The sequence below is a fragment of the Arthrobacter sp. R4 genome, assembly GCF_051365025.1.
GTDB lineage: Bacteria > Actinomycetota > Actinomycetes > Actinomycetales > Micrococcaceae > Arthrobacter.
On record NZ_JBLWIJ010000022.1, the window covers coordinates 56554 to 114224 of the forward strand.

The 57671-nt window shown below is 65.1% G+C and carries 50 protein-coding genes (2 of these 50 only partly in view); 34 read left to right on the plus strand and 16 right to left on the minus strand.

Features of this window, described 5'->3' with window-relative positions:
* The 20 genes from rsmH to dnaE all read left to right on the plus strand — a co-directional run.
* Positions 1 to 353, plus strand: partial view of a 16S rRNA (cytosine(1402)-N(4))-methyltransferase RsmH gene (gene rsmH, locus ACLKOZ_RS14320; protein ID WP_436475911.1) — the 3' portion only. 640 nt of this gene lie to the left of the window's left edge; 353 of the gene's 993 nt are visible here — the last part of the coding sequence; the start codon falls outside the window, past its left edge; the stop codon is at positions 351 to 353.
* On the plus strand, positions 350 to 1030 hold the full coding sequence (locus tag ACLKOZ_RS14325) for a hypothetical protein (protein ID WP_436475913.1): 681 nt from the start codon (positions 350 to 352) through the stop codon (positions 1028 to 1030). Before rsmH ends, ACLKOZ_RS14325 begins: the two co-directional genes overlap by 4 nt.
* 46 nt (positions 1031 to 1076) lie before the next feature.
* Positions 1077 to 2873: a peptidoglycan D,D-transpeptidase FtsI family protein gene (locus ACLKOZ_RS14330; RefSeq protein ID WP_436475915.1), complete on the plus strand. Its 1797-nt coding sequence runs from the start codon at positions 1077 to 1079 to the stop codon at positions 2871 to 2873.
* Between the two features lie 79 nt (positions 2874 to 2952).
* A complete protein-coding gene (locus ACLKOZ_RS14335) occupies positions 2953 to 4593 on the plus strand; it encodes a UDP-N-acetylmuramoyl-L-alanyl-D-glutamate--2,6-diaminopimelate ligase (protein WP_436475917.1) in 1641 nt (546 codons plus the stop codon).
* Positions 4594 to 4599: 6 nt separating this feature from the next.
* Positions 4600 to 6066, plus strand: a complete 1467-nt coding sequence (locus ACLKOZ_RS14340; protein ID WP_436475919.1) for a UDP-N-acetylmuramoyl-tripeptide--D-alanyl-D-alanine ligase — start codon at positions 4600 to 4602, stop codon at positions 6064 to 6066.
* Positions 6063 to 7172 (plus strand): phospho-N-acetylmuramoyl-pentapeptide-transferase, encoded by a 1110-nt coding sequence (gene mraY / locus ACLKOZ_RS14345; protein ID WP_337347746.1) that lies wholly within the window; start codon positions 6063 to 6065, stop codon positions 7170 to 7172. Before ACLKOZ_RS14340 ends, mraY begins: the two co-directional genes overlap by 4 nt.
* Positions 7154 to 8731 carry a UDP-N-acetylmuramoyl-L-alanine--D-glutamate ligase gene (murD, locus tag ACLKOZ_RS14350; RefSeq protein WP_436475922.1) on the plus strand — a complete coding sequence of 526 codons (1578 nt, stop codon included), beginning with the start codon at positions 7154 to 7156 and terminating at the stop codon, positions 8729 to 8731. The genes mraY and murD overlap by 19 nt, the downstream gene beginning before the upstream one ends.
* Positions 8732 to 8733: 2 nt before the next feature.
* The gene (gene ftsW / locus ACLKOZ_RS14355) at positions 8734 to 10062 is read left to right on the plus strand and encodes a putative lipid II flippase FtsW (protein WP_337347748.1); all 1329 of its coding nucleotides are present in this window, start codon (positions 8734 to 8736) and stop codon (positions 10060 to 10062) included.
* A 6-nt stretch (positions 10063 to 10068) separates the two neighbouring features.
* Entirely contained in the window at positions 10069 to 11169 is a 1101-nt protein-coding gene (gene murG, locus ACLKOZ_RS14360) for an undecaprenyldiphospho-muramoylpentapeptide beta-N-acetylglucosaminyltransferase (RefSeq protein WP_436475924.1), read from the plus strand.
* Positions 11166 to 12542, plus strand: a complete 1377-nt coding sequence (gene murC / locus ACLKOZ_RS14365) for a UDP-N-acetylmuramate--L-alanine ligase (RefSeq protein ID WP_436475926.1) — start codon at positions 11166 to 11168, stop codon at positions 12540 to 12542. Before murG ends, murC begins: the two co-directional genes overlap by 4 nt.
* Positions 12535 to 13509, plus strand: coding sequence for a cell division protein FtsQ/DivIB (locus tag ACLKOZ_RS14370; protein WP_436475928.1), 975 nt, complete (start codon positions 12535 to 12537; stop codon positions 13507 to 13509). The genes murC and ACLKOZ_RS14370 overlap by 8 nt, the downstream gene beginning before the upstream one ends.
* A 189-nt stretch (positions 13510 to 13698) precedes the next feature.
* Positions 13699 to 14931 carry a cell division protein FtsZ gene (gene ftsZ, locus ACLKOZ_RS14375; RefSeq protein WP_066285766.1) on the plus strand — a complete coding sequence of 411 codons (1233 nt, stop codon included), beginning with the start codon at positions 13699 to 13701 and terminating at the stop codon, positions 14929 to 14931.
* Between the two features lie 8 nt (positions 14932 to 14939).
* Positions 14940 to 15629 (plus strand): polyphenol oxidase family protein, encoded by a 690-nt coding sequence (locus ACLKOZ_RS14380; protein WP_436475931.1) that lies wholly within the window; start codon positions 14940 to 14942, stop codon positions 15627 to 15629.
* Entirely contained in the window at positions 15622 to 16353 is a 732-nt protein-coding gene (locus tag ACLKOZ_RS14385; protein WP_436475933.1) for a YggS family pyridoxal phosphate-dependent enzyme, read from the plus strand. Before ACLKOZ_RS14380 ends, ACLKOZ_RS14385 begins: the two co-directional genes overlap by 8 nt.
* Before the next feature lie 88 nt (positions 16354 to 16441).
* The gene (locus tag ACLKOZ_RS14390) at positions 16442 to 16972 is read left to right on the plus strand and encodes a cell division protein SepF (RefSeq protein ID WP_337347754.1); all 531 of its coding nucleotides are present in this window, start codon (positions 16442 to 16444) and stop codon (positions 16970 to 16972) included.
* 121 nt (positions 16973 to 17093) lie between these two features.
* Positions 17094 to 17381, plus strand: a complete 288-nt coding sequence (locus ACLKOZ_RS14395; RefSeq protein ID WP_337347755.1) for a YggT family protein — start codon at positions 17094 to 17096, stop codon at positions 17379 to 17381.
* A 174-nt stretch (positions 17382 to 17555) separates the two neighbouring features.
* On the plus strand, positions 17556 to 18251 hold the full coding sequence (locus ACLKOZ_RS14400; protein WP_337347756.1) for a DivIVA domain-containing protein: 696 nt from the start codon (positions 17556 to 17558) through the stop codon (positions 18249 to 18251).
* A 109-nt stretch (positions 18252 to 18360) separates the two neighbouring features.
* A complete protein-coding gene (gene lspA, locus ACLKOZ_RS14405; RefSeq protein WP_436475936.1) occupies positions 18361 to 18954 on the plus strand; it encodes a signal peptidase II in 594 nt (197 codons plus the stop codon).
* Entirely contained in the window at positions 18947 to 19873 is a 927-nt protein-coding gene (locus tag ACLKOZ_RS14410) for an RluA family pseudouridine synthase (RefSeq protein ID WP_436475938.1), read from the plus strand. Before lspA ends, ACLKOZ_RS14410 begins: the two co-directional genes overlap by 8 nt.
* A gap of 35 nt (positions 19874 to 19908) precedes the next feature.
* Positions 19909 to 23466: a DNA polymerase III subunit alpha gene (dnaE, locus tag ACLKOZ_RS14415; protein ID WP_436475940.1), complete on the plus strand. Its 3558-nt coding sequence runs from the start codon at positions 19909 to 19911 to the stop codon at positions 23464 to 23466.
* A gap of 3 nt (positions 23467 to 23469) precedes the next feature.
* Here dnaE and ACLKOZ_RS14420 read toward each other — a convergent pair whose 3' ends face one another.
* Complete coding sequence (locus ACLKOZ_RS14420; RefSeq protein WP_436476108.1) at positions 23470 to 23928, minus strand: flavin reductase family protein; 459 nt, start codon at positions 23926 to 23928, stop codon at positions 23470 to 23472.
* A 177-nt stretch (positions 23929 to 24105) separates the two neighbouring features.
* On the opposite strand from ACLKOZ_RS14420, the gene ACLKOZ_RS14425 reads away from it, so the two are divergent.
* The 3 genes from ACLKOZ_RS14425 (at position 24106) to nrdR (ending at position 26682) form a co-directional block, all read left to right on the plus strand.
* Positions 24106 to 24639, plus strand: a complete 534-nt coding sequence (locus tag ACLKOZ_RS14425) for a hypothetical protein (RefSeq protein WP_436475942.1) — start codon at positions 24106 to 24108, stop codon at positions 24637 to 24639.
* 9 nt (positions 24640 to 24648) lie between these two features.
* A complete protein-coding gene (gene hisD, locus ACLKOZ_RS14430) occupies positions 24649 to 26025 on the plus strand; it encodes a histidinol dehydrogenase (protein WP_436475943.1) in 1377 nt (458 codons plus the stop codon).
* A gap of 141 nt (positions 26026 to 26166) precedes the next feature.
* Positions 26167 to 26682 carry a transcriptional regulator NrdR gene (gene nrdR, locus ACLKOZ_RS14435; RefSeq protein WP_337347763.1) on the plus strand — a complete coding sequence of 172 codons (516 nt, stop codon included), beginning with the start codon at positions 26167 to 26169 and terminating at the stop codon, positions 26680 to 26682.
* Positions 26683 to 26760: 78 nt separating this feature from the next.
* On the opposite strand, the gene ACLKOZ_RS14440 is transcribed toward nrdR, so the two are convergent.
* The 3 genes from ACLKOZ_RS14440 to map form a co-directional block, all read right to left on the minus strand.
* The gene (locus ACLKOZ_RS14440) at positions 26761 to 27495 is read right to left on the minus strand and encodes an SDR family oxidoreductase (RefSeq protein ID WP_337351473.1); all 735 of its coding nucleotides are present in this window, start codon (positions 27493 to 27495) and stop codon (positions 26761 to 26763) included.
* 35 nt (positions 27496 to 27530) lie between these two features.
* A complete protein-coding gene (gene ppgK / locus ACLKOZ_RS14445) occupies positions 27531 to 28334 on the minus strand; it encodes a polyphosphate--glucose phosphotransferase (protein ID WP_337347764.1) in 804 nt (267 codons plus the stop codon).
* 69 nt (positions 28335 to 28403) lie between these two features.
* On the minus strand, positions 28404 to 29282 hold the full coding sequence (gene map, locus ACLKOZ_RS14450; RefSeq protein WP_376048201.1) for a type I methionyl aminopeptidase: 879 nt from the start codon (positions 29280 to 29282) through the stop codon (positions 28404 to 28406).
* A 131-nt stretch (positions 29283 to 29413) separates the two neighbouring features.
* Here map and ACLKOZ_RS14455 point away from each other — a divergent pair, with 131 nt between their 5' ends.
* Complete coding sequence (locus ACLKOZ_RS14455; RefSeq protein WP_337351470.1) at positions 29414 to 29581, plus strand: SPOR domain-containing protein; 168 nt, start codon at positions 29414 to 29416, stop codon at positions 29579 to 29581.
* Between the two features lie 58 nt (positions 29582 to 29639).
* Here ACLKOZ_RS14455 and panB read toward each other — a convergent pair whose 3' ends face one another.
* Positions 29640 to 30545, minus strand: coding sequence for a 3-methyl-2-oxobutanoate hydroxymethyltransferase (panB, locus tag ACLKOZ_RS14460; protein WP_436475947.1), 906 nt, complete (start codon positions 30543 to 30545; stop codon positions 29640 to 29642).
* A gap of 265 nt (positions 30546 to 30810) precedes the next feature.
* Here panB and glnA (ACLKOZ_RS14465) point away from each other — a divergent pair, with 265 nt between their 5' ends.
* From glnA (ACLKOZ_RS14465) to ACLKOZ_RS14480, 4 genes are read left to right on the plus strand one after another with little or no spacing between them, the layout of a single operon-like run.
* Positions 30811 to 32151, plus strand: a complete 1341-nt coding sequence (gene glnA, locus ACLKOZ_RS14465; RefSeq protein ID WP_337351469.1) for a type I glutamate--ammonia ligase — start codon at positions 30811 to 30813, stop codon at positions 32149 to 32151.
* Positions 32152 to 32160: 9 nt separating this feature from the next.
* Positions 32161 to 35172, plus strand: a complete 3012-nt coding sequence (locus ACLKOZ_RS14470; RefSeq protein WP_436475949.1) for a bifunctional [glutamine synthetase] adenylyltransferase/[glutamine synthetase]-adenylyl-L-tyrosine phosphorylase — start codon at positions 32161 to 32163, stop codon at positions 35170 to 35172.
* A gap of 22 nt (positions 35173 to 35194) precedes the next feature.
* Positions 35195 to 35638: a VOC family protein gene (locus ACLKOZ_RS14475; RefSeq protein WP_436475950.1), complete on the plus strand. Its 444-nt coding sequence runs from the start codon at positions 35195 to 35197 to the stop codon at positions 35636 to 35638.
* On the plus strand, positions 35635 to 36204 hold the full coding sequence (locus ACLKOZ_RS14480) for a GNAT family N-acetyltransferase (protein ID WP_436476110.1): 570 nt from the start codon (positions 35635 to 35637) through the stop codon (positions 36202 to 36204). Before ACLKOZ_RS14475 ends, ACLKOZ_RS14480 begins: the two co-directional genes overlap by 4 nt.
* 219 nt (positions 36205 to 36423) lie before the next feature.
* Here the strand turns inward: ACLKOZ_RS14480 and glnA (ACLKOZ_RS14485) are convergent, their stop codons facing one another.
* Positions 36424 to 37848 carry a type I glutamate--ammonia ligase gene (gene glnA / locus ACLKOZ_RS14485; protein WP_337351466.1) on the minus strand — a complete coding sequence of 475 codons (1425 nt, stop codon included), beginning with the start codon at positions 37846 to 37848 and terminating at the stop codon, positions 36424 to 36426.
* Between the two features lie 261 nt (positions 37849 to 38109).
* Here glnA (ACLKOZ_RS14485) and ACLKOZ_RS14490 point away from each other — a divergent pair, with 261 nt between their 5' ends.
* Entirely contained in the window at positions 38110 to 38547 is a 438-nt protein-coding gene (locus ACLKOZ_RS14490; protein WP_337351465.1) for an RDD family protein, read from the plus strand.
* A 9-nt stretch (positions 38548 to 38556) separates the two neighbouring features.
* Here ACLKOZ_RS14490 and ACLKOZ_RS14495 read toward each other — a convergent pair whose 3' ends face one another.
* The 4 genes from ACLKOZ_RS14495 to lipB form a co-directional block, all read right to left on the minus strand.
* Positions 38557 to 38913, minus strand: coding sequence for a DUF3817 domain-containing protein (locus ACLKOZ_RS14495; RefSeq protein ID WP_436475953.1), 357 nt, complete (start codon positions 38911 to 38913; stop codon positions 38557 to 38559).
* Positions 38914 to 39008: 95 nt separating this feature from the next.
* Positions 39009 to 39761 (minus strand): DUF4191 domain-containing protein, encoded by a 753-nt coding sequence (locus tag ACLKOZ_RS14500; protein WP_436475955.1) that lies wholly within the window; start codon positions 39759 to 39761, stop codon positions 39009 to 39011.
* A gap of 86 nt (positions 39762 to 39847) precedes the next feature.
* Positions 39848 to 40855, minus strand: a complete 1008-nt coding sequence (gene lipA, locus ACLKOZ_RS14505) for a lipoyl synthase (protein ID WP_131134238.1) — start codon at positions 40853 to 40855, stop codon at positions 39848 to 39850.
* Positions 40852 to 41520 (minus strand): lipoyl(octanoyl) transferase LipB, encoded by a 669-nt coding sequence (lipB, locus tag ACLKOZ_RS14510; RefSeq protein WP_436475957.1) that lies wholly within the window; start codon positions 41518 to 41520, stop codon positions 40852 to 40854. Before lipB ends, lipA begins: the two co-directional genes overlap by 4 nt.
* Positions 41521 to 41657: 137 nt before the next feature.
* On the opposite strand from lipB, the gene ACLKOZ_RS14515 reads away from it, so the two are divergent.
* The gene (locus ACLKOZ_RS14515) at positions 41658 to 43424 is read left to right on the plus strand and encodes a protein kinase domain-containing protein (RefSeq protein ID WP_436475959.1); all 1767 of its coding nucleotides are present in this window, start codon (positions 41658 to 41660) and stop codon (positions 43422 to 43424) included.
* A gap of 18 nt (positions 43425 to 43442) precedes the next feature.
* On the opposite strand, the gene ACLKOZ_RS14520 is transcribed toward ACLKOZ_RS14515, so the two are convergent.
* Complete coding sequence (locus tag ACLKOZ_RS14520) at positions 43443 to 44330, minus strand: TIGR01777 family oxidoreductase (RefSeq protein ID WP_436475961.1); 888 nt, start codon at positions 44328 to 44330, stop codon at positions 43443 to 43445.
* A 74-nt stretch (positions 44331 to 44404) separates the two neighbouring features.
* Here ACLKOZ_RS14520 and ACLKOZ_RS14525 point away from each other — a divergent pair, with 74 nt between their 5' ends.
* Complete coding sequence (locus ACLKOZ_RS14525) at positions 44405 to 47896, plus strand: S41 family peptidase (protein WP_436475963.1); 3492 nt, start codon at positions 44405 to 44407, stop codon at positions 47894 to 47896.
* Positions 47897 to 48011: 115 nt separating this feature from the next.
* On the opposite strand, the gene ACLKOZ_RS14530 is transcribed toward ACLKOZ_RS14525, so the two are convergent.
* The 5 genes from ACLKOZ_RS14530 to ACLKOZ_RS14550 form a co-directional block, all read right to left on the minus strand.
* Complete coding sequence (locus ACLKOZ_RS14530; RefSeq protein WP_436475965.1) at positions 48012 to 48440, minus strand: OsmC family protein; 429 nt, start codon at positions 48438 to 48440, stop codon at positions 48012 to 48014.
* Between the two features lie 209 nt (positions 48441 to 48649).
* Entirely contained in the window at positions 48650 to 49000 is a 351-nt protein-coding gene (locus ACLKOZ_RS14535) for a hypothetical protein (RefSeq protein WP_436475966.1), read from the minus strand.
* 167 nt (positions 49001 to 49167) lie between these two features.
* Positions 49168 to 50913: a 2-oxoglutarate dehydrogenase, E2 component, dihydrolipoamide succinyltransferase gene (gene sucB, locus ACLKOZ_RS14540; RefSeq protein ID WP_436475968.1), complete on the minus strand. Its 1746-nt coding sequence runs from the start codon at positions 50911 to 50913 to the stop codon at positions 49168 to 49170.
* 115 nt (positions 50914 to 51028) lie between these two features.
* Positions 51029 to 52411, minus strand: a complete 1383-nt coding sequence (gene lpdA, locus ACLKOZ_RS14545; RefSeq protein WP_337347781.1) for a dihydrolipoyl dehydrogenase — start codon at positions 52409 to 52411, stop codon at positions 51029 to 51031.
* Between the two features lie 251 nt (positions 52412 to 52662).
* Positions 52663 to 54186 carry a leucyl aminopeptidase gene (locus ACLKOZ_RS14550; RefSeq protein WP_436475970.1) on the minus strand — a complete coding sequence of 508 codons (1524 nt, stop codon included), beginning with the start codon at positions 54184 to 54186 and terminating at the stop codon, positions 52663 to 52665.
* 258 nt (positions 54187 to 54444) lie between these two features.
* Here ACLKOZ_RS14550 and ACLKOZ_RS14555 point away from each other — a divergent pair, with 258 nt between their 5' ends.
* The 3 genes from ACLKOZ_RS14555 to ACLKOZ_RS14565 all read left to right on the plus strand — a co-directional run.
* The gene (locus ACLKOZ_RS14555) at positions 54445 to 55383 is read left to right on the plus strand and encodes a proteasome assembly chaperone family protein (RefSeq protein ID WP_337347783.1); all 939 of its coding nucleotides are present in this window, start codon (positions 54445 to 54447) and stop codon (positions 55381 to 55383) included.
* Positions 55384 to 55452: 69 nt separating this feature from the next.
* Positions 55453 to 56802, plus strand: coding sequence for an MFS transporter (locus ACLKOZ_RS14560; RefSeq protein WP_436475973.1), 1350 nt, complete (start codon positions 55453 to 55455; stop codon positions 56800 to 56802).
* An 84-nt stretch (positions 56803 to 56886) separates the two neighbouring features.
* Positions 56887 to 57671 carry the 5' portion of a DUF4192 domain-containing protein gene (locus ACLKOZ_RS14565; RefSeq protein ID WP_436475975.1) on the plus strand. Its footprint extends 496 nt past the window's final position, so the window shows 785 of its 1281 coding nt (coding positions 1-785); the start codon lies at positions 56887 to 56889; the stop codon falls past the right edge of the window.

Below are 57671 nucleotides of genomic sequence, written 5' to 3' on the forward strand. Positions count from 1 at the left end.
GCCACCCCGCCAAACGGACTTTCCAGGCGCTCCGGATCGAGGTCAACGAAGAGCTTGATGTCCTGGAACGGGCTGTCCCGGCCGCGGTCAGGGCAACTGCCCTCGGTGGGCGGATAGTGGTCATGTCCTACCACTCGCTGGAGGACAAGATAGTCAAGAGCGTGTTCCAGGCAGGCTCGAAGTCTTCAGCCCCCCTCGGCTTCCCTGTCGAACTCGAGGAACACAAGGCCGAACTCAAGACCCTCACGAAGGGCACGGAGGTGCCCACCGCCGTCGAGATCGCAGAGAATCCGCGCGCTGCCTCAGCAAGGCTGCGGGCTGTGGAACGCATTAGAACCAGGAGAGCCGTATGAGCACCGCCGCCGTCAAGAACTTTCCTGTCGTCTCCGGCAGTGCTGCGCCCGCTATTGGACTTCCGGCGGGAACTCCAGGCCCCGGACGCAAAGCCCGTACGCCGCTTTCGGTTGTCCGATCCGCACCCAGGAAGCGCCGCGCGCCGTTCGTTGTCCTCTGCTTCACGCTGCTCGCCGTCGCGCTGGTTGCTGTCCTGGTGTTGAACATCTCGGTGTCCACGGCCCAGTACCAGCTCGTGGAACTCCGGGGCAAGCAAAGCACGCTGACCAAGCAGAACCAGGATCTGACACAGCAGGTTCAAAACTTCGAAGCTCCGCAGAACTTGGCAGCAAAGGCTACAGACTTGGGAATGGTGGCGTCCACGGTGAAAGGCCAGATCGACCTTTCAACCCTGGCGGTCACCGGCAAGGCGACACCGGCCGTTAAGGGCGGCGCCGCCGGGGCCGTCATCCCGGCACCGGCAGTTGCCGGACAGTTGAGCGTGGTCCCGCCCGCAAGCACCGGGGAGCCGCTGGCCAGCCGAAAGCCGGTGACTGAGGAGCCGGCAGCTGCAACGCCGCCGGCCGCCGCTGCGGCGGCTGTTGCTGCAGAGGCACCGGCCGCAGCCCCGTCCCCGGCTGTGGAATTGCACGGAGGCTCCGTGCCCGCTCCGTTACAGAGGACGCCCGGGCAGTAACTGCCAGGACCTGACAGGCAACACAGCGAACAGCAAGGAAATCACGGTGGCGCAGAGGACCGGCAAGGCGAAGAGCGGCAAGGTACCCAACGCCACGAGGCGCCTGCGCCTTGGCCTGGGCATCATGCTCACCCTTCTCCTGGTGGTGGGCGGCAAGCTTTTCCTTGTTCAGGGCCTGGACGTTGGCGGCATGGCCGAGGCTGCGCTGAACAAGCGGATGACCCAGACTGTCCTGCCGGCCGAACGTGGCAGCATCCTGGACTCCAACGGCGTTGTGCTGGCCAACAGCCTCATCCGCTACAACTTGGTGGTGGATCAGGTGACGAACACAAAAACAGAGAAGTTTTGGCGCCTGGTGGAGGGCCAGGACAAGCTGGTGGAAGTCACCCGTGATCAGGGCATTAGCGAACTCGCCCTTGTCCTGGGGATGGACGCCGACGAACTCCGGAAGGCCGTCACCGGTGAATCCAAGTACTACATCGTGGCGAAGGACCTGAAGCCGGACGTAGAGGACCGGATCTCCAAGCTGCAGATTCCCGGCATCGTCACCGAAGGCGTCAGCAAGCGCGTCTATCCAAACGGTTCGGTGGCCGGCGGCATTATTGGCTTCCTCCAGGACGGGTACACAGGCCAGGCCGGAATTGAACAGACGCAGGACAAACTGCTCAAGGGCGCAGACGGCAAAAGGCTCTTCGAAATCGGTGCGGACGGCCTTCGAATTCCTGTTGGGCTGGACGAGCTCACCCCACCGCAAGACGGCAAGGATGTCAGGCTCACCCTCAATTCCGACCTCCAGTATTTCGCCCAACAGGCCATCCAGAGCCAGTCGGACAAGCTGGGCGCCGAGTGGGGAATCATTATCGTGATGGATGCCAAGACCGGCAACCTCATCGCCATGGCCGACACTAATTCCCCTGATCCCAACGACCCCGGCCTGGTGGCCGCCAAGGACCGCGGGGTCCGCTCCGTGACGGCTGCCTACGAACCGGGCTCGGTGGAAAAGATGATCACGGCGGCGGCTCTGATTGAGGAAGGAAAGTCCAGCCCGCTGGACACGTTCACCCTGCCGCCGTCCTACACAGTGGACGGTCAGACCTTCAGCGACTCGTTTGCCCATGGCACGGAGGAACGGACCCTTGCCGGCATCCTTGGCTGGTCCATGAACACCGGAACTGTCATGGCTGGCCAGCGACTCAGCAAGGAGCAGAGATTCGACTGGCTGCAGAAGTTCGGCATCGGGGAGGCTCCGGACGTCGGCCTGCCTGCTACCGCTTCGGGCATCCTGACGCCGGCGGACCAGTGGGACGACAGACAGGAGTACACGGTGCTGTTCGGGCAGGGTGTATCGCAGTCCACGCTCCAGACGGTGCGGGCCTTCCAGACAATCGCCAACAATGGCGTCATGCTCCAGCCGCGCCTGATCGATTCCTACATCTCACCGGACGGGACTGAAGAGAAGGTCGCTCCGCAGCCTTCGCGGCAGGTGGTCTCAGACAACACTGCGCAGCAGGTCCAGGACATCCTCGAAAGCGCGGTCACCGAAGGGCAGATTAAGGACGCCGCCATCGACGGCTACCGTGTGGGCGCTAAGACGGGAACGTCGGAATCGCCGTGCGACGACGGCAAGTCAGGATTCTGCGGGTATACCGCTTCCATCGTTGGCATGGCGCCGATGGATGATCCGCGGTTTATTGTTGAGGTGGTGCTGCAGCGGCCCAAGGGCAGCATCTATGGCATTACGCAGGGGCCGGTCTTCCGGTCAGTCATGAGCCAGGCGCTGCGCACCTACAACGTCCAGCCGTCCACCGGTGAACCGGCGCGGCTGCCGCAATACGCCAAGTAGTACTGCCGCACGCCCCAGCACGGCCCGCTGACTAAGCACGTCCGGCGGGTTTGATCCACTAGCACTTTCGGAGATCCTCTTGTCAGATCACAATGCCCCCGGCAGCCATAAAGTTCCGGCCGGGGGATCCGCCACGGGGCGGTTCAGGCCAACGTCCGTTTCCGCAGTGAGCCTGGCGGGCATCGGCGAATCCATCGGTGTGTCCGTTCCGGGCCCGTCGGCGTCGGTGACCATCACCGGGATCTCCTTGAACTCGCGCACCATTGAGCCGGGAGACCTCTACGTCGCGCTCCCGGGAGCCTCGCGGCACGGAGCGGACTTCGCAGCCCAGGCAATAGGCGCCGGGGCGGCGGCGGTGTTGACGGACGACGCCGGTGCTCGCCTCCTGGCGCTGTCGGCAGACACCTCCGTGCCGGTGTTGGTGGTTGAGAGCCCGCGGAACGTGGTGGGACCGCTTTCGGCCATGATCTACCGCAGCCAGCCTGCCGATGGCGGCACGCCGACGCTGTTCGGCGTCACAGGGACCAACGGAAAAACGACCACGACCTATTTCATCAACGCGCTGCTTCGTTCCCTTGGCCTCAAGACAGGCCTTATCGGGACTATTGAAATTAAGGCAGGCGGCGATGCCATTCCCAGCCTGCTGACCACGCCCGAGTCAACGGATGTCCACGCCTTGCTGGCATTGATGCGGGAGCGGGGGCTGGACGCCGCCTCCATGGAGGTCTCCTCCCACGCGGTCTCGTTCCAGCGCGTGGACGGAGTGGTCTTCGACGTGGCGGGCTTCACCAACCTCACGCAGGACCACCTGGACCTGCACGGAACCATGGATGACTACTTCCAGACCAAGGCGGAACTCTTTACTCCCCGGCGCGCCCGCCGTGCCGTGGTAACGGTCGACGACGACTGGGGCCGCCGGCTCGCCGACGCCGCCGAGATCCCTGTCACCACCCTCGCGGCCACACCGGCAGGGACTCCTGCCGACTGGACGGTTACGTCGGCTACGGCGCGTGGATTGGGAACGGATTTCACATTGACGGGCCCGGGTGGCGCCTCGTTGAGGGTCCACACGGGGCTCCCTGGCAGCTTCAACGTGGCCAATGCCGCGCTGGCAGCCGTGATGGTCCTGGCCAGTGGAGTGGGCGTGGCGGCAGTACAGGCCGCCCTGGATGAGCACGATCCCTTCACTGTCGCCGTTCCGGGCCGCATGCAGTTGGTTTCCGAGGCGCCCGCCGCAGTGGTTGATTTTGCCCACAATACGGACGCTCTGGCCAGGGCGCTGGAAGCCGTCCGGTCACCGCAGCCAGGGTCCAGGCTGATTGTGGTGTTTGGGGCAACCGGGCAGCGGGACCAAGGGAAACGTCCTGCAATGGGAGCCATCGCGGCGACTCTTGCCGACACCGTCATTGTCACCGATGACGACCCCCATGACGAGGACGCTGCCGCGATCCGCGCCGACGTGCTGGCGGGAGCGCTGGAAGCGCAGCAGCGGGGTTCGCTTGAGTGCCGCATCCTGGAAGTCTTCCCGCGCGATGAAGCCATCCGCAAGGCCGTTGAACTCGCCGGACCCCAGGACACTATTCTCGTGGCTGGCCGCGGCCACGAAGTCTGGCAGGAAGTGAAAGGCGTCAACGTTGCCCTGGACGACAGGGTGGAACTCCGCGACGCCTTGACAGCCAAGGGATTCACCGTTCTCCAAGACGACCGGATAGAGTCCTAGACCGAGATGATTGCATTTACTGCGGCGGAAATCGCCGAAATCACAAACGGGCGCCTGGACGCCGATCCGGAGATCACGCCTCTTTCGGTGGTCACGGATTCCCGCGAAGCCACGCCCGGATCGCTGTACGTCGCGAAACCGGGAGAGTATGCGGACGGCCACGACTTCGTTGGCGCCGCCTTTGGCAACGGTTCAACGCTGGCGCTCATGGAACGGCCGGTTGCCGGCCCGGACGGCGAGAACTACCCCGCAGTGGTGGTCGAGGATGCCGTGCTGGCCATGGGCGCCCTCGCCGCGGAGGCGGTACGCCGCATTCGTGCAGCCCGCCAGGCAGCCGGTCAACAGTTCACGGTTGTGGGCATCACGGGATCGGCAGGCAAGACCACCACCAAGGACCTCCTCGCCGGCGTCCTGGCCACCCAGGGAGCCACCGTTGCGCCACAGGGCTCCTACAACGGTGAGATCGGTGTCCCGCTGACGGTCTTCAGCGCGGACAGCAGCACCCGGTACCTGGTCATTGAAATGGGAGCAACGGGCATCGGCCACATCCGCTACCTGGCAGACATGGTCAAGCCCGACATCGGCGTAGTACTCGGCGTGGGGACCGCCCACGCCGGTGAATTCGGGGGAGTCGGGAACATCGCCCGGGCCAAGGGTGAACTGGTCGAAGGACTTTCCGCCACCGGTACCGCGATCCTCAACCTCGACGATGAACGCGTCGCCGCCATGCGGGACCGTACCCAGGCCACAGTGCTCGGATTCTCCGCTGAAGGCCGCACTGGCGCCGGAGTCCAGGCAGTCAAGCCGGACACCAACCCTGCCGGAAACCCTGAGTTTGACCTCGTCCTGCCGTCGGGCGAACCGGACCTGCACGTGAGCAGCAAACTGATCGGGTCCCATCACGTGGGCAACCTGCTCGCCGCAGCTGCGGCCTCACACGCCGCCGGTGTCGCCGGACGGGACATCGCAGCCTCACTCAGCACACAGACGGCAGCCAGCCGCTGGCGCATGGAACGTACCGAAAGGGCCGACGGCGTCACCATCATCAACGACGCCTACAATGCCAACCCGGAATCCATGCGGGCCGCCCTGCGGACCCTCGCCGACCTCGGCCGCGGCCGCCGTACCTGGGCTGTCCTGGGCGCCATGCTGGAACTCGGACCCGAATCCATCCGCGAACACACCGTGGTGGGCACCCAGGTAGTCCGGCTTAACATCTCCCGCCTGGTGGTGGTGGGCCGGGAGGCCCGTCCGCTCTACGTCTCCGCCGTGCAGGAGGGGTCCTGGGGCGATGAATGCAGCTTCGCCGAAACGATCGAGGACGCCTACGAACTGCTCAACGCCGAACTTGAACCCGGCGACCTCGTCCTGTTCAAGTCCTCCAACAGCGTTGGGCTGCGGCATTTAGGCGATCGGATAGCATTACCCCCACAAGCCCCCGTACCTGCCAGTGAAGGGAGCGAACAGCTGTGATTGCACTTTTGATCGGCGCTGGCCTTGCCCTATTGTGCGCCCTGGTGGGAACCCCGCTCTTTATCCGCCTGCTGGTCCGCAAAAGCTACGGCCAGTTCATCAGGGATGACGGACCGACGTCCCACCACACCAAGCGCGGGACGCCCACCATGGGTGGAACCGTGGTGGTGGCCGCCGTCCTGCTGAGTTATGGACTGACGCACTTGATCATGTGGATGATGAATCCGGCGTCTCCGGGTCCTTCAGCGTCGGCTTTGATCCTGCTGTTCCTCATGGTGGGGATGGGCCTGGTCGGCTTCCTCGATGACTTCATCAAGATCTCAAGACAGCGAAGCCTGGGGCTGAACGCCAAAGCCAAGCTCATCGGCCAGGGAACTGTGGGAGTCGCGTTCGCCATCCTTGCCCTGAATTTCCCGGATGCAGACGGCGTTACGCCCGCGTCCACCAAAATCTCGCTGGTCCGCGACCTTCCGTGGCTGGACCTGGCCTTCGGCGGTACCGTCCTGGGCGCCATACTTTTCGTCGTGTGGTCCAACCTGATTGTCACCGCGGCAACCAACGGGGTGAACCTGACGGACGGCCTGGACGGCCTCGCTGCAGGTGCATCCGTCATGGTTTTCGGCGCTTACACCCTGATGGGCATCTGGCAAAGCAACCAGGCCTGCGGCTCCCCGCGGGAAGCCGGCAGCGGCTGCTACTCGGTCCGCGACCCGCTCGACCTTGCCCTTCTGGCCGCCATCATGAGTGCCGCCCTCGTTGGATTCCTCTGGTGGAATACTTCCCCTGCCAAGCTTTTTATGGGAGACACCGGATCCCTCGCGATTGGCGGCGCAATCGCTGGTTTCGCCATCCTGTCCCGCACCGAACTGCTCCTGGGCATCATCGGCGGGCTTTTTGTCCTCATCACCCTGTCCGTCATCATCCAGGTGGGCTACTTCAAGGCCACCGGTGGTAAACGCTTCTTCAAGATGGCCCCGTTGCAGCACCACTTTGAGCTCAAGGGGTGGGCCGAGGTTACCGTGGTAGTCCGATTCTGGATCCTCGGAGGGCTTTTCGTAGCCGTTGGCCTGGGGATCTTCTACGCTGAATGGGTTGTGCTCCTGTGACAGTTTCCTCCCGCCTCACTCACCTCACCAGTTGGGACTCGGACTGGGCGGGCCTGCGCGTCGTGGTCACCGGCATCGGCGTGTCCGGCTTCGCCGCGGCCGATACCCTCATCGAACTGGGTGCCCGCGTCGTGGTGGTTGACGCAGCCACGTCCGAGACAGCAAAGGCCCAGGCTGAAACACTGAAGATCGTCGGTGCCGCCGACGTTCTCCTGGGGGATGAAGCGGTCAGCAGGATCCCGAAAATCGATGGGTCCCTGCCCGAGCTCATCGTGACGTCACCGGGCTGGCGCCCGGACCAAGCCCTCCTGGCATCAGCCGCACGCGCCCACATCCCCGTTTGGGGCGACGTCGAACTTGCCTGGCGGCTGCGCATCCGGGAAGGGCACAAGACAGCTGACTGGCTGACCATCACCGGAACAAACGGCAAAACCACCACGGTTGGCCTGACCGAAGCGATGCTGCAGGCCGCAGGACTGAAGGCCATCGCCGTCGGAAACGTCGGAACTCCCATCCTTGACGCCCTCCGCGATCCCGTTCAATACGACGTCTTCGCCGTCGAACTTTCCAGCTTCCAGCTGCACTGGGCTGAATCGCTTTCGCCCGTGGCAAGTGTGTGCCTGAACGTGGCTGAGGACCACGTGGACTGGCACGGATCGTACACGTCCTACCTCGCGGACAAGGCCAAAGTCTACGAACGCACCCAGAAGGCCTGCATATTCAACGCAGAGCAGATCGAGACCGAGCGGATGGTGGAGAACGCCGACGTCGTGGAAGGGTGCCGGGCCGTGGGCTTCACCACCCTTACCCCCGCGATCAGCATGCTGGGAGTGGTGGAGGGGCTCCTCGTTGACCGCGCCTTTATCCCCGAGCGCAAGGACAGTGCGGCTGAGCTCGCCTCAATGTCCGACCTCGGAGAATTCGCCCCGCGGCACATGGTGGCCAATGCCCTGGCCGCGGGAGCACTGGTGCGGGCCTACGGCGTTGACGCCAAGGCTGTCCGCCAAGGCATCCGTGACTACGTCCCTGGCAATCACCGGATCCAGCCGGTAGCCCGGCAGAACGGCGTCCTCTGGATCAACGACTCCAAAGCCACCAACCCGCACGCTGCGTCGGCGTCGCTGGCCACCTTCGAGAAGGTGGTCTGGATCGCCGGCGGCCTGTCCAAGGGCGTCAGCTACGACGACCTGGTCCGGGACCACGCAGCGCGGCTCAAGGCCGTGGTGCTGATCGGCACGGACACCGAGGCCCTGACTCAGGCCCTCGAACGACACGCACCGGATGTCCCGGTGATCGGACCGCCCGCGGGCGACACTGAAAAGATGCAGACTGCCGCAGAGGGCGGGGCCGTCGCAGGCAGCCCGTCGGACTCCGGCGGGACCGTGATGTCCCGCGCCGTTGCGGCAGCGGCTCAGCTTGCCGCGCCGGGTGACACCGTTCTGATGGCGCCGGCAGCTGCATCCATGGATCAGTTCTCTTCCTACGCTCACCGTGGCGACGCCTTTATCGAAGCTGTCCGCGAGCTGGTGGAAGGGCAGGCCCAGACCGGCGAGGAGTAACAATGGTCAGCACGCCCACCCGGCCGCCGGCAGCAACGCCGCGCCCGGGAAAAACCGCAGCTCCCGCCGGTTCCCGGCCCTCCTTGCCGGTGCGGATCCGCAACGGGTACCGCCGTTTCTGGTCAGCTCTGGAAGGGACCGGAACTTCTCGGAACGGTTCCACCTACTACCTCATCCTGGGCTCCACACTCGCCCTGACCGCCATCGGCATCATGATGGTGCTCTCTGCGTCCAGCGTGGAATCCATCGCGGCCGGCAAGTCCCCGTATGGTGACGCCCTGAAACAGGGCATGTTTGCCGCCATTGGAATCTTCACCATGTTCGTCCTGTCGCGCATCAACGTTGTCTGGCTGAAGCGCCTTGCCTGGCCCGGCCTGGGCATCGCACTGGTGCTCCTGGCACTGGTCCAGGTCATCGGCGATGAAGTCAACGGAAACAAGAACTGGATCGACATCGGCGGCATCACGTTCCAGCCGTCCGAGGCGTCGAAGCTGGCCCTGGCCCTGTGGATGGCCACAGTCCTGGCGAGGAAGGGCAAGCTCCTGCGCCGGTGGCAGCACGCGCTGATCCCCGCTGTTCCCGCGGCCGGCCTTGTCATCGGCCTCGTCGTCCTGGGAAATGACCTGGGCACCGCGATGATCATCATGATGATCACCGCGGCGGCGCTCTTTTTCGCCGGCGTGCCGTTGTATCTGTTCGGCTTCGCCGCGCTGATCGGCGCCGCGGGAACTGCCGCCATGGCTATCACGAGCTCCAACCGCATGTGCCGCATCACCTCCTGGTGGACGGGAAAGTCGTGTGCCGACGGCATCGATGCGAACTACCAGGCCACGAACGGGATCTACGGACTGGCGTCCGGCGGCTGGTTCGGCGTCGGACTTGGCCAAAGCAGACAGAAGTACAGCTGGATCCCGGAAGCCCACAACGACTTCATCTTCGCCATCATCGGTGAGGAGCTGGGGCTGGTGGGCACCGTCGTCGTCCTGGTCCTGTTCGCCATCCTGGGGGCGGCGATCTACCGCGTCGTGGTGGCGCAGGAGGACATGTTCCACCGGGTCCTGGCGGGCACCATCATGGTCTGGCTCCTCGGCCAGGCCACAGTCAACATGTCCGTGGTCACCGGGCTGATGCCCGTGATCGGCGTCCCTTTGCCGTTCATCTCCTACGGCGGCTCGGCACTCATGATGTCGCTGTGCGCCGTCGGCGTCGTGCTGTCACTCGCCAGGGAACAGATGGCCCCGGCAATACGGCCCAAGCGGATGCTGAAGTTCGGCAACAGGCCCTCCCGGGGATCCACCGGCCCAAAGAAAACCGCCAGAAAGCGTACCTAGCACCAGATGACTTCCCAAACTCTCTCCATCGTCCTGGCCGGAGGCGGTACTGCGGGGCACATCAGCCCCCTCCTTGCCATCGCCGCCGCCATCCGGACCGCCGCTCCTGAAGCCAGGCTCCTCGCCGTCGGAACACCGTCCGGCATGGAAACCCGGCTGGTGCCTGCTGCGGGACTGGAGCTTGCCACCATCGACCGTGTGCCGTTGCCGCGCAGGCCGTCCATGGACCTGCTCAGGCTGCCCGGCCGCCTGGCGGGGGCCATACAGCAAGCCGGCCGGATCCTGGATGAACATGACGCCGACGTGCTCGTCGGCGTGGGCGGGTACGTCTGCACTCCCATGTACCTGGCTGCCCGGCGCCGCCGGATCCCCATAGTGATCCATGAAGCAAACGCGCGTCCCGGCCTTGCCAACCGTGTCGGTGCCATGCTGACCAAGTACGTAGCCGTCGCCTTCGACGCCACGCGGCTGCGCCATGCCCGGCACGTCGGGATGCCCATGCGCACTGAGATTTCAGGCCTGGAACGGTCTGTGTCCCGGGCTGCTGCCCGCGAAGCCCTGGGCCTGCACCCGACGCAGCCTACGCTGATTGTTACCGGCGGTTCCTCAGGTGCCCAGAGCATCAACCGCACTGTCGCGGCCGCCGTCGGGGACCTGGCTGCTGCCGGCATCCAGACACTGCACATCACCGGACGCGGCAAGGCGGTGCTGGATGCCCACGGCGGCACGCTTACGGCCCCCGGCTACCGGCAGGTGGAGTACGTGGACGGCATGGAGTTGGCTTACGCCGCCGCCGACGTGCTCGTGGCCAGGTCCGGCGCCGCGACAGTCTGCGAAGCGGCCGCCGTGGGCGTGCCCGCCGTTTTTATCCCGCTGCCCATCGGCAACGGCGAACAGGCGCTCAACGCTGCGGGGCTGGTCAAAGCTGAGGGGGCGCTCCTCGTCCAGGACCGGGACTTCTCCGTCCAATGGGTCAGGGACCATCTCATCCCGCTGGTGACTGACCCGGCCCGGTTGGCCGCCATGGCCGCCAACTCCCAGCGCCTTGGAATCAGAAATGCCGACCAGCGTATGGCTGGTCTTGTCCTGGAAGCGGTATCCGAATGAGCCCTGCCAACATCCACAGCCAGGAATCCCTGGGGCGCGTCCACTTCATCGGGATCGGCGGTGTTGGGATGTCCGCCGTTGCCCGGATCATGGTTTCCCGCGGGCTGGTGGTCAGCGGATCCGACGCCAAGGACCTCCCGGTCATGGCCGACCTCGCGGCCGCAGGTGCCAGGGTAGCTGTGGGATACGATGCCGCGAACCTCGGTGACGCCCAGACCGTGGTGGCGGGCTCCGCCATCCGTGCAGACAACCCAGAACTGGTGGCTGCCCGAGAGGCGGGGCTGCCAGTGCTGCACCGGTCTGAGGCGCTGGCGGCCACCATGGGCGAGGACATTGTGGTCACGGTGGCAGGAACGCACGGCAAGTCCACCACGACGTCGATGGTCACTGTGCTGCTGCAGGGCGCCGGGCTGGATCCCTCGTTTGCAATCGGCGCCAACGTTCCTGCGCTCGGCGTCAACGCAGCACATGGCGCGTCCGGGATTTTTGTGGCCGAGGCCGACGAATCGGACGGCTCGTTCCTGAACTATCGGCCCCGGATAGCCGTCGTCACCAACGTGGAGCCGGACCACCTTGACCACTACGGAACCGCGGAGGCTGTCTACGCATCGTTTGACCAGTTCACGGAACTCCTGCCCGCGGACGGTGTCCTGGTCGCCTGCGCCGATGACGCCGGCGCCCTGGCCCTTGCACGCCGCACCCTTGAGCGCGGTAACACCCGCGTACTCCTGTACGGCACCTCGGATGAAGCGGACCTGGTGCTGCACGACGGCGGCCCGGGAGACGTTTCGGTGTCCACCACTGCAGGCCGCTTCGGCCTGCAACTGCAGGTTCCGGGCCGGCACAACGCCCTGAACGCCGCCGCCGCCTTTGCGGTGGCACTGGAACTGGGGGTTGAACCAGGCGCTGCCGCCGCGGCCCTGGGCAATTTTTCCGGCGCTTCACGCCGTTTTGAACTGAAAGGGGAGGCCGGCGGCGTCCGGGTCTTCGACGACTACGCCCACCACCCCACCGAAGTGCGTGCCGCCCTCGCTGCAGCCCGGTCAGTTGCCGGTGACCACCGGGTCCACGTCCTCTTCCAGCCGCACCTCTTTTCCCGGACCCGGGAGTTCGCCCGCGAGTTCGCCGAGGCCCTGAACCTGGCCGACACCGCCTTGGTCCTGGATATCTATCCGGCCCGCGAGGATCCTATCCCCGGGGTCACCAGCCAGTTGATCGCCGACCACCTTGGCGCCGGTGGACGCCTGGTGGATGGAAACGCCGCGGTAGCGGAAATTGTTGGCGCTGCGGACGCCGGCGACATTGTCCTGACCGCGGGAGCCGGCGACGTGACCGCCTACGGCCCGAAGATCGTGCAGGCACTGCGTGGCTAGTGCCCGGCGCCCCACCTACACCTCGCCGGGACGCGCCCAACAGGGGAGGAACAGGTCCGGTCATCCTTCCGGCGGCCCGTCCGGAACGCCCGCGCCCGGCCTGGCGGAGGAGCCGGAGGTCATCTCCGCTTCCAAGACTGCTCCCGGGCCGGAGGTGGCCCCGGCAAGGGCCAAACAGCCCAAGGGCGCCACATCCAAGGAAAAGCAGGGCAAGGAAGGGCAGTCCAGCGGGGCAGCTGCAGGCGCGAACGTCCTGGCTTTCCCGGAGCCCAAAGGCAGGCGGCTGAAGCGAAACATCATCATCGCGGCCGGCACCCTTGCCGCGGTGGTAGCAGGGATCCTCGCAGCAGCCATTTTTTCGCCGCTGCTGGCGGTCAGCACCATCTCCGTATCCGGCACCAGGCTCCTGACTGCTGACCAGGTCCAGGCCGCCCTGGAACCACTGAAGGGCAAACCCCTGCCGCAAATCACCGACGAGGAAGTGGACCGGCTCCTGGAACCACTCATCCAGATCAAATCCGTGAGAACGCAGGCACGGCCTCCGTCCGACCTTGTTGTCGAAGTCCGGGAACGCGTCCCGGTGGCCCTGGTGAAGCAGGGGGAGCAGTACCAGCAAGTCGACGTTGACGGTGTGCAGCTGGCGGCCACTACGGATCCAGCCTCCGTGGCGCTGCCCGTGATCGACGGCGGCGCAGGCACCATCGGCAAGGATCTGTTCCAGGCGACGGCGGCGGTCCTTGGCGCCCTTCCTCCCGAGGTCCTGGCGAAGCTGTCCAATGCCTCAGCACAGTCTGTCGATGCCGTGGAACTCAAGCTCGTGGACGGGCAGACCATCGTCTGGGGCAACGCGTCGGAGAGGGAACTCAAAGCCAAGGTCCTGGAGGCATTGCTGAAGGTTCCCGCCGATCCGAAGAACCCCGTGCGTGTCTATGACGTCAGCGTGCCCAGGCATCCTGTGACGCGCTAAATCTCTGTATTTCCCGGGAATAGCACGACACGCGGCCTGCGGTTATTGAATGTGCGAACCATAGGAAATACCGTCACAGACATGAGTTACTTGACATAACTATAACCTTCAACTCGAAGGTTAAGGTTCAAAGCTTCAAGCTCGACTCCATCAGTTTTCGCAATAGGACACGAACAAGGGACACGTAACGTGGCAGCTCCGCAGAATTACTTGGCCGTCATCAAGGTCGTCGGCATCGGCGGCGGTGGCGTGAACGCAGTCAACCGCATGATCGAAGTCGGTCTTCGCGGTGTCGAATTCATCGCAATCAACACCGATGCCCAGGCCCTGCTGATGAGCGATGCCGACGTCAAGCTTGACGTTGGGCGGGAGCTGACACGCGGGCTCGGCGCAGGCGCCAACCCGGAGGTGGGCAAGCAGGCAGCGGAGGACCACGCGGACGAGATCGAAGAGGTCATCCGCGGCGCAGACATGGTCTTCGTGACCGCCGGTGAAGGCGGCGGAACGGGTACTGGCGGCGCTCCCGTCGTGGCACGTATCGCACGTTCGCTCGGCGCGCTGACCATCGGCGTAGTCACCCGCCCGTTTACCTTCGAAGGCCGGCGCCGTGCCGGCTCTGCCGAGGCGGGCATCGACGCCCTCCGCGACGAAGTGGACACCCTGATCGTCATCCCGAACGACAGGCTCCTGTCCATCAGCGACCGCAACGTCTCCGTCCTGGACGCTTTCCGCTCTGCTGACCAGGTCCTGCTGTCCGGTGTCCAGGGCATCACTGACCTCATCACCACGCCCGGCCTGATCAACCTTGACTTCGCGGACGTGAAGTCCGTCATGCAGGGCGCAGGCTCGGCACTGATGGGCATCGGTTCAGCCCGCGGTGAGGACCGTGCCGTGAAGGCTGCGGAACTTGCTATCGCCTCGCCGCTGCTTGAGGCCTCCATCGACGGCGCCCACGGTGTCCTGCTGTCCATCCAGGGCGGCTCCGACCTCGGCCTCTTCGAGATCAACGAAGCGGCGCGGCTGGTCCAGGAAGTGGCCCACCCGGAAGCGAACATCATCTTCGGCGCGGTCATCGACGACGCCCTCGGCGACGAGGCCCGCGTGACCGTCATTGCCGCGGGCTTCGACGACGTCAAGGCAACCTCGCCGTCCATGGACCAGTCCCAGCCCCAGGTAGCCCCCCAGCGCCCCGCCGCGCCCGCGCCCGCCCCGGCCCAGGCCCCGTCGGGCGGAAGCCACCAGATGAACGTACAGCCGGTCCACGCCGGAGTCGGCGCGTCCGGCCTGAGCAACTGGGGCCAGCAGCGCCCGTCGGCGGTGCCCGCGGACTCCGGTTTCGACGTCGACCTTCCCTCGGTCGTGGAGCCGGACCTCTCCGGCAGCCGCTCCGATGACCTGGATGTCCCCGACTTCCTGAAGTAGGGCGCAGCTTGTTCCTTTGGAAGACGGAAGTCCTCCCCGGTGTGACCGTGGCATTCACGGACACACGCGCCGGCAACCTGGCGTTGCATGTGGGGGACAACGCGGACGATGTCCGGATACGCAGGGCAGAACTGGAGCTCAATGCGGCCATGGTGCCGGGTTCCCTGCGGTTCATGAACCAGGTGCATGGAACTGCCGTGGCGGTCATGGAGGCCGGCAGTGCCGATCCTGAGGCAGATGCCATGGTTTCCAGGGGCGTGCCGCTGGCGGTCATGGTGGCTGATTGCATCCCCGCGGTGCTGGTCGGCCAAGCCCCTGGCGGCCCTGTGCTTGGTGCTGTCCACGCCGGCCGGCCGGGTCTGGCGGCGGGGGTCATTCCCGCCGCGGTCGAACGCATGCGGGCCATGGGGGCCGTCAACATCCAGGCATGGCTCGGTCCGTCAATTTGCGGCAGCTGCTACGAGGTTCCGGCCGGGCTGCGGGCCGACGTAGCGGCAGCAGTTCCTGCGGCGTGGTCCACCACCAGCTGGGGGACTCCCGGCCTTGACCTTCCTGCCGGCGCGCGGAGCCAGCTGGAGGCGGCAGGCGTGGACGTCATGTACTGCGGGCCTTGCACGCTTGAGAACCAGGATCTATTCTCCTACCGCCGTAACAAAGACACTGGCCGGTTTGCCGGATTGGTCTGGACGCATGACTGACGCCACGAACCCTGCAGCGCGCACTGCCGAATTGGAAAATGGCCTGGCCGCAGTGAGGAGCCGCATCGTCGCTGCCACAAAGGCATCAGGCCGGGCGGATGAGCCGGCGCTAATCGTCGTCACCAAGTTCCACCCGGCGGACGACATCCGCCGGCTCGCCGCCCTGGGCGTCAAGGACGTCGGAGAGAACAGGGATCAGGAGGCGTCGGCGAAAGCTGAAGCCCTGCACGACCTCGGGCTCAACTGGCATTTTGTGGGCCAACTCCAAAGCAAAAAAGCCAAATCCGTTGTCCGCTATGCCCATGCCGTCCACTCCGTGGACCGGCCGCAGCTCGTTGACGGGCTCGCCCGGGCCATGGCCACCGAACAGGACCGGTCAGGGCGGGCTGCGCTGGAATGCTTCATCCAAGTCAGCCTCGACGACGACGCCGGTGCACACCGCGGCGGGGCCGCTCCCGCCGAGGTCCCGTCCCTCGCAGAGCAACTGGCCTCCGCCGGCGGGCTGGTCCTGGCCGGCGTCATGGCTGTGGCGCCACTGGGGTCCCCGCCGGAAGCGGCCTTCGAGAAGCTAGCCGCCATCTCTGCCAGGCTCACCGCGGACCATCCGGGCGCCACGGGCATTTCGGCCGGTATGAGCCAGGACCTCGAGGTGGCCATCCGCTTCGGAGCGACACACCTGCGGATCGGTTCGGATATTCTCGGATCGCGTCCCGCCGTGGGGTAGCGTCAAAGCATTGGAAGTGAATGGCGGGGATTTCCAGTGCTGTCAAATCATTGGTCGGCCCGCCTACGGACACGATTAGGAGTCGACCATGGCCGGCGCTCTGCGCAAGACAATGATCTATCTTGGGCTCGCCGATGGCGATGAACATTACGAGTCCGAGCACCACACCACACGTAAGGATGAGGACGAATCCATGGAAGTTGACCGCGAGGAACGCCGTGCACCCGCACCCGTCCGCGAGGTCAGCCGTGAGGCGTCCTATGTCCCCGAAGAGGAATACCGCGCACCAGTGACCCCCATCAAGCGTGCGGCATCCAGCCGCGAAGAGTCTTCCGGCCTCCGGCAGATCACCACCATCCACCCGCGCTCCTACAACGACGCGAAGCTTATCGGCGAGAGTTTCCGTGACGGCATCCCGGTCATCATGAATGTCACCGACATGGGCGAGGCCGATGCCAAGCGCCTTGTGGACTTTTCCGCAGGGCTCGTGTTCGGACTCCGGGGCAGCATCGAGCGTGTCACCAACAAGGTCTTCCTCCTGTCGCCGTCGTACATCGAGGTCATCGGCGATGACAAGAAGGTCAGCGAGACCCAGGCGAGCTTCTTCAATCAAAGCTAGCCATTAGGCTCATTGTGGATGCCAGGCAGGTGGACCTGTCTGGCATCTGTGCTGAAATAGATAAGAAACATTGGCAGGACGCTGCGGTATCCGGAATGGACATGGAGATATGAGTTAAGTCATGGGAATTGTTTTCGGACTTGTCTATATCGCCCTTTTACTGTTCCTTGTGGCACTCATCGTGCGGCTGGTGTTCGACTGGGTCCAGATGTTTGCCCGGGAGTGGCGCCCCCGTGGGCCGGCCCTCGTGGTGGCCCACGCAGTGTATTCGGTCACGGACCCGCCACTGAAGGTCCTGCGGAGACTGATCCCGCCTCTGCGGCTTGGCGGCATCAGCCTGGACCTGGGGTTCCTGATTTTGTTCATCGCTGTCAGCGTGGCGATGGGTATCACCAGGAGTTTCGCGTAAATTTCCATTAGACCTAGCTGTTCAGGCTCAGATCCGCAGGGAACTGTCACTTGCAACGCGAAGAAACTCCGGTTTGACACCACGGTGTTGAATTAGAGGAACCAGTCCATATTTAGGTACCGTAGTTTTGACGGCCGGAAGGCCACTGACTAACTAGACCAGTGAGGTGACCAGATGGCTTTGACGCCAGAAGACGTTGTCAACAAGCGCTTTCAGCCGACCAAGTTCCGCGAAGGCTACGACCAGGATGAAGTAGATGACTTCCTGGACGAAATCGTCGTTGAACTCCGGCGCCTGAACCAGGAGAACGACGAGCTGCGCAAGAAGCTCGCCGAGGGCGGTTCGGCCGTTCCTGCCAGCTCCGCCGCTGCGGCACCGGTGGTCGAGAAGGTCCCCGCGCCCGTCAAGGCCGAGAAGGACGACTCCCGCGCCAAGGCCGAGGCAGACGCCAAAGCCGCCGAAGCAAGCAAGAAGAAGGAAGCTGAGCAGGCTGCTCCGGCTGCTGCTGTTGCAGCTGCCGCTCCTTCCCAGGCTGCCGGCAGCACAGTTTCTGCCGAATCGGCTGCCGGACTGCTGGCCATGGCGCAGCAGATGCATGACCGCCACGTCGCTGATGGCCAGGCCCAGAAGGACAAGATCATTGCTGAGGCGCAGATCGAAGCCAGCAGCCTCGTCAACGACGCTCAGGAGAAGTCCCGCAAGATCCTCGGTGCCCTCGAGCAGCAGCGCTCTGTGCTCGAACGCAAGGTGGAGCAGCTGCGTGGCTTCGAGCGCGACTACCGCTCACGCCTGAAGGCCTACATCGAAGGCCAGCTGCGCGACCTTGACGCCCGTGGCTCCGTGGCCGCACCCGAGGTCGAAGCCAACTAGCAAGGTCGAACCAAACTCGATAGTTAAGCACGTATTCTGAAAGCCGGTGGCTGAGGATTCCTCGGCCGCCGGCTTTTGTGATTAACATCGGTATCCGAATGAAAGCACCATGACAGACGAACTTGCCGCTGACGCTGCACTCCCTCTTCCGCCCACGCCGCGGCGCCCCCGCCGCCGGATCCTGCTGTCCCTTTTTGCTGGATTCGCGGTCTTCGCCTACGCCCTGGACCAGCTGACCAAACTCTGGGTTACTTCCAGCATGGTTGAGGGCGAACGCATCCCTGTCCTGCCGCCAGTGCTGCACTGGTACTTCATCCGGAACTCCGGCGCCGCCTTCTCCATTGGAGAAAACGTCACGTGGGTGTTTTCGATCATCATGGCGGCGGTTTCCATTGCCATCCTGTTCCAGGTGCGCAAGCTTGGGTCCGCCTGGTGGTCGCTGGCCTTGGGCCTACTCCTGGGCGGTGCACTGGGCAACCTCACGGACCGGCTGTTCCGCGAGCCTTCGTTCGGGATGGGGCACGTGGTGGACTTCATCCAGCTCCCCAATTTTGCCATTTTCAACATTGCCGATTCCGCTGTGGTCTCGGCAGTGGCCATTATTTGCATTCTGACGCTCCGCGGGATCTCCCTGGACGGGTCCCGGCATGTGGCGCCTCCGCGGGAGAAGGCCACGCCAAAGGAAGAACCCGGCGATGCCTGAGCGCATTGTGGTGGCCGATGAATTCGGCGGAACACGGGCGGACGCAGGACTGGCAAAGCTCATGGGCATTTCACGCTCCCTGGCCGCGACGCTTATTGCCGAAGGCAACGTCATCAGCCGGGGCAAAGCGGTAGGCAAGTCAGCAAAGCTGATTGCAGGGGACGTCCTTGACGTCACGGTGCCCGAACGGCGGGACCCGCTCGAAGTGGTGGAGGAAGTTGTGGAAGGCCTGAAGATCCTGCTCGATGATGACGATTTCGTCGTCGTCGACAAGCCCGTGGGTGTTGCTGCCCATCCATCACCGGGCTGGGTCGGGCCCACCGTAGTGGGCGGCCTCGCAGGAGCCGGGTACCGCATCTCCACCTCCGGTTCCCCCGAACGTGCAGGCATCGTCCACCGGCTCGACGTCGGCACGTCCGGTGTGATGGTCGTGGCGAAGACCGAGCGCGCCTACACGGCCCTGAAGAGGGCGTTCAAGGAGCGCAGCGTGGACAAGGTCTACCACGCGGTGGTCCAGGGCCTGCCGGACCCCTTGGAGGGCACCATCGACGCGCCGATCGGGCGCCATCCGGGCCATGACTGGCGCTTTGCCGTGATCGAGGACGGCAGGCCTTCAATTACCCATTACGAGGTATTAGAGGCCTTCGGCAAGGCCACACTGGTGGAAGTTCATCTTGAAACTGGCCGCACGCACCAGATACGCGTCCACTTTTCCGCCCTCCGGCACCCCTGTGCCGGTGACCTAACGTACGGTGCGGACCCGCGGCTCGCCGCCACGCTGGGCCTCACGCGGCAGTGGCTGCACGCCCGCCAGCTCGGCTTCGACCACCCGGTGACGGGGGACAGGGTCACCGTCACCAGCGAGTACCCGCAGGATCTCTCCTTTGCCCTGGAAGTGCTCGAATCCGGGCAGGCCTGACCACTCCGGAGCCGGGCGGCGCATAGAATAGTGCGGTGACTTCCAGCAATGCCTCGTTCGTCCACCTGCACAACCACACCGAGTACTCCATGTTGGACGGCGCCGCCCGCTTGGGGGAGCTTTTCGACGAGACTGAACGCTTGGGCATGCCTGCCCTCGCCACCACCGACCACGGGTACCTGTTCGGCGCCTTCGACTTCTGGAAACGCGCCACGGACCAGGGCATCAAGCCCATTATCGGCGTAGAGGCCTACGTAACACCGGGGACGGCACGGACGGATAAGAGCCGTGTCCGCTGGGGCGAGGAACATCAGCGCAAGGATGACATCTCGGGCGGTGGGTCATACACCCATATGACGCTGCTGAGTTACAACAACGCAGGCATGCGCAACCTCTTCCGGGCCTCATCCATCGCTTCCCTGGACGCCGTGTTCGGGAAGTGGCCGCGGCTGGACCGCGAACTCCTGAACACGTATTCGGAAGGCCTGATCGCCACCACCGGCTGCCCGTCGGGAGAAGTCCAGACCCGTCTGCGGCTGGGCCAGTACCGTGAGGCCCTGGAAGCAGCCTCCGAGTTTCGCGACATCTTCGGGGCGGAAAACTACTTCTGCGAACTGATGGACCATGGACTCGACATCGAGCGCCGGGTTACCGGGGACCTGCTGCGGCTCGCCAAGGAACTGAAGCTGCCGCTGGTGGCAACCAACGACCTGCACTATACGCACGAGCACGACGCCAAGGCCCACGAGGCACTGCTGGCCATCCAGTCGGGTTCCACCCTGCTGGAACCCACCTATGACAACGGCGGCTCCCGGTTCGCGTTCTCCGGCAGCGGCTACTACCTCAAATCGCCCCAGGAAATGCGTGAACTGTTCAGGGACCACCCGGACGCGTGTGACAATACCCTGCTGATCGCCGAACGCTGCGAAGTTTCGTTCAATACCGGGGCCAACTACATGCCGCGGTTCCCCTGCCCGCCGGGCGAGGACGAGACGTCCTGGCTGGTCAAGGAAGTTGCCGCCGGGCTGGAGTACCGTTACCCCGGCGGTGTCCCGGACAAGGTCCGCACCCAGGCTGACTACGAGCTGGAGGTCATCACCTCCATGGGGTTCCCCGGGTACTTCCTGGTGGTGGCTGACTTCATCAACTGGGCGAAGAACAACGGCATCCGCGTGGGACCCGGACGTGGTTCCGGCGCCGGTTCGATGGTGGCCTACGCCATGCGCATCACGGACCTCGACCCGCTGCACCACGGCCTGATTTTCGAGCGCTTCCTCAACCCCGACCGTGTTTCCATGCCTGACTTCGACGTCGACTTCGATGACCGTCGCCGCTCTGAGGTCATCGACTACGTGACCCGCAAATACGGCGACGAGCGCGTGGCCATGATCGTTACCTACGGCACCATCAAAACCAAGCAGGCGCTGAAAGACTCCTCGCGTGTGCTCGGCTACCCATTCAGCATGGGGGAGCAGCTGACCAAGGCGCTCCCGCCGGCCGTCATGGCCAAGGACATTCCGCTGGCGGACATCCAGAACAAGGACTCCAAGCGCTATAGCGAGGCCGGTGACTTCCGGCAGCTGATCGCCACGGACCCCGAGGCCGCCAAGGTCTTCGAAACGGCGCTGGGCATCGAGGGGCTGAAACGGCAGTGGGGTGTGCACGCTGCCGGCGTCATCATGTCCTCGGACCCCATCATCGATGTCATCCCCATCATGAGGCGCATCCAGGACGGCCAGGTGATCACGCAGTTCGATTACCCCACCTGCGAAGGCCTGGGCCTGATCAAGATGGACTTCCTGGGCCTGCGGAACCTCACGATCATTTCCGACGCCCTGGAGAACATCAAGCTCAACCGGGGCCACGAACTGGACCTCGACAGCCTTGCCCTTGACGACGCCGCCTCCTACGAGCTGCTGGCCAGGGGTGACACATTGGGCGTATTCCAGCTCGATGGCGGTCCCATGCGGTCCCTGCTCAAGCTGATGAAGCCTGACAACTTCGAAGACATCTCCGCCGTCCTGGCCCTCTACCGGCCGGGGCCGATGGGCGCCAACGCGCACACCGACTACGCGCTGCGCAAGAACGGGATCCAGGAAGTCATTCCGATCCACCCTGAGCTCAAGGAACCGCTCGCCGAAATCCTCGGCGGGACCTACGGCCTGATCGTGTACCAGGAACAGGTTATGGCCGTCGCGCAGAAGCTGGCCGGATATTCCCTCGGCCAGGCCGACATCCTCCGCCGCGCCATGGGCAAAAAGAAGAAATCAGAACTGGACAAACAGTTTGCCGGCTTCTCGCAGGGCATGCAGGACAACGGCTACTCCATGGAGGCCGTCAAGACCCTCTGGGACATCCTGCTGCCGTTCTCCGACTACGCATTCAACAAGGCACACTCGGCCGCCTACGGTGTCATTTCGTACTGGACCGCCTACCTGAAGGCCCACTACGCGCCGGAGTACATGGCAGCCTTGCTGACGTCAGTGGGAGACGACAAGGACAAGTCCGCGATCTACCTCAACGAGTGCCGCCGCATGGGCATAACCGTTCTTCCGCCCGACGTCAACGAGTCCTCGCTGAACTTCACGCCGGTGGGGAACGATATCCGTTTCGGCATGGGTGCCATCCGAAACGTCGGATCCAACGTGGTCCAGGCCATGGTGGCCGCCCGGGAGAGCGAGGGCGCATATTCCTCCTTCAAGGACTTCCTGATGAAAGTCCCTGCCGTGGTCTGCAACAAGCGGACCATCGAATCCCTGATCAAAGCCGGCGCATTCGACTCCCTCAACCACCACCGCCGCGCCCTGGTGATGATTCACGAAGAGGCCATCGATTCGGTCATCACCCTCAAACGGAACGAGGCAATCGGCCAGTTCGACCTCTTCGCCGGGTTTGAAGAGGCCGAATCGGAGGCGTCCCTGAGCATCGAGATCCCGGAACTTCCCGAGTGGGAGAAGAAGGACAAGCTGTCGTTTGAACGGGACATGCTGGGACTCTATGTCTCAGACCACCCACTGCAGGGCCTGGAAGGGGTACTCAGCCAGCACGCGGACCAGTCCATCACCTCGATTATTGCCGAAGACGGTCCGAACGACGGCGCCATCATCACCATCTCCGGGATGATCACCTCGCTGAGCCGCCGCATCGCCAAGGCCAGCGGCAACGCCTACGCACGTGCCGAGATCGAGGACCTTGGCGGCTCCATGGAGGTCATGTTCTTCGGGCAGGTATATGGTCCCATCGCCTCAGTCCTCGCCGAGGACCTGATCGTTGTGGTTAAAGGCAGGCTGCAGCGGCGCGACGACGGCGCCGTGACACTGAACTGCATGGAACTCTCCGTTCCCGACCTCAGCGAGGGCACCAACGGTCCGCTGCTGATCTCCATGCCCACCCACAAGGCCACTGAAGCCGTGGTCACCGAACTCGGGGATGTCCTGCGCAACCATCGGGGAAACTCGGAGGTACGCGTCCACCTGCACGGCGACTCACGGGTGGAGGTGATGGGCCTGCCGGTCCATATGCGGGTGAATCCCAATCCCTCGCTGTTCGGCGACCTCAAGGTACTCCTCGGGCCGGCCTGCCTTGACGTCTAGCACCTAGATTTCGTAGTCCAGCGGTACCGGCTGGCTGTAGCCGCCGGCATGGTAGAGCAGGGGCGAGCCGTCCTCGCCCACCTGGCCGTCGACGACCTCCACCACCACCACGGCGTTGTTCTCGAAAGACAGCCTCATCTGGATCTTGCCGATCAGCCAGCCGGCTACGTCCTTGAGAACCGGAACATCGTGCGGGCCAAGCTCCCAGTGGTCGCCGCCAAAGCGGTCCTTGGTGCGGGCAAAACGGTCGGCGAGTTCCTGGTTCTCGAGTCCCAACATGTGCACGCCGATGTGGGTGGTGTTTGCCACGGCAGGCCAGGAGCTCGAACTCCGGGCCATGTTGAACGTGAACCGCGGTGGCTGGGCTGACAGCGAAGCGACGGACGTGGCGGTGAAACCGTAGGGCTGGCCGTTGTAGTTGACGGTGATGATCGCCACGCCGGCCGCATGGCGGCGGAACATTTCCTTGAACGTACGCTCGAACGGCACGCGATCTTCGGTCACTATGAAAAACTCCCTGGATTACCCTGAACGGGACTTGGCTCTCTTCAAGGGTATGGCTCACGTGGCACCCCAGGGAAACTGTTTACCCGCACGTCCCCCGGTTGAGGGGCCTGAACATTTGTTAAGGTTTGTTTCATGACACAACGCATCCCGCGGCGCTCCTCCGGGCTTCAATGGGCCTGGTTCGCCGCCGCCACAGCAGGAGGGATCCCCGTTGGCTTGCTTTGGTGGCTGCTTGCACCTGGTGGCCTGAACCTCATCACCAGGGATCCCGCACTGGGGGAGGGCACGAACCCGCTGGTATGGCTGCCCAGGGACCTGACGCTCGCTGGCCTGCTTGTTTTTGCCGGCTGCCTGCTGGCCGTGTTTATCACTGACAAATCCAGGCGCTCCCGGCAGGAGGACCTGGTGCTTGCCCTTGCCGGCAGCCTTGCAGGGGCCGCTGTCGCCTGGCAAACAGGTATGTTCGCAGCCCAGCTGTGGGGAGCCCCGGCGGACACCTCCATCAATGCCAGTGTGGCCTTCTCGCTGCGGTCGTTGCCGGTCCTGCTGCTCTGGCCGGCGGCCACTGCCATCGGCACCTTCGCCATCAGCCTCCTTACGCTCCTGCGGCAGGGACCGGAGGGGACCGCCGGCCCTGTCGGCAGGGACGCTGCTTCCGGCGCGTAAAATGAACCGGTGACCATTACTCCTGAGTTTCCCGCCACCCCCACTGCCCCTGCCGTCAGCTTCCGCACGGTCGACCTCCGTGGCAAGGGCCTGACGCTGGCCGGACTGCGGGCGGCCGTTCCGCGGGCCCAGCACCAGACAGTGGCGGATGCCGAACAGAAAGTCCTGGACATCATCGGGGATGTCCGGCGCCGCGGCTACGACGCACTCACCGAGTACGCCCAGCGTTTCGACGGCGTGGAACAGGACCACCCCCTCGTGCCGGCTGCGGGATTGGCGCGCGCTCTGGCGGAACTGGATCCGGCCGTGCGGAATGCCCTGGAAGAGTCCATCAGCCGCGCCCGGCGGTTCGCGGACAGCCAGCGGCCGCGGAATATCGACGTCGAACTCGGCGACGGTGCCATCGTGAGCCAGAACTGGGTCCCGGTTGCCAGGGTTGGGCTTTATGTCCCGGGCGGCCTCGCCGTGTACCCCTCGTCGGTCATCATGAACGTCGTTCCCGCCCTTGCCGCGGGAGTAGCCTCGATCGCGCTGGCATCGCCCCCGCAGAAGGACTTTGGCGGCCTTCCCCACCCCACCATCCTCGCCGCCGCAGCCTTGCTCGGGATCAACGAGGTCTACGCCATCGGCGGGGCGCAGGCCATCGCGGCGTTTGCCTATGGCGTGGACGCCACAACGGCCGGGCCCACGCTGGAGCCCGTGGACGTTGTCACGGGACCCGGAAACATCTTCGTGGCCACCGCCAAGCGGCTGGTCAAGGGAGTCGTGGGCATCGACTCGGAAGCCGGCACCACCGAAATCGCGATCCTGGCGGACTCCACCGCCCAGCCGCGCTTGGTGGCCGCCGACCTCATCAGCCAGGCCGAGCACGATCCCAAAGCGGCCTCGGTCCTGATTACGGATTCGGAGGACCTCGCCGCTGCCGTGCGGATTGAGCTCAACACCCAGGCAGCAGCAACCAAGCACTCCGAACGGGTGCGTGAGGCGCTCTCCGGGCCCCAGTCCGGCGTGGTGCTGGTGGAGGATCTCGAACAGGGCGTCGCGGCGTGCGACGCGTATGCGGCCGAACACCTTGAGATCATGACTGCGAACGCGGCGGCCGTGGCAGCACGCATCCGGAACGCCGGTGCCATCTTCGTGGGGGACTACAGTCCTGTCAGCCTCGGGGATTATTGTGCCGGCTCCAACCATGTCCTGCCCACCAGCGGAACCGCGGCTTTCTCCTCCGGCCTGAACGTGACCACCTTCCTGCGCGCGATCCAGGTGATCAACTACACCAAGGGTGCCCTGGAGGAAGTCAGCGGGCACATCGTCAGCCTCGCCGGGGCAGAAGACCTCCCCGCCCATGGACAGGCCGTGACAGCCCGCTTCGGCAAACCCGCCTGACGTTCCCCGGCCTGGCAGGGAAGCACTACATGTAGTAATTACAAGCTTGTTATTACGCAAGATGTAGTCGTAGACTGGTAGCTGGACACCGGCCAGCCGGTGGGCATTAAACTGACGCCGAGAGAGCGAGAGAGGGACGCCATGTACTGTCCGTTCTGCCGCAATCCGGATTCCCGTGTGGTGGACAGCCGCATGGCAGACGACGGATCCGCCATCCGGCGCCGCAGGCAGTGCCCCGAATGCGGCCGTAGGTTCACTACGGTGGAGACCACCAGCCTTTCGGTCATCAAGCGCTCAGGCGTCGGCGAACCCTTCAGCCGCAGCAAGGTGATCAACGGTGTTCGCAAGGCGTGCCAGGGCAGGCCCGTCAGCGAAGACGACCTCGCCCTTCTGGCACAGGAGGTCGAGGAACAGATCCGGGCCTCGGGGGCAGCCGAAATCGACGCCCACGAAGTAGGGCTTGTCATCCTTGGTCCGCTGCAGAAGCTGGACAAGGTGGCCTACCTTCGTTTTGCGAGCGTGTACCAGGCCTTCGAATCCCTTGAGGACTTTGAAACGGCCATCTCCCTGCTCCGCCACGAGTCGGAACAGGAAGCCAAAATAGCCGTGACTGAGACAGCCAAGGGCGCGCCGAGCTCCGAGAAGAGCTCCCTCTAGATTCCGGTGGTGGCAGCGGAGGGGAAGCCGCAGTCACCACCGGCACCCTGGCGTTCGAGCGCAGGGATCCGTTGGCCGCTACCTGCCGCCTGAGACCGGCAGCACGGCGCCGGTGATGTAGCCCGCCTCGTCCGACATCAGCCACATCACGGCCGCCGCCACCTCGTCCGGTTCCGCACCGCGGCCCATCGGAATAGTCGGATTCAGGCGTTCGACGCGGTCGGGCATTCCTGCGGCCGCATGCAGCCCGGTATTGGTGCTCCCTGGGGCCACGCAGTTGACCCGGATCCCCCAAGAGGCCACCTCGGCGGCGAGTCCCGCCGTCAGGACGTCAACTGCACCCTTCGAGGCCGCGTAGTGGGTCCACGTGCCGGGCGAGCCCGCCTTCGTGGCCGTCGATGAGATGTTCACGATAGACCCGCCGGTACCGGCACCGGCGGGCCCAAGCCTGCGGACGGCCTCTTGGCAGACATAGATCAGGCCGGTGACATTGACGTCCATCACCCGCCGGACGGTCTCAGCAGGCACGTTGGCGAGGTCGCCGATGAGGTTCCCCGTGATTCCCGCATTGTTCACCACTGCCGTGAGCGGGCCGAGCCGGGCCGCGGCGTCGAACATCTCCCGGACGGCCACGGGATCGCTGACGTCCGCCTGCACGGCCGTTGCTGATCCACCGTCGTCGGTAATGGACCGGACCACTGAGCGGGCCCCGGAGCCGTCCGTCGAATAGTTGACCACGACTGCGTGCCCGGCACGGGCCGCGCGGCGGGCAATGGCCTCGCCGATGCCGCGGCTCGCACCGGTGACGATCATAACGCCGGGAGCATCCCCGGCAGGCAGCCCCAAGGTTACTTGGAGAGCTTGTGCTTCAGCGCGATTTCGATGGCGGCGCCAACGATTCCCGCCTCGTTCTTCAATTCCGCGGGCACGATCGGCGTGCGGAGCTTCATGTGGGGCAGGTATTCATCGGCCCGCTTGGAGATGCCGCCGCCCACGATAAACAGCTCGGGGGAGAAGAGGAACTCCACGTGGGAGAAATAGCGCTGCAGCAGCACGCTGTATTCCTCCCAGCTCAGGCCGTCCCGTTCACGGGCCACGGCGGATGCCTTGCTTTCGGCGTCAAAGCCGTCGATCTCGAGGTGCCCCAGCTCCGCGTTGGGGACCAGGCGGCCATCGAAAATGAAGGCGGAGCCGATTCCGGTGCCCAGCGTGATCACCAGGACGGTTCCTTCCACGCCCTTGCCGGCGCCGAAACGTGCTTCGGCGAGGCCGGCGGCGTCGGCGTCGTTGATAACCTCCACCGGGCGGCCAAGCCGTGCGGTGAGCAGCGCGTCGATGTCGGTGTTGAGCCAGCTCTTGTCCACGTTGGCTGCCGAATGGACCACGCCGTGCTGGATGATGCCGGGGAAAGTGACGCCCACGGGGGAGCCGGCAGCAGGAGCGTCGGGCCGTGCGGAGAGCTCGGCAACTACCTGCGCCACGACTTCCGCCACGGCTTCCGGCGTGGCGGGCTGGGGCGTGGGAACGCGGAACCGCTCACCAAGGAGCTTGCCCTTCTTCAGGTCGACTATGCCGCCCTTGATTCCCGTGCCGCCGATGTCGATGCCGATCAGCGGGGCGTTCTTGTGCGACTTCTCGTCCTTCTTGGCCAATGTGATTCCGTTCGTGGCAGTGGGCGGGCAGGAGCGGTCGGCCCGGGGGCTGACCTAAAACAGGGTGGGTCAGGGCAGGGTGAGGATTTCGGCGCCGGACTCGGTCACCAGGAGCGTGTGTTCGAACTGGGCTGTCCGTTTGCGGTCACGGGTGACCACGGTCCAGTCGTCCGGCCACATGTCCCACTCCACGGTCCCGAGGGTCAGCATGGGCTCAATGGTGAAGACCATGCCGGCCTCGATCACGGTGCTGTAGGCGGGGGCGGCGTCGTAGTGCGGGATGATCAGGCCGGTGTGGAATGCTTCCCCCACGCCGTGGCCGGTAAAGTCCCGGACCACACCGTAGCCGAAACGCTTGGCATAGGACTGGATGGCGCGGCCGATCACGTTGATCTCGCGGCCGGGGGCCACAGCCTTGATGGCCCGGTTCAGCGACTCCTGCGTACGCTCGACGAGGAGCCGCGATTCCTCATCCACCTCACCTACCAGGAACGTGTAGTTCGTGTCGCCGTGGACTCCGTTGATGAAGGCGGTGATGTCGATGTTGATGATGTCGCCGTCCTGGACCACGGTGCTGTCCGGGATGCCATGGCAGATGACTTCATTCAGGGATGAGCACAGGGACTTGGGGAACCCCCGGTAGCCAAGCGTGGATGGGTAGGCCTTGTGGTCCAGAAGGAATTCATGCCCTACTTTGTCCAGGTGGTCGGTAGTTACTCCGGGCCTGATGTGCTTGCCCACCTCAACGATGGCCTGCGCGGCGATCCTGGACGCAATCCGGATCTTCTCCACGGTCTCGGCAGACTTGACCTCCGAGCCGGTGAACTTTGCCGGACCGGGCTTGCCAACGTACTCGGGGCGGGGGATCGACGCCGGTACGGGGAGCTGCGGGCTGACCGTTCCCGGGGTGAGGGTGCCGGTGGGTGCAGTCGAGGCTAGGGAAGGCATAGATTGATCATATAAGGCACCGCAGAAGGCCTAGTAACTGGAGGCCGCATCGGGCCCGCGTACGCGTTACGTTACGTGGGTCACGTGGCGGCAGCCGCAGCCCGAACAATGCCGTCGGAACGAGGAGCACCATGACTGAGTACTGGTACAACGTAAACACCCACGAGGTGGAGGAGGACGCACTCTCGGACTGGAGCCAGCTGATCGGCCCCTACAAGACACGCGAAGAAGCCGAACACGCGCTGGATAAAGTCAGGGCCCGGAACGAGGCGTGGGAAAAGGGCGACGACGACGACTGACGCCCGCCTGCCCGGAGGGTTCGCGGCGCAGGCAGCAGGACTGGTCCGCTGAGGAAACCTAGAAGGAGTGCTCCGGGCCGGGGAACTGGCCCGAACGGACATCCTCGCCATAGGCCTTCGCGGCATCGCTGAGCGTGCTGCGGAGGTCTGCGTACTGCTTGACGAACTTGGCCATTTTCCCACCACGGAGACCGGCCATATCCTGCCACACCAGCACCTGTCCCGTGGTCTCCTTGCCCGCGCCAATGCCAACAGTGGGGACGCTGACCGCGGCGTCGACGGCGGCGGCCGTACCGGCGGGAACCATTTCCATCAGGATGCTGAACGCACCAGCCTCGGCCAGCGCCACGGCGTCGTCAACCAGCCGCCGGGCGTCGTCGCCGCGGCCCTGTACCCGATAACCGCCCAACGCGTGTTCGCTCTGCGGTGTAAACCCGATGTGGGCCATCACGGGGATCCCGGCCTGGACCATGGCCCGCACCGTCTCTGCGTAAAACGCACCGCCCTCGATTTTCACTGCGTGCGCGAGCCCTTCCTTGAGGAACCGGACACCGGTGGCCACTGCCTGCTGCGGGGACACCTCGTAACTGCCAAACGGGAGGTCCGCCACCACCAGGGCACGTTTGGCGGACCGCGCCACGGCCCGGCACAGCGGAAGGAGCTCCTCGACTGTGACGGGCAGGCTGGTCTCATTGCCAAACACGTTGTTGGATGCGGAGTCACCCACCAGCAGCACTTCGATCCCGGCCTGGTCGAAAATCTCCGCCGTGTACTGTTCGTAGGCGGTCAGCATTGCGAAGCGGGTTCCGTCCCGCTTTGCCTGCTGGAGGTGATGGATGCGGACCTTCGCAGCAGGCTTGGGAGCGGCGTCCGGCGACGGCGACGAGGCCGTCGAGGGCCCGTTTCCGTACGGTGCGGGTACTTCAGCGGACGCGCGTGAGTCAGAGCTATTGCTTGAGGCCATGGCAAGAGCGTAGTGCGGGACCCGCCGCCGTAGCTACCGGCCAAGAGCGCCGGGCGGGTGATTCGCGTCATATTGGGCTGGCCCTCGGCGCCGCCAGCAGCGGACGCAACCGGCCCTCCTGCCCGTGCACCAGTGTTAACGCTGTGTTACGCGGGGTGCAGGCTCCCGCATCGGCGCCAATTGCTTAGTAAAGTGTTTGTGAACTGCTGCCGGCTTCCTGAACTGCGGACCCGGGGCATGGACGTTGACCGGAGAAGAGGCCATCATGGACCGCCAGCAAGAGTTTGTCCTGCGCACTATCGAAGAGCGCGACGTACGGTTTGTACGCCTGTGGTTCACCGACGTCGTGGGTTCACTCAAATCGGTGGCACTTGCCCCCGCCGAGGTTGAAGGCGCCTTTGAGGAGGGCCTGGGCTTTGATGGTTCGGCCATTGAGGGCCTTGCCCGCGTGTTCGAATCCGACATGCTGGCCCAGCCGGACCCTTCCACGTTCCAGATCCTGCCTTGGCGCGGTGAGACAGAACAGACATCCAGGATGTTCTGCGACATCCTCACTCCGGACGGTGAGCCGTCCGCCGCGGACCCCCGCAACGTCCTCAAGCGCACGCTGGCCAAGGCCGCGGACATGGGCTTCACCTGCTACACGCACCCCGAGATCGAGTTCTACCTCCTCAAGTCCCAGGAACCCGGCCCTGACGGCTCGCCGGTACCCGTTGACGAAGGAGGCTATTTCGACCACGTTCCGGGCGGCGTGGCGCAGGACTTCCGCCGTACTGCCGTGACCATGCTTGAATCCGTGGGCATCTCCGTGGAGTTCAGCCACCACGAGGCCGGTCCAGGCCAGAACGAAATCGACCTCCGGTACGCGGATGCGCTGCAGACGGCGGACAACATCATGACGTTCCGCACCGTCATCAAGGAGGTCGCTCTCCAGCAGGGCACCTACGCCACGTTTATGCCCAAGCCCTTCACGGCCCACCCCGGTTCCGGCATGCACACCCACTTCTCGCTGTTCGAGGGCGACACCAACGCATTCTATGAAGCGGGCGCTGAATTCCAGCTGTCCAAGACGGCGCGCCAGTTCATCGCCGGCATCCTCAAGCACGCCCCCGAGTTCACGGCGGTGACCAACCAGTTCGTCAACTCCTACAAGCGGCTCTGGGGCGGCGGAGAAGCGCCGAGCTACCTCAGCTGGGGCCACAACAACCGTTCGGCCCTGGTCCGGGTTCCGCTGTACAAGCCCGGCAAGGGCCAGTCCGCCCGCATCGAATACCGGGGCATCGACTCTGCGGCCAACCCCTACCTCGCCTATGCGGTCCTCCTGGGTGCCGGCCTGAAGGGAATCGAAGAGGGTTACGACCTGCCCGCGGCTGCCGAGGATGATGTCTGGTCACTGAGCTCTGCCGAACGCCGTGCCATGGGCCACGACCCCCTTCCCGCCAGCCTGCACGACGCCATCCGCTCCATGGAAGAGTCCGAACTGATGCCGCAGATCCTCGGTGAACAGGTCTTTGAACACTTCCTGCGGAACAAGCGCGCGGAGTGGCAGGACTACCGGCTCCAGGTGACGCCCTACGAACTGCAGCGCAACCTCGGCATCCTCTAGGCCGGCGAGGTGAGCCTTGCCCGCCGCCTGATCTCGGCCGGCTTCAGTGACTTGGAGAAGGGCGAGCGGTTCCTCGCTGCCCGCGAACTTGAGGGCCTGGACCAGGACAAGCTGTTCGCCGGCCTGCAGCTGGCAGCGAACCCGGACACCGCCCTGCAGTCCCTGGTCCGCCTGATCGAGAAGCATCCCGACCTCCGGGTGCTGGCCGCGGCCGATCCTGAGACCAGCGAACCGCTGTACCGGGTTCTGGGTGCCTCCGAGGCCCTTGGCGAGTTCCTCATCCGGCATCCGGAGCATCTTGATGCCTTTGAGGTCAGGGCAAGTCCCGAACCGTTGCAGGCGGATCCTGGCCAGCTCCGGGCCGCCCTGCTGAAGTCCGTCCGGGCAGATCCGAGGTCGGCGAGGCCGGTTGCGGCCTTGACCGGAACCGAAGCCTACGTGTCCCTGCGCACTGCCTACCGCCGTGGGGTGGTGGATCTTGCCGTGAAGGACCTGTGCGCTGCGGACCCCCTGGACTTCATGCCCGCTGTCGGGGCTGAACTGGCTGACCTTGCCGGTGCCGCCATCGAGGCTGCCCTGGCCGTATCCCGGGCCGAGGCAGCCGAGCAGTTTGGCGCCGGGGACGTCGCTGACGTCGGGTTGGCCGTCATCGGAATGGGCAAATGCGGCGCCCGCGAGCTTAACTACATTTCCGACGTCGACGTCATCTACGTGATCGATGCCCCCGGCCTCGACGACGCGCGGGCCAACACCATCGGCACTGCCCTTGCCAGCGGAATCTCACGGGCCATTTCCTCGATCGCCCGGGAGCCGGGGTTGTGGGAAGTGGACGCCAACCTGCGGCCGGAAGGCAAGTCCGGGCCCCTGGTGCGGACGCTGCCTTCGCATGAAAGCTACTACGCCCGCTGGGCGGAAAGCTGGGAGTTCCAGGCGCTGCTGAAGGCCCGCACCATTGCCGGCGACGAGGACCTCGGACGGCGCTACGAGAAGGCCATCGAACCGCTGATCTGGAATTCCGCGGGACGGGATGGATTTGTGGAGTCCGTGCAGGCCATGCGCCGCCGGGTCACCGAACACATTCCCGCCGCCGAGGAACAACGGCAGATCAAGCTGGGGCGCGGCGGCCTCCGTGATGTCGAGTTCACCGTCCAACTCCTTCAGCTGGTCCATGGCAAGTCCGACGAATCACTCCGGTGCCGGGACACCACCTCAGCCATTGCGGCACTCTCGGCCGGAGGATACATCGGCCGCTCCGACGCCGCCGGATTCGACCACGCCTACCGCTACCTGCGCCTCCTTGAACACCGGATCCAGCTGTTCCAGCTCCGGCGGACCCACCTCATGCCGGTCAGTGAGGCAGCGCTGCGGGCGCTGGCCAAGGCCGTGCTGGGCCCGTTTTCCAACGAACGGCCGCATCCCGACGCGCTGCTCTCCGCCTGGCAGAAGACCAAACGTTCCGTACGTGAGCTCCACGAACGCATTTTCTACCGGCCCCTGCTCAACACCGCGGCCAAGCTCAGCAGCGAGGATGCCAGGCTCACACCAGAAGCCGCCCAGGGCCGGCTTGCCGCGCTGGGCTACGGCGACCCGAAGGGCGCCATGCGGCATATCGAGGCGCTCACCGCCGGGGTGAGCAGGCGGGCCGCCCTGCAGCGGCAGCTGCTGCCCATCCTGCTGGACTGGCTGGCCGAAGGCGTGGATCCCGACGCCGGCCTGCTCGCCTTCCGCCGGGTCAGTGAGACCCTGGGCACCACGCACTGGTATCTCGGCATGCTGCGCGACTCCACGGCTGCGGCCGAGCGGCTGTGCCACGTCCTGTCCAACTCGCGGCTGATCGCCGACCTGCTGGAGGTCTCGCCCGAATCTGTGGCGTGGCTGGGTCACGACAAGGACCTTGCCCCGCTGAGCTTCGAGGCCCAGTGGCAGGAAATCACCTCCAAGATGTCGCGGCATTCGGACCCTGAAAACGCCATGCGGCTCATCCGGCTGATCCGGCGCCGGGAGATCCTCAGGATCGCCATCGCCGACTCCGCCGGGCTGCTGGGCCAGGAGCAGGTGGGCGCCGCGCTGGCGGACACTGACCGGGCGGCTGTGCTCGGGGCCCTGCGTGTGGCCGAGGCCATCGTCTCCGCGAAGTCTCCGCTCAAGACCGCTGTGCTGATAGTGGCGATGGGGCGGCAGGGCGGCCGCGAGATCGGCTACGGCTCCGACGCCGACGTGATGTACGTGCACCGGGCGTTGCCCGGCTACACGGAGGAGGAAGCCCAGGAACAGGCGGCCCGGATTGTTTCCAAGGTCTCCAGCCTGCTCACCCAGCCGCTGAAGCCCGCCATCATGGCCGAGCGCGTCCTGCAGGTCGACGCAGACCTCCGGCCGGAGGGGAAAAGCGGCGCGATGGTCCGTTCGCTGGATTCCTTCGCCGAGTATTACCGTCGATGGTCCCTCATCTGGGAAGCGCAGGCCCTGCTTCGTGCCCGGCCGATGGCAGGCGATGACGGGCTCGCCAAGGACTTCCTGGAACTGATCGACCCCATCCGGTACCCGGAATCGATCTCGGAGCAGGACGTCCGGGAAATCCGCCGCGTCAAGGCGCGGGTCGAATCGGAGCGGTTGCCCCGCGGGGCCGATCCCGCCCGCCACCTGAAACTGGGCCGCGGTGGCCTCAGCGACGTCGAGTGGCTGGTCCAGCTGATCCAGCTCCAGCATGCGGGCAGGCATCCGGAACTGCGGACCACCTCAACAGTGGAGGCCCTGGACGCCTCTGCCGCCCTGGGCCTCCTGGAGAAAAGCGATGCCGAGCTGCTGGCCGCCGCCTGGCGCCTTGCCAGCCGTATCCGGTCCGCCAACGTCATCTGGAGCGGCCGGGCATCGGACCTGCTGCCGTCCTCCCGACGCGACCTGGAAGCGGTGGCCCGCTGGTGCGGCTACGAGCCAGGCCAGGCGGGCACGCTTGAGGAGGATTACCTTCGCCTCAGCCGGCGTGCCCGTGCGGTCTTCGAGAAGGTCTTCTACGGCCATTAGGGGTAGTGCTACGTTGGGGCCCATGGCTAAGCAAATCTACGTGAATCTGCCCGTGAAGGATTTGAAGAGGTCGGTCGACTTCTTCACCGCCCTTGGCTTTTCCTTCAACCCGGACTACACCGATGAAAATGCCACCTGCATGATCATCAACGAGAACGCCTTTGTGATGCTCCTTGTTGAGGGCTTTTTCAAAACCTTCACCACCAAGGACCTCACCGATGCCACCGGTTCCACCGAGGCCATCATGGCGTTCTCGGTAGACAGCAAGGAAGCCGTGGACGAAACCGTCCGCAAGGCCATCGCTGCCGGCGGCACCCCCTCTCAGGAAGTGCAGGACTACGGCTTTATGTACAACCACAGCTTCCAAGATCCTGACGGGCACCTCTGGGAGGTTATGTGGATGGACCCCGCGGGCCCGCCGGCGGAGGGCGCACCGGCGGGGGACACCGAAACGCCAGGCACCTGAACGGCGAAGCGCAGTCAGTCTGGCTCATTGCCCTCGACGACCTGGGGCCGGATGCGTGCGCAATCCAGCTCGGCGCGGTGGCCCTGCTGGAACTGGCACCGGGGCAGCTGGATTTCGTGGGCGATCCGCTGCGGCTGGCACTGGCCGGCCTCGCGGAGCAGTCCAGGCGGCCTTATGTTATCGAGGCCGGCGGGGAGGCGGTTGGCGTGCTGACCCTCCAGGCAGGGGCTGCCCGCCTTGCAGGGTGGCCTGACGACCACTCCGCGTGGCTCCTGAGGGGTTTCCTGATAGACAGGCGGCACCAAGGCTTGGGCCTCGGCCGGCTCGCTGCGGCAGCGGCTGTGGAAGCCGCTGCGAAACTGACGGCGAGGCAGGGAAGCGGCGAGGCCGGCGTCGTGCTTTCCGTCAACGAGCGCAATCCGGCGGGGCTGGCTGCGTACCTCAACGCCGGGTTCGTTGACCACGGACAGTACTTAGGCGGCGGTTCCGGGCCGCAGCGGACGATGTTCCGCAGTTTCAGCAAGCAGTCGCCCGGCGGTTTGCCATTGCTTCAGGCCCCACATTGACAGATCATGTGGATTGGCGGTGTTCTTCAAACCTTGTTGGGGGGAAGGCTTGAAAAGTCTTCGTCTCGGGGAGCACATGCCAGGGGGCTGGCTCCCGGTCTCAGCACGTCTGGAGTCAGCCTCCACCTTCGGGTCACAAAAGAGTCCGCCCGGGCCGCCAGCGCAATGCTGGCCGCCCGGGCGGACTCTGGTGGCTGAACCGGTGTTCAGCTGTGGGTGCTAGACGCCGTAGTAGAGCTCGAACTCGTACGGGTTCGGGCGCAGCGAGAGCGGCTTGATCTCGTTCTCGTACTTGTACTCAATCCAGGTGTCGATCAGGTCCTGGGTGAACACACCGCCGGCCTGCAGGAACTCGTTGTCCGCAGCCAGTGCCGTCAGGGCCTCCTCGAGGGTGCCCGGAGCCTTGGGGATGTCCTTGGCTTCTTCGGCGGGGAGCTCGTAGAGGTCCTTGTCGATCGGAGCCGGGGGTTCGATGCGGTTGCGGATGCCGTCAATGCCGGCCATCAGCTGGGCAGCGAATGCCAGGTACGGGTTGGAGGAGGGGTCCGGCGCGCGGAACTCGATGCGCTTGGCCTTGGGGTTGGTGCCCGTGATCGGGATGCGGATACCGGCGGAGCGGTTGCCCTGCGAGTAAACCATATTCACGGGGGCTTCGAAGCCCTTGACCAGGCGGCGGTAGGAGTTCACCGTCGGGTTGGTGAAGGCCAGGACGGCGTCGGCGTGCTTCAGCAGGCCGCCGATGTACCAGCGGGCGGTGTCGGACAGGCCGGCGTAGCCCTTCTCGTCGTAGAACAGCGGCTCGCCGTTGCTCCACAGCGACTGGTGGCAGTGCATGCCCGAGCCGTTGTCACCGAAGACCGGCTTCGGCATGAACGTCACGGACTTGCCCCAGGCGTCGGCCGTGTTCTTGATGACGTACTTGAACTTCTGCAGGTCATCAGCAGCGTGGGTCAGGGTGGTGAACTTGTAGTTGATCTCAGCCTGGCCGGCGGAGCCGACTTCGTGGTGGCTGCGCTCGACCTCAAGGCCGGCCTCGTCCAGGGCGACACACATGGCGTCGCGCAGGTCGGCCTGCTTGTCGGTGGGGGAGACCGGGAAGTAACCGCCCTTGACGGGGGTCTTGTAGCCCAGGTTTCCGCCTTCTTCTTCGCGGCCGGTGTTCCAGTGTGCTTCTTCAGAGTCGATCTTGTAGAAGCTGCCCTGCGGGGAGGACTGGTACTGGACGTTGTCGAAGACGAAGAACTCGGCCTCGGGTGCGAAGAATGCGGTGTCGGCGATGCCGGTGGAGGCGAGGTAGGCTTCGGCCTTCTCAGCAACGCCACGCGGGTCGCGGTGGTACGGGTCGCCGGTGCGCGGGTTCACGATGGAGAAGTTCAGCGCCAGCGTCTTTTCCATGCGGAAGGTGTCCAGGAATGCGGTGGTGACGTCCGGGATCAGCTGCATGTCGGACTCGGCGATGCCCTGGAAGCCGCGGATGGAAGATCCGTCGAAGAGCTGGCCGTTGACGAAGAAGTCTGCGTCAACGCTCTTGGCCGGCACATTGAAGTGCTGCTGGACGCCCGGGAGGTCGGTGAAGCGGATATCGACGAATTTAATATCTTCGTCCTTGATGAACTTGAGGACTTCGTCCGCATTCTTGAACATCTATGCTCCTAACGCATATGTAATATCTGGCTGGCAAGCCATCTGATCCAGCGCAATCCGAAGGGCAGGGAAACGCAGTTTCCCTGCTTGGTGGTATTGCTTGAAACTGCACCCAGCCTATGGACATGGCATTTCTCGTCCGTGTCCACATTGTTTCGGGCAGGTTACAGAATGCCCTGTTATGGCAACGCTATCCCGTGTCCATACTGTGGTCTAACAGGTTCCACAGTATGAACGTTGGTGAGTCGGTAAGCTTGGACAGTGGTAAATCGCAAAGACATTGGCTCCTGGCTCACCGGACCGGACACCTCCGGTATCTCAAGGTACCCGGGGGAGCGCCTCGGCTTGCCCGAGACCGGTCCAGGCTCCATCGCACGGGCCGGCCGGCGCATTGTAGCGATACTCGTTGATTGGGGCATTGCCCTGCTGATCAGCAACTTCGCCTTTGGTGGCGACCCCTGGGCAAACCTTGCCGTCTTTGCCGCCGAACAGATGCTCCTCGTGGGCACGCTCGGCTACAGCATCGGCCACCGACTGGTAGGGATCCACGTGGTGCGGCTGGGCGGCGGCCCCGCCGGTCCGTTGGCCGCCGTGGTGCGCGCACTGCTTCTGTGCCTCGTGATTCCGGCCGTTATCTTCGATCCGGACCACCGCGGCCTCCACGACAAGGCAATGAACACGGTCTTGGTCCGGCGATAGGCGCGGTCCTTAGACCCCGGCTGTTTCCTTGGCGTCGGTGTGCTCGGTGGCACGCTCGCTGAGGTACCCCCGCTTTCCGGCCCAGCGCTCAAAGGCGATGGTCGCGAAGGGGAAGACTGCTGACAGGCCGGCGAACAGGGCGACCGTGAACGGCCAGCGCTGGAGCCGCCACAGGGCGAGGGCTGCGATGCCGTAGCCGACGAAGAGTGCTCCGTGGATGGGGCCTGCGATTTCCACGCCCAGCTCGCTGGTCTTGGCGATCCACTTGAAATACATGCCCGTCAGCAGCGCGGCCCAACTGAAGGCTTCGGCGATCGCGAGGATCCGGAAAGCGCGGACGGTCACTGTTTTCAGCGGCATAGTCATGGGTCCAATCTCTGAGGTAGATTGCGGCAACGTGGCGACAAAAGAAAGCCGTCCCGGTGCCGGCGTTGGCCGGAACCGGGACGGCTCCATGGGTCCTAGCGTCCGCGGTTGGGACGCGCTTTGTAAGGGTCGATGCCCTTGGGAATGGGGAGGCGGTTGCCCAGTGACGAAATCCGCTTCGACACCGCATTGACCTCAAGTTTGGTAAGTTCCTTTTTCAGCTTGCCCATGTTCTTGGCCACCTGGCTGATGGGCACCTGGCCTTCGCCGCGGCCGCTCTCAATCACGTGGACCGTGACATTGGGCAGGATCCGGGCGAGGCGCTTGCGTTCGGCATCAAGCAACGGTTTGACGCGGTGGGTTGGCCCTTCGCTGACAAGAACGACGCCGGGACGGCCGACGGCGCGGAACACGGCATCCTGGGTGCGTGGGTTGACTGCTACTGGCTGGTCCTCGGTGATCCAGCCGCGCTTCAGCGTCCCCAAGGCCGCTCCCGAGGCACCAGGCTGGTTCTCGATCTGCGCGAACGCTGCCCGTTCGGCGCGCCGGGACAGGATCAGGGTTGCGCCGAGCAGGCCCAGCGGAATGCCGATGATCAGGCCGGTGATCCAGTTGTCCAGCCAGAAACCCACCAGGAAGCTGAGTGCCACAACGCCCAGGAAAACCAGCAGCATCAGCCACGGCACCATGGGGTCGTGGCGGCGGGTCATGTTGAAGACCTCGCCGATTTGCTTGAGCCGGCTGGGCTTCTTGACCTTTGCTTCTTTTGGCTTGCGCGAGAAGAGGCCACGCTTCGGGGCGTCTGAGGCCGCCGGAGTGGAGTTGCTGGAATCAGGGGATTTCGCCATAGTGCCTTAATTCTACGTGATTTATGCCTGAGGGCCGGACGCCGGAGAACGCCCGGCGCCGGCCCTCAGGCACAACAGCTGTGTGGTCAGGAATGCGCTGCGAGCAGCGAGCTGGCTTCCTGACGGGTGCTGCCGGAGCTTTCGATGTGGGCGAGTTCGGCCGGGATTTCCCAGCCCTTCTTGCGCATTGCGGTGGCCCAAAGCCGGCCGGCGCGGTAGGAGGATCGGACCAGCGGCCCGGACATGACCCCGAGGAACCCGATTTCGTCCGCTTCCTGCTGGAGGTCAACGAATTCCTGCGGCTTGACCCAGCGGTCCACCGGGAGGTGCCGTTCGGACGGCCGCAGGTACTGGGTGATGGTGATCAGGTCGCAGCCGGCCTCATGCAGGTCACGGAGCGCCTCGGAAATTTCCTCGCGGGTCTCGCCCATGCCCAGGATCAGGTTGGACTTGGTGACCATGCCCAGGTTACGTCCTTGCGTGATGACATCCAGCGAGCGGTCGTACCGGAACGCCGGGCGGATCCGCTTGAAGATCCTCGGCACGGTCTCGACGTTGTGCGCGAATACCTCGGGCTTGGAATCGCAGATCGCCTCGATGTGCTCGGGCTTGCCGGAGAAGTCAGGGATCAAAAGCTCGACGCCGGTGCCCGGGTTGAGCTCGTGGATCTTGCGGACCGTCTCGGCATAGAGCCAGACACCTTCATCAGCGAGGTCGTCGCGGGCCACGCCGGTGACGGTGGCGTAACGCAGCTGCATGGCCTGCACGGAGCGGGCCACCTTGGTGGGTTCGAACATGTCCACCGGGGACGGCTTGCCGGTGTCGATCTGGCAGAAGTCGCACCTCCGGGTGCACTCGGAGCCGCCGATCAGGAAGGTGGCTTCTTTGTCTTCCCAGCATTCGAAGATGTTCGGACAGCCGGCCTCCTCACAGACGGTGTGGAGGCCTTCCTTCTTGACCAGGTTCTTCAGCTGGACAAATTCCGGGCCCATCTGGACCTTGGCTTTGATCCAATCCGGCTTGCGCTCCACCGGAGTGGCCGCATTTCGCTGCTCAATGCGCAGCATCTTCCGGCCTTCTGGTGCCAGTGTCACAGTAGAGCTCCTTCGGGGCTTGATACGAGTGCTTCTTCGTGCTTGCGGAATTCTTCCACGAGCCGGTCAGCGATATCGCCGGGGGCGATGTCCTTGCCGGCTTCGATGGACATCGTGGTGACTCCGGCGTCAGTGATGCCGCAGGCAATGATCTGGGCATAGGGTGCCAGATCATTGTTGCAGTTGATGGCGATGCCATGCATTGTGACCCCGTCCAGGACCCGGATGCCGATTGCGGCGATCTTCCGGTCCGGTCCCTTGCTGTCGGCCTTAATCCATACGCCGGCACGTCCCTTGATGCGCTCTGCATTGATGCCGTAGTCAGCCATCACGGCGATCATGATGGCTTCCAGCCGTTCCACGTAGTCGCGGATGCCCGAGCGGTTCTTCAGTTTGAGGATCGGATAGGCGATCAGCTGGCCGGGACCGTGCCACGTCAGCTTGCCACCCCGGTCCACTGCCACAACAGGCGTGCCGTCCAGCGGACGCTCGTGCTCTTCGGTCAGTTTGCCGGCTGTGTAGACAGCGGCATGTTCAAGGATGAGGACTGTGCTGGGCGCCTCGGCAGCGACGACTTTGTCATGGAGTTCGCGCTGGGTGTCCCAGCCCCACATGTAATCAACGAAATCCGGTGCAAGACCCAGCGTGGAAAACTCAAGAGTCATGGCATCCAGCTTAGACCCCGGCCGGCATTGCTTCCGGTTTAGTGTCCAAGCTCTCACTTCTCCAACACCGGCGGGCCCGAGCCGGCCGGCTGTGGATAACTTCTGCGGCTTCCGCCGGATTCCGCTAGACATAAGCCATGGCTGATTCTGCAGTTCCGGAGCTACCCGGATTTACCGTGGGACGCGAGCTGGGTCGGGGCGGGAGCTCCACCGTCTGGCTTGTGACTGAGCAGCGCACGGGCAGGGACTTTGCGCTCAAGTGCTTTGCGCCTGAAACCCCAGGACCAGGCCCGGTCCCGAAGCCCACGGCCGAAAGTGATGTCCGCCGGGAGGTTCGCATCCTGTCCGCGCTCGACCACCAGCACCTCATCAAGGCCCACGATGTACTCCGTGTGTCGATCGGTTCCTCCGAAGTGCTTGGCCTGTTGGTGGATTACGCCCCCGGTGGTTCCTTGGCCCAACTCGTGTCCAGCCGTGGAAAGCTCACTGTCGGTGAGACGGTGACCGTGCTGACGCCCATTGCGCAGGTGCTGGGCTTTCTGCATTCCAGGGGTTTCACGCACTCGGACGTATCGCCGGGCAACGTGCTGTTCACCAGCCACGGCAAACCATTGCTGGCCGACGTCGGCATCGCACGGATGGTCGGGGATCCCGCCGCGGTGCCCGGCCACGGCACGCGGGGATTTATGGACCCGGCAGGGGTGGATGCGGTGCGGGCGGGCCTGCAGCCGGAGCGGGACGTCTATTCCGTCGCCGCGCTGGGCTGGTACTGCCTCACCGGCGAGGCCCCGGCCCGGACTGCCGACCGTCCGCCGCTTCCGCTGATCCTTCCCGAGGTCCCCACGGAACTGGCCGAGGCCCTGGAAGCGGGCCTTCACGAAGACCGCCGCCGCAGGCCCTCTGCCGCTGAGCTGGCCGTCGCGATCTACCGCAGTGCCGCTCCATTGCCTGTTGACTTGGCCGGCTCCGTCCATCCCAGTGTTCTTCCGGACCTCCTGACCCGCCGCCCGGTTCCCGAACGTTCGGGAACAGGGCTTCGGGAATCTTTCCATGCCCTGCGGAGGCGGATGTCCACGTCGAAATGGTCCGGTGTGGTTGGCGCCAGGCAGGGCCTGCCCTTTCCCGGCGAGAAAGGTCCAGGCGGGCGGCACGCGGGCCCAGGGGAGCCCAGGCCTATGGACGCCACCCAGGCTTCCGGCAAGCGCAACGGCGAGCGGGCTCGTTCCAAAGCCTTGGGCGCGCATGCGGTTCGTTCACAGGCCAAGGCCAAGGCCAAGGCCAAGGCGAACGACAGGGACAGTCAGTCGGCCCCTCGCCGGCCCGGCCGTACGGTAAGGATCGCCATCGTAGCGACCATGCTGGCAGTTCTCGCGGCTGCCTGGTGGCTGGTTGCTCCGGTTGGCCAGGCTCCGCCTGCCCCCAACCACGGGCGGGCGGACAGCACGGCCAGCCGTCAAAGTCAGGCCGGTGTGAGGCCCGAAACCACAATCCCGGCGGACATTACTGCCCGGGTGGGCGCGGCGGACCCGGGAGAGGCTGTCCAGGGCCTGGCAGCGCTGAGGTCCTTGGCTTTCAGTTCTGGACGTCTGGAACTGCTGGACCAGGTCAATGTGCAAGGCTCGACGGCGGCAGCCGCGGACGAGCAGATCGGCGGACCGCTCCGCGCGTCGGGCCATGTCCTGGCCGGCTTCACGAGCTTCCTGTCCGAGGTGCGTGTCCTTCCGGACAGTGACGACAATAAGGCGGTGGTAGCGCTCACCTCGGCCGCGTCACCCTATGAGGAACAGGACCGCTCGGGTGCACTGGTGGCAAAGGGTCCCGCGGCCCCGGCCCAGCAGCTCAAGCTCGTCCTTGTCCAGGTGGAGGGCAAGTGGCGGATCCTTGAGATTCTGCCAGGGCCGTGACAGGAAACCGCAGCCCGGTCAGGACGCTATCCAGGCAGCGGCACGCTCCACAGACGCATGCTGCCAGTGGAACCCGCCCTCCGCCAGGGCTGCCGGCTCCATCCGCTGGCTGGGCAGCAGCAACTCATCGGCCAGCTTCCCCATGACCAGGCGCAGGGCAGGCGAGGGAACGCGGAGCAGTGCAGGCCGGTGCAGCGCAGCCGCCAGTGCAGCGATGAGGGTATTAACGTCTGCGCTGTCGGGGGCGCAGACATTGACCGGCCCCTCGTGCCGTGAATGGAGCAGAAACTGAAACGCCGAGGCGACATCGGGCAAAGTGACCCACGGCCAGTACTGCCTTCCCTGACCTAACGGTCCGCCCACCCCGCTACGGAGCAGGGGGAGCAGTTTGCCCAGGGCGCCGCCCGAGCGGCTGAAGACCACGCCGGTCCGGGGAGTCACCACCCGGACCCCGGCTGGCGCCGTGTGGGCGGCTGCCTCCCATTCCACACACAGCCTTGAAAGGATTCCGGTACCGGCCCGGGCGCCTTCCCTGAGCACTGAGCTCCCGGCGTCCCCGTAGTAGCCGGACGCAGATTGGCTGATAAACGTATGCGGCGGTGCATCCAGCTGGTGCATTGCCTGCGTCAGCGTACTCGTGGCATCCAGGCGGGACCTGAACAGCTCCGCGACCCGGCGGCGGGTCCACGGCCGGTCGCCGATCCCCGCCCCGGAGAGGTTGATCACTGCGTCGCTGCCGTCCAGGGCTGCCGGATCGAGGCGGCGGGCGGCCGGATCCCACGCGACGTCCGCCGCCGATGTGGGCACGCGCCGGACAAGGGTGACTACCTCATGGCCGGCGTGGCGCAGGACCCCGGTCAGGTGGGTTCCAATGAGCCCGGAGGCCCCGGCAATAACAATGCGCATGATCCATCTCACCACGGCGCAGCGTCCCGCGGACACTTCCCAGAGGGCCCGGCGGAGTTGACTATGATCGAACGATGACCTCTTCGAGCTACTTCCGATTCCCGCATGTGCACGGCGATCTGGTCACCTTCGTGGCCGAGGACGACGTTTGGATCGCGCCCCTTGGCGGAGGAAGGGCATGGCGTGTGTCCTCCCTCCAGCTCCCTGCGCGCAACCCCCGGTTTACGCCCGATGGCAAGCGCCTGGTCTGGACTGTCGTCCAGGGGACAGCGCCTGAGGTGGTGACCGCGGAGGTTGACGGCGGAGGCTACCGGCAACTTACCTACTTCGGCCACGCCAGCACCAAAGTCAAAGGGTTCACCGCCGGCGGCGCCGTTTTGGTGACCAGTGCCTTCCGCCAGGCGGAGAGCCGGCACACCTACGCCTACAGCGTCCCGGTGGACGGCGGCTGGGCTGAGGAACTGCCGTTCGGTCCAGTGGAATCTGTTGCCTTCGGCCCGGAAATCGGCGACGAACGCCCCGTGGTCCTCGCCAGCGTGCTCTCCCGCGAGCCCGCCTGGTGGAAGCGCTACCGCGGCGGCACCGCAGGAAAGCTCTGGATCGACTCCGACGGCAACGGCGAGTTCGAACGCCTCGTCCCGGAGCTGGACGGCAACCTGACCGATCCCATGTGGGTGGACGGACGGATCGCGTTCCTCTCCGACCACGAAGGGTTCGGAAACCTGTACTCAGTACTGCCCGGCGGCGGCGACCTGCGCCGGCACACCGACCACGAGGACTTCTACGTCCGGCATGCAGCCTCGGACGGGCAGCGGATCGTCTTCGAATCCGCAGGAGAACTCTGGGTCCTCCACGACCTGAGTTCCGAGGCAATGCGGCTGGAGATCTCCCTCGGCTCCGCCTCCCAGTCCCGGCGCCCGGCCCTGCTGAAGACGGAGAAGCACCTCGGCGCCGTCGTTCCTGATGCCACGGGCTCCGCCAGCGCGGTGGAGGCCCACGGCACCATCCACTGGATCCGCCACAAAGACGGCCCCTCCCGCGTGGTGGAGGCAACTCCGGGCGTCCGGGCACGGCTCCCCAGGCCGCTCGACGGCGGCCGCCTCGCCTACGTCGCCGACCACGACGGCGTTGAGGCCCTGTACATCAAGGAAATCGCCGGGCCGGTGGCCGGCATTGCCGCAGCCGCTGGCGTGGTGCCCGTCGTCGGACCAGCTGACGCTGCCACAGCTGAATCTGGGGACGCACTGCCACGTCCGGTGCCAGCTGCCGGCGTCGCCGCCGTGGCCACCGCACCAGGCAACGTTCCGGTGGGCGATGACTCGCGGGCCGACGTCGCCCCCGTTGAGGACGAGGATGCGCCCGCAGCGGCATCCACGGGCACAGCAGCCATGCATATCGCCTTCGCCAAACCCGCGCGGGCCAGCTCCCTGGAAGCCAGCCCCGACGGCCGGTGGCTGGCCCTGGGTACGTCCTTCGGCGACGTCTATGTCGCAGAGGCGTCCACCGGCGAACTTTCCCTCGTGGCCAGCATCGGCGAAGGAACCATCTCGGAGCTGAGCTGGTCAGCCGATTCCCGCTGGCTCGCCTGGTCCGAACCTGTCACCTCGTTTGGCTCGCGCAGCAGGCTCCGGCTCGTCCAGGTCGGAGGCAAGGACGCCGCCGTGGTTGATGTCACTGATGGACGCTTCTGCGACAAGTCACCCAGCTTCACCCCGGATGGCAAGTTCCTCGCCTTCCTCTCCAACCGCAGCTTTGACCCCGTTTACGACGGCCACTCCTTCGACCTGTCGTTCCCCAGCCCCATCAAGCCCTACCTGGTGGCGCTGGCAGCTGATACGCCATCCCCGTTCGGTCCGGCCGTTGCCTTGGACGGAGCCACCGAGGACATTGAATCCGCCACAGATTCAGCGGCCGGCCCAGAGGGCGCCGCCCGCGCACCGGAAGTACAGGTTGACGCAGAAGGCCTGGCGCACCGGGTCATCGGCGTGCCCGTTCCGCAGGGGAATTACACTTCGCTCAGGGCCACGGAGGGCGCGCTGCTCTGGCTGGACTGGGCCCTGGCCGGTGTCACCGGCGACGGCAAGGCCAACCAAGAGGACAAGGACACACCGCCCAGCCTGGTCCGCTTCGACCTTGCGAAGCGGAAGACGGTGACCCTGGTGGACGCCCTCGACAGCTACCGCCTGTCCGGAGACGGCAAGAAGGTTGTCCTGGTCCATGACAAGAAGGTCAGCGTGGTCCCGTCAGGGGCGAAAGCTGACGAGGACTCGGGGCAGCTGGTCAAGGTTGACCTGGGCCGCATCCGGGTGATGATGGATCCGCTCAGCGTCTGGGGCCAGGCGTTCGATGAAGCGTGGAGGCTGCAGCGTGACTTCTTCTGGGCTGAAGACATGGCAGGCCAGGACTGGGACTCCATCCATAAGCGCTACCGCCCCCTCGTGCACCGCCTCGGCTCCCACGACGACCTCGTGGACCTGCTGTGGGAACTCCATGGCGAGCTCGGCACGTCGCACGCGTACGTCCGGCCTGCCCCGGTGACGGAGAACGGCAGCAACGGCCAGGGACGCCTCGGAGCCGATCTCGCGTTGACGCCTGCCGGATGGGAGATTACCCGGATCCTGGCCGGCGAATCCTCGGATCCGCTGGCAACGTCCCCACTGACCCGCCCCGGCGCAGGGGCCAAGGCAGGGGACCTCCTGCTGGCCATCGATGGTGTCCCGCTCTCGGCCACGGTGACGCCCGCCATGCAACTCGTAGGCGCAGCGGGCCGTGCCGTGGAACTCACGCTCCGCAACGGTCCTGGCCACGGCCCTGCGGCCGGCACCCAACGGCGCATCGCCGTCGTCCCGGTCAAGGACGAGGAGCGCCTGCGCTACCAGGAATGGGTGGCCGCGAACAGGCGAACCGTGCGCGAGGCATCAGGCGGTTCATTCGGCTACCTGCACATTCCGGACATGATGGCCAACGGCTGGGCCCAGCTGCACCGCGACCTTGATACGGAAACGGCGCTTGACGGGCTGATCGTGGACGTCAGGCGCAACCGCGGCGGGCACACCTCCCAGCTGGTAGCGGAGCTGATCGGCCGCAAGGTTACCGGCTGGAGCATGCCCCGCGGTGAGGCGCCGCGCACCTACCCGCATCACGCCCCGCGCGGGCCGGTGATCGTCCTGGCTGATGAATTCGCGGGCTCCGACGGCGACATCATCACGCAGGTTTCCAAGCTCCGGGGCATTGGCCCCGTGATTGGTACGCGCACCTGGGGTGGTGTCGTCGGGATCGACAACAGGTTCTCGCTCGCCGACGGCACAGGGGTTACCCAGCCCCGGTACGCCACCTGGTTCGGCGGTGGCGTGGGCTGGGGCGTTGAGAACTACGGTGTGGACCCGGATATCGAGGTTGCGTACCCGCCGCACGCCTATGCCGCTGGCCGCGACCCCCAGTTGGAATACGGGATCGGCGCACTGAAGGAAATGATCCAAGAGCTGCCCACGGACCGCCCGCCGGTCCGCGAAGGCTACCGCAGGCTCAAGCCCGCGCCGTTGCCGGCCCGCCGTCACGTGGACTGACCGCACGCCGCAGCCAGAAAGGCTCACACACCAAAAAGGCCCTGCTTCAACCGGTAATCCGGTTGAGGCAGGGCCTTGAGGTTTCAGCTGCTGGATATGCTGCTGATTCCCTGGATCAGGACTCCAGGGTTGCATCCAGGGTGATGTCGATGCTGGCAAGCGCTCCGGATACGGGGCAGCCAACCTTGGCCTCGCCGGCGATTTTCTGGAACTCCTCGTCAGAGATGCCGGGGACGGTGGCAGAGACGGTCAGGTGGCTGCCGGTGATGCCGGTGCCCGGAACGAAGGTCACGTCAGCCTTGGTGCGGACCTCGTCCGGGGTGTGCCCGGCCTGGGCGAGCATGTTGCTGAACGCCATCGAGAAACAGCTTGCGTGGGCGGCGGCGATCAGCTCTTCCGGGCTGGTCTTGCCTTCGGCAGCTTCGGTGCGTGCCTTCCAAGTGACGTCGAACGTGCCCAGTCCTGAGCTGTCCAGCGTGGTCTGACCCGATCCTGCAAAGAGGTCGCCATTCCATACTGTGTGTGCGCTGCGCGTTGCTGCCATGTCCACTCCTCAAACGTAGATTCGAACCGGGGCCGGCTCCTGCCTGGGGCCCCGCCGGTTCCCATCCTAGGGACTCGCGGGCACCCATGCACGGGCTGTCCGCTCTCAGTGGATTGTGACCGCCCAAAGCTTGATCTTTGCGGCTTAAGCGCGACGGCGCCGTTCCCGGACGAGGGGAGCGGCGCCGTCGGGCTTTGGCTGGAAGGCGGTCAGTTCCACAAGGTGGCGATGGCCACGTTGAGCAGTGCAAGCCCGCCCACGCTGTGCGCCAGGCCCATGCTGATATCCTCGCCGTTTTTGTATTTGCGGCGGCCGATGAAGGCCAGCACGCCGACAGCCAGGGCAATCGCGAACTTAATGCCCAGCTTGGCGTAATTCGCGTCCATGTCCAGGGCCGGGATCAGCCCCATCATCACGATGCCGGTGATGAGCTGAAGCGCCGCGCCGTCGAACTGCCGGGGGTGGACAGTGGGCTTCTTCATGTTGCCGATCCAGATGCCGACGATCATGGCGGCGCCAACGATGTGCAGGAAAACCATGATGTTGTAGACGATAATCATGGCTTCAGTCTAGCCAGAGGTTTCTACGCCGTGTAGTAAGGCTGGCCGGGTCTTGCCGTGTCGTGCGGCCAGCATCGGGCGGAACCGTTAAACCGCGACGGCGGTGCGCGCTTTCCGGTGGTTTCCCACCGGCGCGTGCACCGCCGTCGAGCGTTCCGAAGCTGGGGCTACAGGCCCAGGTCAGCCTCGAAGGCGCCTTCTTCAAGGCGGGCCTTCAGCGTCTGCAGGAAGCGGCCTGCGTCTGCGCCGTCCACCAAGCGGTGGTCGTACGTCAGCGACAGGTACATCATGGAGCGGATGGCGATCGAGTCATCGCCGTTCTCATCGGCCACCACCACCGGGCGCTTGACGATCGCGCCGGTGCCCAGGATGCCAACCTGCGGCTGGTTGATGATCGGGGTGTCGAACAGTGCGCCGACCGATCCGATGTTGGTGATGCTGAAGGTGCCGCCGGACAGCTCGTCCGGGCCGATCTTGCCGTCGCGGGTGCGGCCGGCGACGTCGGCGATCTTGCCGGCCAGGCCAGCCAGGTTGAGGTTACCGGCGTCCGAGATGACCGGAACCAGCAGGCCCTTGTCGGTGTCCACGGCGATCGCCAGGTGCTCGGCGTTGTGGTACGTGATTTCCTGCTTGTCCTCGTCGTACGCAGCGTTCAGCTTCGGGTGCTGCTTGAGGGCCTCGGCAACTGCCTTGGCGATGAACGGCAGGAAGGTGAGCTTGACGCCGTTCTGGGCCTGGAACGAGTTCTTGGCCTTGAGGCGGAGCTTGGCGACCTTGGTCATGTCCACTTCGTGCACCTGCGTGAGCTGGGTGGAGACCTCAAGGGACTCGCGCATGCGGCGGGCGATCACCTGGCGGATGCGGGGAGCCTTCTGAGTGGTTCCGCGCAGCGAAGAAGCAGCCGGGCCAGCCGGCGCAGCGGATGCCGCCGGTGCTGACGGAGCAGCAGCCGGGGCAGCCTTTGCTTCCGCGGCGGCGATGACATCCTGCTTGCGGATGCGGCCACCAACGCCGGTGCCCGTGAGCGAGGAGATGTCTACTCCCTGCTGGTTTGCGAGCTTGCGGACCAGCGGCGTGACGTAGCCGGATTCGGCACCTGATGTGGCCGGTGCGGCCTCAGCGGCCGGCTTGGGCGCTTCAGCCTGGGGAGCTTCCGCCTTGGGTGCCTCAGCCTTGGGCGCTTCAGGCTTGGGTGCCTCAGCGGCAGCCGGGGCCGGAGCTTCCGCCTTAGCCTCGGCGGCCGGAGCGGGAGCGGCGGCGGGGGCTGCCGCAGGGGCGGAGGCACCGGAACCGATGACGGCCAGCACCGAGCCAACCTCGGCGGTCTCGTCCTCGTTCACGCGGATTTCCTGCAGCGTTCCAGCTACGGGGGACGGGATTTCGGTGTCGACCTTATCGGTGGAAACCTCGAGGAGGGGCTCGTCCACCTCGACGGAGTCGCCTACTGCCTTGAGCCAGCGGGTGACGGTTCCTTCAGTAACGCTTTCGCCGAGGGCCGGGAGAGTGACCTCGTGGCCCTCGCCGCCGGTTGCCGCGGGAGCCTCAGCTGCGGGAGCCTCAGCTGCGGGAGCCTCCTGAGCCGGAGCTGCCGGGGCCTCTTCGGCGGGCGCTTCTTCGGCAGGAGCCGCGGGAGCTTCTTCGGCCGGGGCGGCTGCCTCCGGTGCCGAGGAACCTGCTCCATCGCCGATGCGCACCAGGGGAGCGCCAACTTCGGCGGTCTCGTCTTCGGCGACGAGGATTTCCTCAATCACACCAGCAATCGGAGAGGGGATTTCGGTGTCTACTTTGTCGGTGGAAACCTCGAGCAGCGGCTCGTCCACCTCTACCCGGTCACCTACCTGCTTGAGCCAGCGGGTGACGGTTCCTTCGGTGACACTCTCACCGAGGGCGGGCAAGTTAACGGATTCAGACATGTCGTCCCCGTTCTCCTTATTGATCTTTTGTGCGGATGATTGCTGGCTTGTTCGAGCTTAGTGCACCCGACGGATCATGCCGGGTGCACTAAGCCCTGTTGTCTTGCTGGGCTGCTTAGCCGTGAAGGGCTTTGCCTGCCAGGGCGAGGTGGGCCTCGCCCAGTGCCTCGTTCTGGGTGGGGTGGGCGTGCAGCAGCTGGGCCACATCCTCCGGGTAGGCTTCCCAGTTCACGATCAGCTGGGCTTCGCCGATCTGCTCACCCATGCGGGAGCCGATCATGTGGACGCCCACCACGGGGCCGTCCTTCTGGCGGACAAGCTTGACGAGGCCGCCGGTGCCCAGGATGGAACTCTTGCCGTTGCCGGCCAGGTTGTACTCCTGGATCTGGACCTGGTCGTCGCCGAACTTTTCCTTGGCGGCTTTCTCCGTGTAGCCCACGGTTGCGATCTCAGGCTCGCAGTAGGTGACCTTGGGGATGTTGACATCCTCGACGATGACAGGGTTCAGGCCTGCGATCTCCTCGGCGACAAAAATGCCCTGCTGGTATCCACGGTGGGCCAGCTGCACGCCGGGAACGATGTCGCCCACGGCGTAGACATTGCCCACGCCGGTGTGGAGGCGCTCGTTGGTGATGACAAAGCCGCGGTCGATGGTGACGCCCGCTTCTTCATAGCCGAGGTTGGCGGTGACGGGACCGCGGCCCACGGCGACGAGCAGGTATTCGGCCTCGAACGTCTGGCCGTCCACGAGGGTGACCTTGACGCCGGAGTCGTTCTGCTCGACGCCCTGGAAGAAGATGCCGGTGGAGAACTTGATGCCGCGCTTCTTGAAGGCACGCTCAAGGTTCTTGACGATGGCGGTGTCCTCGTTCGGCACCAGGGAGGGCAGGCCCTCAACAATGGTCACGTCCACGCCGAAGGACTTCCACACGGAGGCGAACTCGACGCCGATGACGCCGCCGCCGAGCACGATGGCGCTCTTGGGGATGGAGTCCATCTTCAGGGCCTCGTCCGAGGTGATGACGCGGCCGCCGATTTCCAGGCCCGGAAGGGAGCGGGAGTATGAGCCGGTGGCGAGGACGATGTTCTTGCCCTTGTAAGCGGTTCCATTCACCACAACGGTGTCGGTGCCCTGGAGCTTGCCTTCACCCTCGATGACGGTGATGCCCTTGGACTTGATCAGGCCCTGGAGGCCCTTGAACTTGCCAGCGACGATGCCGTCTTTGTAGGCATTGACAGCGTTAATATCGATGCTGTCCAGGGTGACATTCACGCCGTACTTGGCGGAGTCGCGGGCGTGGTCGGCCAGTTCAGCCGAGTGCAGCAGTGCCTTGGTGGGGATACAGCCATTGTGGAGGCAGGTGCCGCCCAGCTTTCCCTTCTCCACGAGGCCGACGGTGAAGCCAAGCTGTACGGCCCGCAGGGCGGTGGCGTATCCGCCGCTGCCGCCACCGAGTACCAGGATGTCGAATTCTTGCGCAGTTGCCTGATCGGCCACTTAGACGCTCCCTCGCGTGAACGATGACGCGAGCGTACGCATCATCTGGTCTTGGAACTTGTACTGCCGTGATTATGCCAGCAGGCAAGTTCTCTTGCATTTGTGACTACCGTGGTTCACCTTAGCGAACCACTTATCCATGCTCCACCTTGGCACAGCGTTTGTGGAGCGCTTGTGGTGAGTGTCACGCGGCTTTGTGTCCAAGCATTCACTGTGGTGTCACAAAGCCGCGTGACAGCTCAAAGAGCCGGTCAGGCAGCGGCGGCCAGGAGGTCCTCCACGTAAGCAACCAGCGTACGGACCGTGCAGCCCGTGCCCTGCTTGTGGGTGTAGCCATACGGGCTCCCGTTGTTGAACGAGGGCCCGGCGATGTCAACGTGGGCCCAGGGGATCTGCTCCCCGTCCTTGCCCTTACCCACAAACTCGCGCAGGAAAACGGCAGCGGTCATCATGCCGCCGTGGCGTTCGCCGATGTTGGCCAGGTCCGCCACCTGGGAATCCAGGCTGGGGCGGAGTTCCTCCGGCAGGGGCATCGGCCAGACCAGCTCGCCGGCGCGGTCCGCCGCGGCCTTGAGTGGGCCGGTGACACTGTCGGAGCCCATGACGCCGGCGGTGCGGTTGCCGAGCGCGATGAGCTGGGCGCCGGTCAGCGTAGCGACGTCAATGATGGCGTCCGGGTATTCCCGGCTCGCCGCGACGATGCCGTCCGCCATGACCAGCCGGCCCTCGGCGTCGGTATTGAGCACCTCCACAGTCTTGCCGCCGAACATGGTCAGGACGTCCGCGGGCCGGGAAGCCGCACCTGAGGGCATGTTTTCCGCGATGCAAAGCCAGGCGGTCGCCTTCACCGGCAGGCCCAGGCCGGCGATCGCCAGCACGGTGTTAAGGACGACGGCGGCGCCCGCCATGTCGGACTTCATGTCGCCCATGCCCAGTGCCGGCTTGATGGAGATGCCGCCGGTATCGAAAGTGATGCCCTTGCCGACCAGGGCAATTTTTGCAGTCGCCTTCGCGGGGGCGTACTCGACCTTCACCAGGCGGGGCTGCCGGGCGGATCCCTTGCCCACGCCCATGATGCCGCCGAAACCTTCCTTTTCCAGGCGTTTTTCGTCCCAGACGGTCACCTTGACGGGCAGCCCTTTGGACAGTTCCTTGGCGGCATCTGCGAACGTCTCGGGGTAGAGGTGGCTGGGCGGTTGGTTGACCAGGGTCCTTGTGGCGTTCACTGCCTTGCCGATCAGGCCCGCACGCGTCAGGGCGGGGCGGAGTTCCGGCTCAGGAAGGTCCGTGTAGATCACGGCATTGCTGACCGGGGCCTTCAGCCCGTCCTTGGAGGAGCGGTACTCGGTGAAGGCATAGGCGCCCAGAGCCGCACCCTCGGCGACGGCCGCGACGTCGGCGACTGCCGCCGTCGGAAGCGCCAGGACAACAGTGGTGAGGCCGGCAAGCTGCCGCACAGCGGAGCCGGCGGCCCGGCGGAGTGATTCTTCGGAGAGGACACGGTCCGCGCCGACCTTGCCCACTCCCGCGAGCACCAGCACGCCGGAGCCCGTCTCGGGGAGGCCGGGGAGCCGGACCAGTTGGTCAGCGGCCCCCGTGACGCCGAGGACCTTAAGGGAATCTGCCAAGGCTTCGGCGGACTTGGCCGTCAGCGGATTGTCGAGGAGGACAGGCCCGTCCGTTCCCTGGCCCACACCGATGACAACAGCGTCACTCGATGCCTTCCTAAGGTCCCGGGAGAGGGTACTAAGGTTGATTTCAGTATTCTTGACCACAGGGATCAGTCCTCAATTCTCAAAGATTGTTCGGGCAGGAATGCATGTTTGGCGTCCTGCCATGGACACCTCGGCTGCGGTGGGCCAGGTACTCCGCCGGGGCGTCGCAAGCCCGTCCGGCAGGCAGTTCCGATCGTAGCCCGTCTGCGCCGCGGCAGCGGAATCAGCTGAGAGCTGGGACACACCAACAAGCGGAATGCGCCGGTGTCCCGCGGCGTTGTACGAGGTATCCACCTGAAACCACGAAAGGAACATGCCGTGCTTGAACGGATTTCCGGCTCCCTGCTGGACCCCGATGCGCTCTATGCGAGCAACATCGAGCTGTTCCACAGCCCGGCGCTCCGGGGCCTGAACCTGGTGATGGGGTTTACGGGGTTCGCCGATGCCGGCCATGTGGTCAAGCAGATCAACGCAGAGCTGCTGGACACCCTCGACGCCGAGACGGTAGCGGTCTTCGATGCCGACCAGCTCATCGACTACCGGTCCCGGCGGCCCCACGTCTCGTTTGTGGAAGACCACCTGCAGGATTACCAGGAGCCGAAGCTGGCGCTGTACAGGCTGACGGACGGCCTGGGGCTTCCCTTCCTCCTGCTGGCCGGCTTTGAGCCGGACCTGCAGTGGGAGCGGTTCGCCCGCGCCGTGGTGGGCATTGCTGAGAAGCTGGATGTCAACCTGGTGACGTGGATCCATTCCATTCCCATGCCGGTCCCGCACACCCGCCCCGTTGGCGTCACCGTCCACGGGAACCGGCCCGACCTGATCGAAGGCATCTCAGTGTGGAAGCCCACTGTGGAGGTCCCGGCGGCTGTCGGCCATATCCTCGAACTTCGGCTGGTTGAGGCCGGACGCAACGTTGCCGGCTACGTCATCCATGTCCCGCACTACCTTGCTGAAGCGGAGTACCCCACAGCCGCGGTGGCAGGCCTGGAATACCTGGGCGCCGCGACGTCGCTGATGCTGCCCACGGACAGGCTTCGTGAAGCCGGCCGGGAAGTCAGCCGCCAGATTGCCGAGCAGATTGAGGCGTCCGAGGACGTCAAGCAAGTGGTTTCCCGCCTCGAATCCCGTTACGACGAAAAAGCCGAGGGGACCGTCCGCCGATCCCTGCTGGCCGACGAGAACGACAACCTGCCAAACGGTGACGAACTCGGTGCCGCAGTGGAGGCCTACCTCGCCCGCGAAAACCCCGGCCACTAGACCGCCCGGCCCTGTCCGCCTGGTGGCTCCAACACGGGGATGCCGCCGCGGCGCGGGCATAATGGGGGAGTGACTGCACCCCGCGCCTGGCTGATTTGGACCATCGGTGTCTTCGCGTATCTGGTAGCCGTCTCGCAGCGGACCTCCTTCGGCGTGGTGGGTCTGGAGGCCACCGAACGGTTCCACGCCAGCGCCTCTGCCATCTCCTTCTTCACTGTCCTCCAACTCCTCGTCTATGCCGGGCTCCAGATCCCGGTGGGCGTCCTGGTGGACCGGTTCGGCTCACGGGCGATGATTGCCGGCGGAGCAGTCCTGATGGGACTTGGGCAGCTGCAGTTGGCGTTTGCCGACAGCATCCCCGGCGGCGTGCTGGGACGGGTGCTCGTTGGCGCGGGCGATGCCATGACCTTCATCTCCGTCATCCGCCTTATCCCGCTGTGGTTCGCCCCGGCGCGCGTACCCCTGGTCACGCAGCTGACCGGTATGTCCGGACAGCTGGGCCAGCTTTTCAGCGTTGTCCCGTTTGCCCTGGTCCTCCATGCGGCGGGCTGGACCCAGGCGTTCCTGATGCTGGCCGGGATGTCCGGGCTCGCCGTCGTCCTGGTCCTCCTGTTCCTGCTGGACGTCCCTCCGGGCACGCCGCGGCCACAGTCGCAGCAGGGGCTGAAGGCCACCGGAGCCTCGCTCGCGCGGGCATGGCGCCAACCCGGCACACGGCTGGGGATGTGGAGCCATTTCACTATCCAGTTCAGCGGCACGGTCTTCGCGATGACTTGGGGTTATCCCTTCCTCATTTCAGGCCAGGGCCTCGACGCCGGCACCGTCGCGGCGCTCATGGCGCTCTATGTCGCCGCCGCGATGGCCGTGGGCCCCTTCATCGGCCGCTTTGTGTCCAGGCACCCGCTGCGGCGCTCCACAATGGTCCTGCTCATCGCCGGTGCGACCGCTGCCGCGTGGGCCGCGGTCCTGCTCATGCCCGGACGTTCGCCGCTGTGGCTCCTCGCCGGGCTGGTTGTTGTCCTGGCGATCGGCGGGCCCGGTTCGATGATCGGCTTCGATTTCGCCCGGACGTTCAACCCGGCGCACAGGATCGGCACCGCCACGGGCATCGTCAACGTGGGCGGGTTCATCGCCGCCCTTGTGGCGATCTTCCTGATCGGGCTGGTCCTGGACGTCCTGTACGCCAGCGGTCTCTCCAACGGCACCCTTTACGGGCTCGAGCCGTTCCGGATCGCCCTGTGCGTCCAGTTCCTGCTCATCGGGATCGGCGTCTCGGCGACTTTGGCCTCCCGGCGGAAAGTGCGGCGGCAAATGGCAGCGCAGGGAGTTATTGTTCCGCCGCTCCTGCGGACCCTCGCACAGCAGCGTCGGGAAAACCTGGCCCGGAAAAAGCAGCGGACGCCCACGGACGACGACTGACACTCCTCCTCCACTTTGGGGTGTTTGTCCACATAGGTCATGTTGGGTATTCGTTGCGGGCTATGGTGCGCGAAAGCTGGACGCATGACTCCTCCAGAACACCTCACCGTCCAGGGCCCCGAGGACATCCTTGGGTTCATTCCGCATTCCCTGGGGTATTGGCCGGCCGACAGCCTCGTTGCCATGACGCTCCAGGGGAAAAGCCTGGGGGCCACGCTGCGCCTTGACCTGCCGGGCAGCGAAGTCCTTGCGGATCCAAAGAAGTTTGCCTGCACCGTACGGGACTACCTGCGCGCTGACCAGCAGGCAGACGCCTCCTTGCTGGTGCTCTTCACCAACGAGGGCTGGACGGATGCGCGCCCGGGTGCTGTCCAGACCTACACAGGATTACTGGCAGCGCTGCAGGCGGTGCTGGGCGCCGCCGGCATGCCCGTGCGGGATGCCTGGTACGTGGGGGATACGTACTGGCGGGATGCATATTGCACGGACGGATCCTGCTGCCCACTGCCGGGCCGGCCCATCAGCGACATCCGCGACAGCAGGCTCAATGCCGAAATGGTCTACCGCGGCAGCAGCGTGGGTCCGGCGCCGGAGGACCAGTGCCCCACGCCGGCCGCAATGCCGGCGGAGTCCAAGGCCAGGCTCCGGGCAGCCGAGGCTTCGTGGATGGTCCCGTTGGATCGCCGCCGGGCGAGCCGGGCACAATTCGAGACGCTCCTTGACACCTGGGAGTTACTCTTCCGGTCCGGGCAGTGCCCGGCGGATCCGCTTGTCCTGGGCTTCGTCCGGGCAACACTGCGCGTGCCCGCCTGGCGTGATGCGGTCCTGGTCATGGCCGCCGCAGGCAGGGCTGCCGCGTCTGCCGGTGC

Coding starts and splice junctions, on each gene's coding strand:
- ACLKOZ_RS14325 (WP_436475913.1), top strand. CDS start 350: ATGAGCACCGCCGCCGTCAAGAACTTTCCTGTCGTCTCCGGCAGTGCT.
- ACLKOZ_RS14340 (WP_436475919.1), top strand. CDS start 4,600: ATGATTGCATTTACTGCGGCGGAAATCGCCGAAATCACAAACGGGCGC.
- murD (WP_436475922.1), top strand. CDS start 7,154: ATGGGTTGTGCTCCTGTGACAGTTTCCTCCCGCCTCACTCACCTCACC.
- ftsW (WP_337347748.1), top strand. CDS start 8,734: ATGGTCAGCACGCCCACCCGGCCGCCGGCAGCAACGCCGCGCCCGGGA.
- murG (WP_436475924.1), top strand. CDS start 10,069: ATGACTTCCCAAACTCTCTCCATCGTCCTGGCCGGAGGCGGTACTGCG.
- murC (WP_436475926.1), top strand. CDS start 11,166: ATGAGCCCTGCCAACATCCACAGCCAGGAATCCCTGGGGCGCGTCCAC.
- ACLKOZ_RS14385 (WP_436475933.1), top strand. CDS start 15,622: ATGACTGACGCCACGAACCCTGCAGCGCGCACTGCCGAATTGGAAAAT.
- ACLKOZ_RS14390 (WP_337347754.1), top strand. CDS start 16,442: ATGGCCGGCGCTCTGCGCAAGACAATGATCTATCTTGGGCTCGCCGAT.
- ACLKOZ_RS14395 (WP_337347755.1), top strand. CDS start 17,094: ATGGGAATTGTTTTCGGACTTGTCTATATCGCCCTTTTACTGTTCCTT.
- ACLKOZ_RS14400 (WP_337347756.1), top strand. CDS start 17,556: ATGGCTTTGACGCCAGAAGACGTTGTCAACAAGCGCTTTCAGCCGACC.
- lspA (WP_436475936.1), top strand. CDS start 18,361: ATGACAGACGAACTTGCCGCTGACGCTGCACTCCCTCTTCCGCCCACG.
- ACLKOZ_RS14410 (WP_436475938.1), top strand. CDS start 18,947: ATGCCTGAGCGCATTGTGGTGGCCGATGAATTCGGCGGAACACGGGCG.
- ACLKOZ_RS14420 (WP_436476108.1), bottom strand. CDS start 23,928: ATGTTCCGCCGCCATGCGGCCGGCGTGGCGATCATCACCGTCAACTAC.
- ACLKOZ_RS14425 (WP_436475942.1), top strand. CDS start 24,106: ATGACACAACGCATCCCGCGGCGCTCCTCCGGGCTTCAATGGGCCTGG.
- nrdR (WP_337347763.1), top strand. CDS start 26,167: ATGTACTGTCCGTTCTGCCGCAATCCGGATTCCCGTGTGGTGGACAGC.
- ACLKOZ_RS14440 (WP_337351473.1), bottom strand. CDS start 27,495: ATGATCGTCACCGGTGCGAGCCGCGGCATCGGCGAGGCCATTGCCCGC.
- map (WP_376048201.1), bottom strand. CDS start 29,282: ATGCCTTCCCTAGCCTCGACTGCACCCACCGGCACCCTCACCCCGGGA.
- ACLKOZ_RS14455 (WP_337351470.1), top strand. CDS start 29,414: ATGACTGAGTACTGGTACAACGTAAACACCCACGAGGTGGAGGAGGAC.
- panB (WP_436475947.1), bottom strand. CDS start 30,545: ATGGCCTCAAGCAATAGCTCTGACTCACGCGCGTCCGCTGAAGTACCC.
- glnA (WP_337351469.1), top strand. CDS start 30,811: ATGGACCGCCAGCAAGAGTTTGTCCTGCGCACTATCGAAGAGCGCGAC.
- ACLKOZ_RS14475 (WP_436475950.1), top strand. CDS start 35,195: ATGGCTAAGCAAATCTACGTGAATCTGCCCGTGAAGGATTTGAAGAGG.
- glnA (WP_337351466.1), bottom strand. CDS start 37,848: ATGTTCAAGAATGCGGACGAAGTCCTCAAGTTCATCAAGGACGAAGAT.
- ACLKOZ_RS14495 (WP_436475953.1), bottom strand. CDS start 38,913: ATGACTATGCCGCTGAAAACAGTGACCGTCCGCGCTTTCCGGATCCTC.
- ACLKOZ_RS14500 (WP_436475955.1), bottom strand. CDS start 39,761: ATGGCGAAATCCCCTGATTCCAGCAACTCCACTCCGGCGGCCTCAGAC.
- lipB (WP_436475957.1), bottom strand. CDS start 41,520: ATGACTCTTGAGTTTTCCACGCTGGGTCTTGCACCGGATTTCGTTGAT.
- ACLKOZ_RS14515 (WP_436475959.1), top strand. CDS start 41,658: ATGGCTGATTCTGCAGTTCCGGAGCTACCCGGATTTACCGTGGGACGC.
- ACLKOZ_RS14520 (WP_436475961.1), bottom strand. CDS start 44,330: ATGCGCATTGTTATTGCCGGGGCCTCCGGGCTCATTGGAACCCACCTG.
- ACLKOZ_RS14525 (WP_436475963.1), top strand. CDS start 44,405: ATGACCTCTTCGAGCTACTTCCGATTCCCGCATGTGCACGGCGATCTG.
- ACLKOZ_RS14530 (WP_436475965.1), bottom strand. CDS start 48,440: ATGGCAGCAACGCGCAGCGCACACACAGTATGGAATGGCGACCTCTTT.
- ACLKOZ_RS14535 (WP_436475966.1), bottom strand. CDS start 49,000: ATGATTATCGTCTACAACATCATGGTTTTCCTGCACATCGTTGGCGCC.
- sucB (WP_436475968.1), bottom strand. CDS start 50,913: ATGTCTGAATCCGTTAACTTGCCCGCCCTCGGTGAGAGTGTCACCGAA.